The following is a 56,693-nucleotide window of genomic DNA, read 5'->3' on the forward strand; positions in this document are numbered from 1 at the left end:
TGCCCGCGATCAGCAGGCAAATGAAGAAAGCAGCAGAAACCGGCGTAAACGAAGTGTATATCTCGCTGGGTCCGCACGAAATAAGCAACGCTGGGTTATTACTTAAAGAAGCAGATAAACAATGTGTTCGGCTTCGTTTCGTCCCGGATTTCAGTAAGTCGCTCGAGAGACAGTTTAGTATCAATTATTTGGGCGGCCTTCCCGTAATTAGCTTAAATACAGAGCCTCTGGAAGAAATGCATAACCGGTTTCTGAAGCGTTTGTTCGATATTACATTTAGCCTTGGCGTTTTGGTATTTATATTCAGCTGGCTTTATCCGCTTTTAGCTGTACTGATAAAGCTACAAGGGCCAGGTCCAGTGTTTTTTAAGCAGTTGCGGAGCGGAAGGAATAATGAGAGCTTCTGGTGTTACAAGTTTAGGAGCATGAAAGTTAATGGTGACTCCGACTCGCGGCAGGCCAGTAAAAATGACAGCAGAGTAACGCCTATAGGTCGTTTTTTAAGAAAAAGCAGCCTTGATGAACTGCCACAGTTCCTAAATGTTTTAATGGGGAACATGAGCATAGTAGGTCCCAGACCCCATATGTTGCAGCATACAGAGCAATATCGTAACATCATAGACAAGTATATGGTAAGGCACTATCTTAAGCCGGGGATTACTGGATGGGCACAAATAAATGGATATCGCGGAGAAACAGGTAGTATTGAACTGATGGAGAAGAGAGTAAAGCACGACCTTTGGTATCTTGAAAACTGGACGCCTCTGCTCGATATTAAGATAGTGTTTTTAACAGTCATTCATTTAATTAAGGATCACGATAACGCCTTTTAACTTCATATACCACAACGCAGTCTACAGAAATATAGGGTATAAGTTTTTCTTTTTTGCGATTTTTTGAAAACTTTCCTGTTTTGGGGTCGTTTAAGTGAGAACATTAACCATCCATATGCCCGATAATAAATCTAAGCAATATACATTGCCTCTATGTCCACAATGCGGTGTACCCTTTAAATACAGGATAAAAAGAGAGTGGGTTATAAAGGTTCTTTTATTTAACAGACCTGTTAAAAGATACTTCTGTCCTTCTTGCCGCAATAGTTATTATATTATTAAAGAACCAATGAAATAAGCTTCTGATAATTCTTTTTTTGAAATCAGTAGCCATTGTCCCCCGCTGGCGGGGGTAAGGGGTGGTTTATACCCCCACCCTTTCCTTATCGCCCTTTAAAATCATTCCCGTACCCCCATGCCAGCGTATTACAATAACACATTTAAATACACAAACATTTATTACTTTAGCGGTATAATTAGCACTTAATAATATAATGAACAGATTCAGAAGCTCAAAAATGAGTTATGACCGTTGCACTGCCGTTAACAACTTAGTTATTCAATGAAAAAGAAAGCCCTTATTACAGGTATTACTGGCCAGGATGGCGCTTACCTCGCAGAACTGTTATTATCAAAAGGATATGAAGTACACGGGATCAAACGCAGAAGTTCTCTCTTTAATACCGACAGGATAGATCATTTGTATCAGGACCCGCACGAAACTGAGGTTAGCTTTATTATGCACTATGGCGATCTTACTGATTCTGCCAATCTTATTCGCATTATCCAGCAGGTACAGCCCGATGAGATATATAATCTTGGTGCTATGAGCCATGTAAAAGTAAGTTTTGACACGCCAGAATATACCGCAAATGCAGATGGCATTGGCACGCTGCGAATTCTTGAAGCAGTCCGGCTTCTCGGACTCGGGGAGAAAACAAGAATTTACCAGGCATCTACTTCCGAACTTTACGGATTGGTGCAGGAAGTGCCTCAGTCTGAAAAAACTCCGTTTTATCCACGTTCTCCCTACGCCGTAGCAAAGCTCTACGGATACTGGATAACGGTGAATTATCGCGAAGCCTACAATATGTTTGCATGTAACGGCATCCTCTTTAATCACGAAAGCCCGCTGAGAGGCGAGACCTTCGTTACCCGGAAAATTACCCGGGGAGTTTCCAAGATCGTACAGGGCATGCAAAGTAGCCTGTTCCTGGGCAATCTCGATGCGAAACGCGATTGGGGGCATGCAAAAGATTACGTAGAAGCGATGTATCTTATCCTTCAGCAGGATACCCCTGAGGATTTTGTAATAGCAACAGGAATTACAACGACAGTACGTGATTTTGTTAAAATGTCTTTTGCCGAAGCTGGAGTGGAAGTGGAATTTAAAGGCGAGGGTGTAAATGAAAAAGGATATATAGTAAGTTGCAGCAATCCCGAATATCAGCTTGAAACAGGGAAAGAAGTGGTTTCGATAGATCCCCGGTATTTCAGACCCACGGAGGTTGAGCTTTTAATAGGTGATCCCACAAAATCAATGACTAAGCTGGGCTGGAAGCCGAAATATGATCTTCAGATGCTTGTGCAGGACATGATGGCTGCCGATCTCGAACTGTTCCGTCGCGAGAAAACACTGAAGGATCTTGGGTATTCCATAAAAAACCAGTACGAATAATTTTGACGCTTTCAATTCCTCCCTTACCTTTACCCCATGGATCTTAAGGGAACTAATTCTGTAGTAGAGAATGCCAGTATAGCGATAATCGGATTGGGATATGTGGGATTACCATTGGCAATAGAATTTGCAAAAAAATACGACGTATTAGGTTATGATATAAATATAGAAAGAGTACACGAGTTAAGCGAAGGCCGTGACCGCACGCAGGAAGCAAAAATAAGTGAACTGCAGGAGGTGATCGGACTAAGAAAAAACCCGGCGACCGGTATTGGCCTTCATTTTTCTTCAGAGAAAGAAGCATTACGAAATTACAACACGTTTATAGTAACGGTACCTACGCCTATTGATCAGTTTAAGGCCCCCGATTTGGGCCCTTTGCTCAACGCGTCTGCCATGTTGGGTTCAGCGCTGAAAGAGGGAGACCTCGTGATTTATGAATCAACGGTATACCCCGGTTGTACGGAAGAAGACTGCGTTCCAGTTCTCGAAAAGGCATCCGGACTCACCTTTAACAAAGACTTTTTTGCCGGATACTCACCCGAAAGGATCAATCCCGGGGATAAGATCAATACACTTACGAAGATAAAGAAAGTAACCAGCGGATCAACACCTGCAATTGCCTCCCGTGTTGATGATCTGTACCGCTCCATTATCGAAGCCGGAACCCATAAGGCGCCCAGTATTAAAGTTGCCGAAGCCTCCAAGGCCATAGAGAACGCCCAGCGCGACGTGAATATCTCTTTTGTTAACGAACTGTCGCTTATTTTCGACCGCATTGGTATTGATACCAACGATGTAATCGAGGCAGCCGGGACTAAATGGAACTTCCTTAAATACAAGCCCGGACTGGTAGGAGGGCATTGTATAGGTGTCGATCCCTACTACCTTGCACACAAGGCACAATCACTGGGTTATCATCCGCAGGTAATCCTATCTGGTCGGAGAGTAAACGACGCAATGGGGCAGTTTGTTGCCGATAAAGTAGTGAAATTGATGATCGAAAAGGATCATAAGATCAAGGGAGCCAGAGCACTTATTATGGGTATTACATTTAAAGAGAACTGCCCGGATGTGCGTAATACCCGGGTAGTAGATATATACCAGGAATTAAAGCAGTTTGGTCTCGATGTAGATATTTATGATCCCTGGGCCGATGCAGCCGAAGTAGAGCATGAATACGGACTGAAGATATTCAGTCAACTGGATGAATTAGTAGTGTATAATGCTGTTATTGTTGCTGTGGCGCACAACGAATTTCTAAAATTTGACTATGCGAAAATAAAGAGGAATAATGGCGTAATTTTCGATACGAAGGCCTTCCTTGACCGAAATCTGGTTGATGCTAGATTATGATAGTTTTTTTTATTATCGTTAAACTTTTTCTTTTATATTACGTTTTAATAGTAAGCCATATCATAGAAAGTACCCTTTGGCAAGGGTAAAGCGGTTAGCTAATCTACAGCTAGCCTTTGTTGTTTTATTAGGGGTACTTCAGCCAGGATAACCATAGGATCGAAAAGCCAGCCAAATAAAAATTAGAAGTAAATTATTTCGTTATCTTAAAACCTTTCATGTTACTTTATAGCTTTAGGGTTTTTTATATTGAATTAAGCTTCTGTTCCCGATGTTCACAATAAACGATATCGTACTCGTAAATATCCTCCTGTTATCCGCCCTTATTATATATATCTGGATCTACAGAAGAATTACGCGTCGCTGGTCGCGTAGGAGGGAAGAGGCAAACGAAGAAAATCGTACCGAAGACAAGTGAATTCATTGGTTTTTCGTCAATGTGTTACCTCTTCTTTCACGCTTTCGTATGACTGATCAAGATCCTCAAACCTTGAATTCTTGCTAATAAACTCGGGCACGATTTCCTTCATTTTTTTTACTACGTCAAGCTCATTGTTGTTTTGTGTTATCTGGCCTAAAATAGCAATATCTTCGGTTATCTTCGTATAAGGATGAGACGCAACCTTAGCGATCTTGATCTTCTTATGATGAGTAGGACACGTCTTTTCATCTTCATTCAACAATTCCTCGTATAGTTTTTCTCCGGGCCTGAGCCCCGTTACAAGAATTGGGATATCTATATCCGGTTCCATTCCTGCCAGCTTGATCATGTTGCGCGCAAGATCTATGATTTTCACTGGTTCTCCCATATCGAAAACAAATATCTCGCCACCTTCACCAACTGATCCAGCTTCGAGGACAAGCTCGACAGCCTCCGGAATCGTCATGAAATACCGCGTTATATCCGGATGAGTAACTGTAACCGCTTTGCCCTGCTGAATTTGATTTCTGAACCGCGGAATGACCGAGCCACTTGATCCCAGGACGTTTCCAAACCGCGTAGTAACAAACCGCGTTTTGTTGTCATTCAGCGTTTTCTTCTTGTAGAATTTTTGCTCCGGGTTTACCAGTTCAAGTACTTTCTCTTCGTAATTATTCAAGGATTGGATGTAAACCTCGGCGATCCTTTTGGTTGCTCCCATTACGTTTGTAGGATTCACCGCCTTGTCTGTAGAAACCATCACAAACTTTTTCGCATCAAAAAGGACGGCAAGGTCTGCAATATTCTTAGTCCCCATCACATTGGTCATAACAGCTTCCATCGGGTTCATCTCCATCATTGGAACGTGCTTATATGCGGCTGCGTGAAAAATAATTTCAGGCCGGTAATGGTTGAACATATAATACATACGGTTAAAGTTGTTGATATCGGCGATAAAGACCCTGATCTGCTCCTTTGTGAAATTTTCTTCAACCTCCAGTTGTATTTCATGTAAAGGAGATTCGGCCTGATCACATAGTATTACCATTTCGGGATCATAGTTCAAAACCTGTCTTGCAATTTCAGATCCTATTTCAGGCGGCAACCACCGCACCAGGCGTTTCATTGAGAGCAAATTGGTTAAATTGATACTCAAATATATAATAAACGAATTACATTGAAATTATTTATTAGTAATATTTTCAGACAATTAAAGGAGCTTATAAAGATGAAATGAATGGATTGGCGGCTTAGCAATCGTTAGTAAACTTTTCTATTGTATCAATCAACTCCGATATATCAAACGGTTTCGAAATAATATCATCCGCACAAACATTCAGAAAGCTCTCAATATTCATATGCGTAGATAAAACGATCACCGAAATGTTTTCGAAGCTCTTAAGGGCCCGGCATAATTCAGTTCCTTCCAGTGTTGGCTTTACGATATCGAGCAACACTACTTCCGGCTGTTCTTTTTCAATTCGTTCCAGTACTCCCCTTTCTGTCTGTGAAGTACTTACTTCGTAGCCTTCTGAACTAAGAATGTGAGATATAATCTGAAGAATGTCTTTATCTTTTTCAACAATTAACACCTTTTTCTTCATATCCAAATATAGAACATTTAATAAACGAAAGCCTTCTGTTAAAAAAAATAAAAACAATTACCCGCTTTAGATGTATTAGACTAACTTTTAATACGAAAATTAAAAAGGAGCGGCTTCAAAACTATTTCCGTTAATAGCTGTAAATAAATAGGGTATCCTACCTTACAGGACGCGGGGCTAACAAGATTGTCTATAATTTCATAACTTTATAGCGGTACAATTTATCAACTTGGTTGATTGTTGCTATAACAAATACTACTGGAATAAATTACTTTATACATGATACTGACTAACATTGAGTTTTCTGAATTTATAAAAGACTTCGAAACCACCCTTAAACAACTGTTCCGCGAGAAAGGAGACATTAACCAGCTTAGCTTAGAAAGAGGCTTGCCCCCTTCAATAATGACTGAGATCATGTCTAAAACCCCGCTCGCCGTTGCTATCCCTGAACAGTATGGAGGGCGTGGCAGTATTGTGAAAGAATGCCTTGGCCTGTTAGCTGCAGCGTCTTACGAATCACTATCTCTTTCCCTGATATTTGGAATCAACATCGCCCTGTTCTTAGAGCCTGTGTCGAAATATGCGAATGAGGGAGTTAAGAAGGATATCTTCGATCGCTTTCTGAAAAATCAGAATATGGGCGGACTTATGATCACCGAGCCCGACTATGGGAGCGATGCCCTGAATATGAAAACCATTAACCGCGAAGTGGAAAATGGCTATCAGATAAAAGGAACAAAACACTGGCAGGGACTTACAGGTGCGGCCGATTACTGGCTTATAACTTCAAGAAAAGAAAACAGCAATGGAGAGTTAGGTCGCGACATCGACTTCTTTATCTGCGATGTATCACAGCCTAAACAGCAGGTTGTTGTTGAAGAATACTTTGATAACCTGGGCCTCTACATGATTCCGTACGGAAGAAATATATTAGACCTGGAAGTTCCCCGTGAGTATAAATTAGAGCCTGAAACTACCGGCATAAAAATGATGCTTGATGTTTTACACAGAAGCAGAATGCAGTTTCCCGGAATGGGAATGGGGTTCATAAAGCGAATGCTCGACGAAGCCATAAACCACTGCAGCAATCGAATTGTAGGAACAGGCAACTTACTATCAATGGATCAGGTACAATTTCAGATATCGCGTATCCAGTCGGCCTTTACCATATGTTCTGCTATGTGTGCCAGGAGCAGTGAGATAAGCGGCATTGAACATAACTTAGCTGCCGAGGGCCTCGAAGCCAACAGCATGAAGGCCGTAGTGACCGACTTAATGCAGGAGTCTTCACAAATGTTACTTCAGCTTTCCGGTGCCAACGGGTATAAAATAACCCATATAGGTGGACGGGGAGTAATGGACAGCAGGCCGTTTCAGATATTTGAAGGCTCAAACGAAATGCTTTATGCTCAAATCGCCGAGATGGTGACCCGACAGATGAAAAAGCAAAAACTATCGAACTTATTCGATTTTCTGAAAGACTTCAAACGTACTTCTGATGCATGCCTGTATTTTGAAAACGATTTGAACTTCAATATCGACAACAATATTCCGCAGCGTAAACTGGTTGATCTGGGTAAAATTATCTCCAGGATAATTTGTGCCGGATATGTAATTGACCTGGCAAATAAAGGATTCAGAGCAGATCTTGCAGATAACTGTATCACTTCAGTCAGACAGGAGGTATCGGCATTGGTATGCTCATTTAAGTTCAGCAATACCGTAAATATAATTGAAGACTATACCGGTAACAGTTCCTGGATGGAGTTTGTCTGATCCATGATAGATATTTTAAAGAGGAATAATGTCCGCCAGTTAGGCCAGGGCGATCAAACGATGGTCTTAGCCCATGGCTTTGGCTGCGATCAGAACGTTTGGCGGCATCTTATACATGCCTTTCAGCATAAATACAGGTTAGTTTTATTCGACTATGTCGGTGCCGGTCAATCCGACCTAAGTTCATATGAATCAGTTAGGTACAGTTCGCTGGACGGATATGCTCTCGATATTCTCGAGATATTTGAAACGCTCGGTCTGAAAGATGTTATTTTTATCGGCCATTCAGTTAGCAGCATGATTGGGGCACGTGCGGCGATATCAAATCCTGCGTACTTCAGTAAACTGGTATTCGTTGCTCCATCCCCTTGTTATATTAATGACGACCAGTATACCGGCGGTATGGAAAGGCATGACATAGAGGGACTTTTTACCATGATGGACAACAATTATCTCGGCTGGTCAAGTGCCATGGCGCCTTTGATCATGGGAAATACCGACAAGCCTGAATTATCCGATGAGCTCGCCTCTAATTTCTGTGCTACAGATCCTGATATTGCCAGGGAGTTTGCCCGTGTCACTTTCCTCTCAGATAACAGGGAAGACCTCCGGAAACTAAAAGTTCCCAGTCTTACACTTCAATGTTCCAATGATATCCTTGCTCCTGTAGAAGTAGGATACTATATTCAGAAGAATACCTTTCAAAGTACTCTGGTTATCCTGGAGGCAACCGGACATTGCCCGCACTTAAGCGCTCCGGATGAGACCATTACTGCAATCAGTACTTATATCAGCAGACATTAGCCCGGCACAGATGAATAAAAATAGTTCGGAAGAATCAGTAGACTTTACAAGCCTTTATCATAGAGCTCCTTGCGGACTTCTGACCTATGCTATCAACGGGTCTGTTATCCAGGCTAATAAAACGCTCCTCGAATGGTTAAACATAACCCATGAGGAGATAGTCAATAAAACATTTACAGATCTTCTCGATAGGGGCGGTCAACTATATTATCAGCTTTTTGTATATCCCATGCTCGTGTTGCAAAAAGAGGTTAAAGAAATTCATCTGGATATACGATCGGCCTCCGCCGCATTTCCCTGCTTCTTTAGTGCTTCGGCAGATAGCGACAATGACGGGCAGACGACCCTTATCCATGCAATTGTCTTTAAGGTTGCGCACCGGAAGAAATACGAAGATGAACTTCTCAGGAAAAAGACGGCAGCTGAGAAAGAAAACCAGCAAAAAGCTCAAACTTTACAAGAAGTAGCCTTCTATCAGTCGCATTTAGTGCGGGCACCTCTCGCAAACATCCTGGGGCTGGCCGATCTGCTTACAATGTATAATTCAGAAGACGACATCCAGGATATCATTGTCCTCTTAAAGGAAAGCGCTGCTCAGCTTGATACAGTCATAAAAAAAATAGTTGGCAAAGCGAACTCATAGCCCCCGGGTATTTGTGTCCTTGCAGCTCGTTTCTGCCTGGGTATTAATACCTGATTTTAAAACATATGGGAAATATGATCTGAATCATTTTTTAAAGAGGCTTAATTTCTTAAATTTATTACTGTTTAGCTGAGTAAAATATTTGATTTCTAACCAATTAAATTTAGTCGGTATGTCATTCTATTATGTAAACGACACTCCTCAGTATAACGGCGATCATGAAGTTCATGAACAAGGGTGTTGCTTTATGCCGGTCAATAAAACGTTTTTAGGATATTTTTCAAATTACGAAGAAGCGGTCAGGGAAGCGGTTAAAGTGCATCCCCGGGCTGTGGCATGTGTTTATTGTCTTGGAAAATATCAGCATGATAAATATCACAATGAGCTGCATGCCGTTTCAGGGTTTCGCGGAGCTGGTAGAGTGAAGCATCACTGATTGATGGCTAAATAAAAACTGCTCAAAAGTTATTCTATCCTAAAAAACGTATAAAAAGGTGATATCTTGTTCTGGATTTGCACTTAGTAGTAAAAGAAGCAGATGGCTGAAATACAAAAACCAGAACATTCCCCTTCAACAAGGGAAGAAGCCCTGATCGCTCTGTATAAAAGTACATTTCCGTTGGTGGCCCGTTTTGTAAGCAAACGGGGCGGATCATTGGAGCAGGCAAAAGATATCTTTCAGGACGCTTTAGTGGCATGGTACGAAAAATCCACAGAATCCGGCGGTGTGCCAGTGTATTCTGAAAGGGGCTATATATTTGGAATTGCAAAACGATTATGGTACAGGAGGTTTGCTGAGGAATCCCTTTCTCTGCCCTTGGAAGTTGATGTGGAAGACATAACCGATCAACACCCCTCATCGTCAAGGTTGCTGAATGTATTGGAGAATGCAGGCAGAAAATGCCTGGACCTTTTGAAGTCCTTTTATTACGACAAATTGTCGATGGCTGAATTAAAAGTTCAATTTGGTTTCAGCAGCAGCCATTCAGCTACAGTGCAGAAATATAAGTGTCTTGAAAAAGTAAGAGAGACCGTAAAAGAAAAATCGTTGAGCTATGAGGACTTCCTTGAATGAAATTGAGTATATAGAACGACACCTTGAAGGAACGCTGAATGGCGAAGAGGAACTGCTGTTCCAGGTCAACGCTATTCTCAACAAAGAACTCGCGGCCAACGTGCAATGGCAACAGAAAACCCTTCAGCTCGTCCACGCTTATGGACGGGAGCAGTTGAAGCAAGAGATCCACGCAGTGCACCAGAAGCTGTTCACACAGCGCGAACATCTCAGTTTCCGTCAAAAAATACTGGCTTTTTTCGCGCACAGTTAATTCAATAAATCTTAAGAGTGATAAACGGGTTCGGCTGCTTTTCAGCGGCAGGGAAAAGCTATGCCCGATCCAAAAACGAAAAATAAAATGAAAACAGAAAAAGAAGAATTCAGAAACTATGCAGTAAAACATCAGGGCATCAATGGGCTTACGGTCGACAGTTTCATGTCCGGGATTGAAAAGTCAGTTCTTCCTGTGGCTATGACCCCATATATTATTGAAGAGCGACAGCTGAATGTCGCACAGATGGATGTCTTTTCACGCCTGATGATGGACCGCATCATCTTTCTTGGTGACGCTATCGACGACCGTATCGCTAATGTGATCCAGGCGCAGCTTCTGTTCCTTCAATCAGCTGATGCAAAAAGGGATATCCAGATCTACATAAATTGTCCCGGGGGAGTCGTTTACGCAGGTCTTGGCATTTATGATACCATGCAATATATCAGTCCCGATGTGGCAACGATATGCACCGGCACAGCCCTTTCCATGGCTTCCGTATTGCTCTGTGCGGGTGCTCCGGGAAAACGTGCAGCTCTTGCTCATTCGAGGGTGATGATCCATCAGCCATTAGGCGGCGTGCAGGGACAGGCCTCCGATATCGAAATTACCGCCCGCGAGGTCTTGAAACTGAAGAGGGAACTGTATCAAATAATAGCCGACCACAGCGGTCAGGACTATCAAAAGATACATGACGCCGCCGACCGCGACCATTGGATGATCGCAGCAGAAGCCAAAGAGTTTGGGATGATCGACGAAGTGCTCGGAGCCGATACAGAATCGGCCTGATCTTCATTCTGGCACCATACTTGCATCAATACGGTTAAAACTGAAATAATTATGGGCTTAATCAAAATTCTGGCTGTCGGCGCTGCAGTAGCATACGGCATAAATTACTTAACTAAGAAAAGACCTGACGGAAGGTCAATGATGGATGATATAAAAGACAAGGCGCCCGAATGGATGGAAAAAGCAAAGCCATATATGGAGAAGGCACAGCCTTATGCCGATCGGCTCAAAGATCAGTTCAACAAAGCAACCCAGTCAGGCGGACTTTAAGCATGACTCCAGGAAACGCTCCCGGACAGAGGGGGCGTTTTTCGTTTTTAACGCATGGGTAAACAGGAGAGAACATCTCTCTTTTAGCCAGGTAATTTTGATAATTCCGGCAGAAACTGCTTACTTTTGTAATACATGGAATTGTTTATTACCTCGCTGAATTCAGGGAGTAACGGAAACTGCTATTATATTGGGAACAGGAGGGAAGCAGTCCTTGTTGACGCAGGCATATCTTGTCGCGAAACCGAGAAACGCATGAAACGCCTCGGTCTTTCAATGGACAAAGTAAAGGCAATTTTTGTGTCCCATGAGCATTCAGATCACATCAAGGGAATTCCTGTTCTGGCGAAGAAATACCAGTTGCCTGTATATATTACAGAGCGGACGCTCTTTCGCGGAGGGTTAATGCTTCCTGCTCCGCAGGTGATGCCTTTCACGGCATACGAAACCATCAATGTAGGCGACCTTTGCATAACCGCATTCCCCAAGTTTCACGACGCTTCAGAACCACATAGCTTCGTTATTAGCTATAATGATATCCGTGTTGGGGTATTTACAGATATCGGAAGGCCTTGCGAACATGTCATTAAAAACTTCAGGGAATGTCATGCCGTTTTTCTGGAAGCAAATTATGACGACGAAATGCTTGATAAAGGCAATTATCCCTACTACCTTAAGCAACGCATCCGCGGTGGCCTGGGTCACCTTTCCAATAAGCAGGCGCTTGAGCTTTTTACATCCTGCCGCTCTTCTGAACTAAGCCACTTATTACTTTCGCACCTTTCGAAAAATAACAACTGTCCCGATCTGGTTCACAGCCTCTTTTCTCAACATGCCGGAAGCACAAGCGTGGTAGTCGCTTCGCGCTATGAAGAAACTCCCGTATATATTATAAGTCCAGGACGGTCAGCTACCACTCTGCCGGTAGCTTCAAGTGAAAGCCGTCAGCTACAATTCTTCTGACGTACAGGTACTTTTAATGTCAGTGCTGCTTTATCACAGAACTTTTCGGGCACTTGTCCGTATTAAATATTATGGGTATTTTAGATTTACCAAGGTAATGAAACCGAATCACGCTTTAATCTGATTATGATGGAGTTTGATGTGAACTTACGATCAGATCTCGAACATCTCGAGAAGAATGTGTTTGAGTTGAACGCCAAAAAAGACGTTTCAATCCGTACGATCCTGAACTTTTACACAAAAGGCATCGAACGCATTTTTCCGGATATGCAATGTTCTATCATGCAGGTTAAGCGAAATCGTCTGTTCAACTGGGCATCTTCTTCACTGCCCGAAGCCTTCTCTAAGGCAATAGAAGGGCTTGAAATAGGAAGCGAAGTTGGTTCATGCGGAACAGCCGCTTATCTTAAGGAGCAGGTCATAGTAACCGACATTAGAACAGACTACAGGTGGGCGGCTTTCAGCAATGTAGCCTTACAGTACGGCTTACAGGCCTGCTGGTCTTATCCGATTATAAACAGCAGGGGCGAAGTAATGGCAACATTTGCTATTTACTACCACGAACCTAAAGAGCCTAATGAAGAGGAGCTCCATATCATCACGCGGGCCGCATCGCTGTTGCAGGTTATCCTCGAAAACAGGCAGTATTCTGAGACACTGGAGGAAACCACCCTTTTAATGACCCAGGGTCAGGAACTCGCCCACTTCGGTAACTGGCTCTGGAATATCCCCGAAGATGAAGTTACCTGGTCTGATTCTTTGTATACCATCTACGGGCAAAACAAACACAGCTTTAAAGCAACATTTGAAGGATACCTTGAGGTACTGCATCCTAATGATTATGAAATGGTTAAAAGCATCATTCAGAATGTTCTGATAACCGGCGAAGATTGCGAGTTTGAGGAGCGAATAATCCGGCCCTCCGGAGAAGTGAGATATCTTAAGTCCTGGGGAAAGTTGAAGTACGACGAGAAAGGGCAACCTCTCAAGATGATCCGAGCTTGTCTTGACATTACAGAAAGCAAAAAAATACAGCAAAAATTATTAGCGAGCGAGTCAAATCTGCGGCATCTGGTAGAGCGCTATACGTACGTAAATAAAGCCACAAACGACGCTATATACGACTGGGATATTCAATCAGACCTGATTCAGTGGGGCGACTCATTTTTCAGGTTATTTGGATACAAGACGGACGACGAACACAGTTCCATCAAAAAGTGGTTTGAAAAAGTGCATCACGATGATGTAATCATGGTTGAAAAAAGCTTCAATGACGCTTTAGAGAATCCTGCTGTACACAACTGGAATGAAGAGTACAGAATGAAAAGATCCGATGGAAGTTACGTATTCATAGAAGAAAACGGATATATCTTAAGAAATAATGAAGGTAGAGCCATACGAATGATCGGCGTGTTAAGGGATGTGTCAGAACGTAAAGCCGATTTTCAGAAACATCTTGATTACATAAAAACAATTGAACAACATATTCTTAGGTTGCGCGATATAGCCTGGACACAGTCACATCTCGTCCGTGCACCGTTAGCGCGTATCATGGGGATTGTGCCTTTGCTTACCGATCATAAAACCGATGATGGAACAAAAGAAACACTCATGTCTTACCTTTCAATATCGGCCGCTGAACTGGACGGGATCATAAAGGAAATTATAAACAAGAGCCAGATAGAATAACAGGAGCCTGTTAAATGAGCGTCATCTCTTTGTTCCAGTTACGCAACACCCAGTCTTTTACCTGGTCCTGCGTCTTATCAGTTTGCGGTAAACTAAGCAGCATAGCTTCCACTTTCGACGCCGACCTGGCCTTCGCGAAATTGTTGTGGTCGATAATGGTATTAATTACAGACAATACCTCTTCTCCCTGGTGTCTGTTAAATACAGAAGATTTTGCCGTTTCCGCATCCAAAGGTAAAGCGTTGTTGTCGGTCCAGTTATAACGGTTTTTAAAATTAAGATCTTTCCTGTTAAATAGATTCCTTCCCCCCGTTGCTATTCTTTCAATTGCAAAAGGTTTTGATTCGGTGTCTGGGGCATTCTTCTTTATCAGGTCTAGATTTTTTATCATTCCTAAAAGTACTCTTTTTTATAGTCACGGATTTACACTTCGCCGGGAAATAGTTACAACATTCACACATTTATTATAAGCTTAAATGTGTGAATATTACAACTAATACTTGCAATGATATAACTATTCAGGGTTAAAAACGTGCATCTTTGATTTACTGCTACCACGCAATGATGTTCAGGTTTCCTGGATATTCCTTTTTAAGTAAAAAATATGACAATATTCCCGGCTGCGCTTACCCGGCAATTCTTTGCCGCCGGCGATCAAATGGTTTTCATGGCAGCGTTCTTCCGCAACATTTTCCGTAGGGATTTCGAATGGAACGAACTTATTCGCCAATGTTATATTATCGGATACAAATCTCTATTTCTGGTAGGGATCACAGGATTCATTCTGGGGTTTGTGCTCACCCTGCAGTCGGGCCCAACGATGAAGGCCTTCGGTGCCGAAAGCTTCGTTCCCGGCATGGTCGCAATTTCCGTAGTCCGCGAGATGGGGCCGGTCGTAATAGCGCTCATTTGTGCCGGAAAGATTGCTTCCGGAATTGGCGCCGAGCTGGGCAGCATGAAAGTAAGCGAACAGATCGATGCTATGGAGGTTTCAGGCGCTAACCCCGTGCAGTACCTCGTTGTCACCCGCATCCTTGCCAGTACACTGATGATCCCTCTACTCACCCTGATGGCCGATGCCCTGGCCCTGATCGGAGGGTTTATGGCTTCTAACATAAGTAAGGAAATGAGCTTAACGCTCTACTTCAGCAAGTCATTTTCGTCGCTCGATTTCATCGACCTGATTCCCGCATTTATAAAAACAGTCTTCTTTGGTTTTGCTATAGGATTTGTTGGCTGCTATAAAGGATATAATTCAGATAGGGGGACAGAAAGCGTCGGCCTGGCAGCCAATTCTGCAGTGGTTTCCGCGTCGCTATGGATCATCGTACTCGATGCTATAGCCGTTCAGCTTACTTCTGTATTATTCTATTAACAAATCAGTGATGAAAGAAATTGTGATTTCCATCCGTGATCTTAAGAAATCGTTTGGTACAAAAGAAGTGCTGTCGGGCATAAATATGGACCTTCATAAGGGAGAGAACCTTGTGGTGCTGGGCAAATCGGGACAGGGGAAATCTGTGGCTATAAAATGCATGGTTGGATTACTTTCCCAGGATTCTGGCAGCCTGAAAATCTTCGGGGACGAAGTGAATGAGCTTCCTGAAGAAGCATTGAAAGAGCTGCGTATCAAAACAGGTTTTCTGTTTCAAAGTGCAGCGCTTTATGACTCCATGACTGTAGAGGAGAACCTTGAATTTCCGCTCACGCGTGTACTCAAGTTAACCAACCGTAAAGAAATAAGAGAAAGGGTAGAGGAACTGCTCGAAGGCGTGGGCCTACGCGATACAATCCATAAAATGCCTTCCGATCTTTCGGGGGGAATGCGAAAACGAGTAGGACTGGCACGCACGCTCATTATGAAACCCGAAATTATGCTGTACGATGAACCCACTACCGGCCTTGACCCCATAACTTCGAGAGAGATCAGCGAGCTCATTTTAGAAATGCAGCGAAAATACCAAACCTCTTCCGTTATTATCACGCACGACATGGTGTGTGCAAAAATAACAGCCGATCGGCTTCTCGTGATGAACGATGGCGTATTTCAGGCAGAAGGAAATTATGAGCAACTTGAAAACGGGCCGGATGAACTGGTGCGTTCCTTCTTTAAATAAGATATTATGAAAGCAAGTATAAATCAGAAGATCAGAACGGGCATCTTCACGGTGGCAGGAATTCTGCTGCTCATAGCCGGCATTTTCTTCATAGGTGCAAAACAGAACATGTTTGATGATTCGTTTTTGATCTATGGAACGTTCAAGAGTGTCGGAGGCATCGAGGAGGGTAATAATATCCGCTTTGCCGGCATAAATTCCGGCACTGTAGAAAGAATAAAGATGCTCTCTGATACCATGATCAGGATAGATATGCGGATGAAAGAGAAAGTAAGACCTTTTCTTAAGGCGGATGCTATGGCGGTGATCGGATCTGACGGACTAATGGGTGATAAGATGATCATCATAGCGCCAGGGTCTGCAGGCGAGAGCAGATTGCTTTCCGATGGATCCCGCATTATCACGTCCGAACCGGTCGATTTCGACAAAGTGATCTCAAAACTGACGAAGGTCGCAGATAATGCCGAAATCATAACCGGCGAGCTTGCAGCAATGGCGCTGCAGATAAGAGGAGGCAAAGGCTCAATAGGCAGATTGCTCTATTCTGATAACCTGTCGAAAAGCATAGAGGGTACTCTGGATAACACCAGGAAGATGACCGGCTCACTGGCAGGCATTGCCTTACAAGTACAGTCAGGAAAAGGCTCAGTCGGCAGTCTTATGTATACCGATTCACTTTCAAAAGGACTTGAAAGCACCGTGGCAAAAGCAAATGTGGCGATGCATACCGCCGACGGCGCTATGCTTACCATTCAGGAGGCCGCTTATGGGTTCAGCGAAAACATGAAAGCCCTGCAGGGGAACTTTTTTCTTCGGGGCTATTTCAAAAAGAAAGCCGAAGAGGATAAAAAAAATGGCGTTGTCAGGACTGCAGCTGCGCCCGAAGGGATAGATGCGGACATGGACGAAAAAGAGCTTGCCGATATTATCGCCGAAGCCCAGAAGGCCCTGGATGCTAAACGTTTAAAAAAATAGGCTTCAATTATGCTTAGGCATATTCCCGGCCGAGCTCGATCCTTCAGGGGGATAGGGTATCGTATCTTTTAAATGGCTGATAGTGTCGACTGGAAACTTCGGGATATGCATGTCACCCGCCTCACGCCACTTTCGTACCTGTTCACTCTTTTCTTCCGCTTTTTCTTTAGATACCCCCGGGTCTTTGGCTAAATAAACCGTCTGTGAAGGGAATGCAAAGCCAGTACCGCTGGCTGCTATCACATCCATCAAGCGCAGGTACAGGTCCTCCTGCACTTCCAGGAACTGGTCAAAGTCAATGGCTGTAACATAAGCGAACACCTCCAGATTAAGTGAGTCGGCGCCGATCTCCACAAAACGGATACGGGCAGGGTCAGGGCTCACCTTAGGGTGGGCATACAGGATAGAACGTAACTCTACAAGCAGAAACCTGATCTGGTCAGGTGTAGTTTCAAAACGTAACTTAAATGTCGGATGGAACCAGAAGCGGTCCCTGTGAGCAAAGTTTTCAATCTTCTGCGAAGCAAAATCACCATTAGGGATGGTCACTATGGTCCGGTCGAGCGTGCGGATACGGGTCGACCGCATTCCAATCTGTTCAATGGTTCCCACTGTATCACCAACCTTGCAGAAATCGCCCACTCTTACAGGTTGGTCGGCAATAAGGGTTACACTCCCAACAAAGTTTTCAACTGTTTTCTGAGCGCCAAGAGCCAGAGCAATACCACCAATACCAAGGGCAGCGATCCCCGTAGTGACATTAACGCCAAATGTGCCCAGTATTAGAATGACACCCAGGAATATCAGAGCAGCTTTCGCAGCCCGTCGCAAAAAAAGCACTGCAGAAACACCCGCCTGGTTGCCATAGCGCGCCAGGCGCTTTTCGAAAAACCGCGTTGAAAAGTCCAGCAATTGCCAGAGCAGGAGCAGTATGGCTATCAACCCCACGATCACCGTCAGATTGCTGAAACGCTGTCGCACAATAATGGAGATTCCAGCCTGTTCGCTGGCGAATACAAACAGCCAGATTGCCAGATATAATTGAATCGGAAGAGAAAAAGCCTTGAGGATCCCGGAAGTAGGCTCAACCCTCGCCCGTACCCAGAACATTGGGATCAGGAAAAGCACCAGCTTAGTAAGGCTCCACGACAGCAGGTATGCCGCGATGATAAGAATGAGCATGGCCAGCCAATGCCCAATCGGGACGCCGCCCCACTTGTTTTCTTTCACAAAGTCGGGCGACACCCTGCTGATCAGGGGAGCGGCCGGCGCCTGATCAGTCAGCAGCGGTACCCTCTGGATCGTTTCCGATGAAAAAAGCCAGACAGGTGCACCGTCTGCGTCTTCAGTATTCTCCAGTATCAGGTCAAACTGCTCATTGTTCACCGTTGCAGTTCCTACCCGGTCGAGGTTTGGCCCAAGATTATCATCTTTATATCCCGTCGATTCATTGCTTATCAGTGAGTAGGGAAAAAGATTTCCTTTCTGGTCAAGTAACCGTCGTAACGACCTTGCAAGTTTCTCTCTATCCTGCTCTTTTTTAAGGGCCGGGTCGAACCTTAAATACAGCGCCGCTTTCGCGTAATTATCCTCAGCCACTGCTTTAATAAATCCCTGTACAGTACCCCGGGGACTGCGTCTGCCCAGCGAATCCTCAGGCCAGGCCGGCTCAGTCTGTCCTGCTTTTGCGGTATCGCCTGGAAGCAAGCCAGTTTGCCCGATAGAAGGCAAGCTTACAAGCAGGAAGCAAAAAGTCAGTACATGGGAAAACATGATACTCAGGAAAAATTTGCGTGGGTATTGCATTATTGTAAGAACTAAATAATAAAATCAATTTTCACCACTAAAACCATATTAAGGAAGGATGGTTTTAGACGAATAATTTAAATACTGCAATCTCCCTCAAAAATTTTACGTACAACAGAACAAGAATCAGAATAAGATCAGTAACTTGGTGGCTTAAAAAAAACCGGTATCATGACTAAACTTTTCGTAGGAGGTATTCCCGAAGATATGGACGAAATCGAGCTGACTGATATTTTTAAAGAGTTCGGCGGAGTCGTGGCTGCTAATATTGTTCGCGAAAAAAGAACACAAAAGAGCAGAAGATACGGCTTCGTAGAAATGGACACTGAGGAGTCTGCGCAGCAAGCAGTTAATCTGCTTCACGGTGGTAGTATTGACGATAAGGAGATCAGCGTAAAACCTGTTATCCCGGGTTTAAAGAAGACTCAGTTCGTTGTTGGAAAAAGAAAGCTCGAGTTTTCAAAGAAAAAACCAAAGAGCCCCGCTTTCAAAAAGACGTCATCGCGGAAAGATAAACGGCCCCGGATTGGTAAGTAAACGTTGAGATCATGGCGGCCTCAGCAGCCCTGATCATTTGATCTGTTTCCAGTTGGTATCTAATGTGAAATAAGTTTCATTAGCATATACACCGCTGGGGTGGATAGTTATGGCCGTGCAGGTCCCTCTTATGATGTCGGTTGCCAGTCCTTTTGATTTTGAGTCGTAAACCCTTAGAGTATCTCCCGAAGCAGTATGGAGATACTCTGAGCGCGGCTCCATGTCCGGGTAGACAGCTTTAAAGTCCGTCAGGCTGCTGCCGGTGCCAAGGCCTTCTTTGGTTTTGAACGTACCGTTCGTGATCCTTATCTGCTTTACATTCTTAACCATCATTGTGCTGTCAGCATAAGACGAGTAGATAGCTATCTCGCTTCTTTCCCCCGCCGTCGAATCTTTGTCATACCATATTCCCCAGGCTTTGCCCATAGCAGCATCACCGGCATCCGGCTCTCCCAACAGATTCCCAACCGCCTGCATATTCTGCCCCAGAGAAATTTTTCCTGCCGATTTCCCCGGCTGTATGAATGCGCCCTTATTAAGCTCGTCACTATGTACACTATCAGCCGAAACTACCTTTGATTTTGAAGTATTAGATTGACAAGCGCACAAGAACACTGCCGCCAGTAAAAAGAAAACGTGTACTACTTTCATGACTCACCAACAACTAAAATTAATTTGTGTTCATGGAATTTTTAAACAAAAAAAGTCCTGAGAGTCATATCGATCTCAGGACTTTTTTTGTTTAAAGGCCTTTTTACAATTGCCTGTTTTATTTAATTCGACGGAGCTGAAGAGCTTTGCGTACTGACATATTTGCTTTTCATTCTGTCTGCGAAAAATTTCATATAGAAACCGCCTACAACACTTCTTGCTTTGAAGTTATCGCGGATACCGGTATTAGAATCATAGAAATCGTTCAAAGGTACACGCGATTCCGTTTCAATAGAATGTCTGTAAACCGGTTTTACCAAAGCCTCAAATTCACTTCGCGTAGGAGCGAACGTGGCAGTCCACAGGATCCAGTCATTTTTTGTATACGCCTTTCTGCTGTCCAGCGGTAACCCGAACTTGTTCTGTTTTGTCAGGTAGTAGCTGATTTCCGTGTTGTAAACCTTCTGAGGGAATAAATTCAGATCCAATACCTTGTCCCAAACAAGATTGTATTTCTGGCTCCAGGTGTTTTTATTATCAAAGGTAAGTGCATAGTGGTCGCCCGCATCAGCCATTTCAATCCATTTAGGGACCATGCTTTCAGCAATAGCCCTGTATTTTTTGGCTGTTTCACTATAGCCCAACGACTCTGCCAGCTGCGCATAAGAAGCGATCCCTACAATTGCCTTAACCGATAAATTCGCATTTCTCGCCAGGTGACCTGCAAAATCATCCGTACACAGCTGGGTTTTAGGATCCAGGCCTTCCTTTGTAAGGTAATCCGCCCAGGTGGTCAATGTCGCCCAATGTTTCTTAGCATAGTTTGCATTGCCCTGTGCTTTGGCGATCGCAGCGGTAAGGATGATCATATTTCCCGACTCTTCCACCGGCATAGGCTCTCCATAGGTTTGGCCGTTGGCTAGCGGATAAGTACCCAGGTCGTGTGCTGCCCATGGGTGCGGATATTTGCCGCTTTCGCTGAAATAGAAGATACCATTTAACATGCCCTGTAGCAGTACCGGATTGTAGATCAGGTAAAGCGGAGCAGAAGGATACGTTACGTCAACCGTATTTATGAAACCACCGCTGTTATTTTCTTTAGATAGCCATAGAACTTCACCTTCCGGACTTTTAACTAAAGTATGAGCGGCAATGCTCTGGCGGTAAGCGAGTAAACACAGGTGGGCATATTCTTTACCACCCGACTGCAAGGCATCAGCATAAACAGCTTTATCAAAGGCCGCACATTTCCGCATTACCTCTTTGTATTGGGTAGCAGCAGCGTTTAGCTGATTCTCAATAGTCTCCTTGCCTGAAGTGTTCCACCATGGTCTTAGGTTCCTCTTGAAATACTGTATAGAATAAATCTCATCGTAGCCCAACTCAACAAAGCGTTCTGCCGGTTTTGATGTTACCGTTCCAAACGGAATAACCGTATTCAGTGCAAGAGATCTGCCCGTAGTAACGGTAGAGGCTGAAGAACCACTTCTGAAAGCAGAAGCAGCCTCTCCGCTGTTGGTGATAAACTGTACTGCGCCGCTTGATTTAGGCGCTGCCACGTAAAAGTAACCCCAGTCGATGCGCATGTCGTCGGCGGCCTTTTGAAGCAAGGGCTGCTCCACCGTACCCGCTTTGAGCACAGACAATGCAGAGGTTGAATATTTTTTCGCGGTTACTTCCTGTGATGGCTTGTATACAGCTATATTCGACGAAGCGCTCATGAAAACCTTTACACTGTGAGTTTTTTTATCGTTAGCCCGCGCACTATAGGTAACGTAGGAAACCGGACGAGCCAGCAGTCCCAGATCGTCCATAAGCAGGGGCGAAGTAAAGGTCACTTTAAGATCCACATTACCACAGGTAAAATCGTAGATGGTCTGTGTGGCAGTCACTTCAACGTTTTTCTGTTTAGCCAGTTGGATGCCTGCACCTTTTTCCTTCAGCTTGTCAACCAAACCAAAGTCGAGGAATCTGCCGCCAGCTGAGTTCGCCAAATGAATGGCAATTACATTCTCGCCGGCTTTCAGGTCGCTTTTGTTGAGATGCACGTATTGAAAAGTGTTGGTCCAGCCCTCTTTTTGATATACCTTTTTGCCATTCAGATACACTTCGATGTTATCATCGTGGTTAATCTTTAACATCAATTCATTGGTTCCCGCCGGGTTTGCAATGCTGAAAGTTCTCCTAACCCAGATATCGTTAGATTTCCAAAGCGTCTTCACCTGCTTTGCATCATCGCCAATAGGCGCCTGTCCCGATTTCCAGTTACCATCGGCATAAGAAGCCGACATCCAGTCACCTTCAGGAGCCGTTTCGGTATACTTTACTGAATAGGACTTTTCGTCGGTAGTGCCTAAAACGGTTTTATAGTTTGCCTCTTCTTTCCCAAGGAAGCGATAGATACTGCCGTCAACCTTGATCAGGCCCACAAGTGAGTGATCTGCACCAGTCCAGTGAGTGGTAGTCGATGCGTTGAGCTGATCGGTACCAGACCATATACTGAAATTAGGGTTGTGCGTGATTAAAGGGTAGGATGGAGCCTTTCTGTCCTGCGCTTGAACCTGGCCGGTTACATAGAAAAATGCCAGCAAGCTCAGGAACTTCAATTTGGTGCGTTTGTTCATCTTTTTGTGTGTGATTATCAGATTGTTTTTTTCGAATATTAGGAACTGTAAAATTAAACGAATGGCATTCCGCATGTTTGCGTTTTTGTATCAACATTTTGCATATGCGTCTCAATCTTTGTAAGAGGTTCGCATACATTGGATGAGCTTTGAGCTGTCATGAGGATCACTGGAGGGATTTCTCAGATTGGGCTGGTTTGGCTTTAGTTTTGAATTGGCTATATTTGTATTATAAAAATATCCGGCGATAGCAACGATAGATTCAACATTACAAGAGATCATGCAACTGGATTACAATTCCAGAGAAATGTTGTTGGAAATCTTACAGAAGCGCCAAATAGAGGCGCGACGCAATGATATGGCTAGAGCTGCTAAAAAGTCCATAAAAGATTATCACCTCGGCAAAACGAAGCCTCTTACTGTTGATGAAACAATAGACAGATTAAACACTTTAGCCTGACCTACCTTTGGAAAGTCGTATCAAAAGTTCGCCAGTAAAAATCCACTGCTAAAAACTGCGATCGCCAAAGCATTACGTGAATTAACATATGATGCCTTTGAGCCATCGTTAAGAACTCATAAATTAAGCGGGAAATTAGCTTTATATTTTGCTTGCTCGTGTGGGTATGATTGCCGGATTGTTTTTACTATTGAGAAAGATCCCGTTGATCCCGGGAATGAATATATCCTGTTGCTTGACATAGGAACACATCAGGACGTGTACTGAAATGCGACCAAAAAATCACCTTAATAAGCTGTTTAATAATACAAGCAGAGGCTACCTCTACAGGGCAGCCTCTGCTTGTATTATTAAACAGGTTCAACCTCTTCAATCCGGTATCTTTTGATACCATCCTCCATTTCCCAACGCACCTCGTCGCCGGTGTTATAACCAATGAGAGCCAGACCGAGAGAGGAGAGAACTGAAAGTTTGTTGTTTTTGATCTTAGCCTCGTGGGGAGCCACGAGTTCAAAAACGAGTTCTTCTTTAGTGTCAGTATCTCTAACCTTCACTTTAGTGTTAATCGCGACTACATTCTTAGGAAAGCTCTTAGCCGGTACCACCGTTGCTGATTTCAGCTCCCTTGTAAGTTGCTCCCGGTTAAGATCAGTAAGCTTTTTGTCCTTCTTTAAGTGATCCTTTATAAGGTGATAAATCCCTTTTGATAAAACTATTTCAGTAACTTCCATGATAAACAAATTAAGTGAACAACTATGCGAACTCTTCTATCTCCTGTAAACGCCCCATGCCTTTAGCGTCAAAGTCGAAAACGCCGTCAATCAGCACTTCGTCATCGCATACAGGACACTCTACTACAATGTTCAAAACAACATCGCGTTCGTTAAAATAATTCACTGGCAAACGGAGAATACCGTTATGCTCCGGACATATAATTTTCATAACCTTAGTTTTTAGATATTAAATTTGATAAAACGTTGAATATTCAGCGCTTAGCTAAACAACCGCCCCAACTTGAGAACCAAGTTGGGTTTAATGAATAAAGGCTTTATTGCTTTTTAAGAAGAAGTAACTCAATTTGAAATGGAAAGGACACATCAAACAGAACATTGCGGCAGTACGGGCAGCGCCGTCCACAGTATTCCGAAAGTATTTAAATGTTCCTGGTCCCATGTTTGCAAATCTATACTTATAACGCTGAAAAACAAGTTCTGGTTCTTTTTATCTGCGATTCGACATTAAAATGACTATACAGATGGGCTCTGGACTTCCGGCGTAATTGATCTGTATTCGTGTGCATCGAAGGCTGCAGAATCCGGTTTGTGAAACTGGAACAGATATTGTGATTGTAATCCATCTCATTATACGGTAAAAGCGGGTGCCTTGATTTTGATTGTGCCTGTAGATTCAATAAATTTGTATTATGGAAACAATACTTATTCATCCCAAAAATAAGGAACAATTAGCTGCTGTAAAAGCATTTGCTAAAGCCCTGAAGATGGATTTTGAAACCAAAGTATCTGAAAGTCCTTACAATCCTGAATTTGTAAAGCGAATTCAGGATGCCAATAGATCTGCTGATAAGGGCAATGTAACAAGGATTAAGGATACAAAAAACATATGGGCAGATATTCTGTAGACATAGAAAAAAATGCAAAAAAACAGCTGGCCGAGCTTTATAAATCAGGAAATAAAGCTGACATAAAGAAGGTAGAAGTCATTTTTTTCGAATTAGAAGAACACCCAAATACAGGAACCGGTAACCCTGAACAATTAAAGTATGAACTTTCGGGGTTTTGGTCAAGGCGTATCAATTCAAAAGATAGGCTCATTTATAAAATTAATGATTTGGAAGTAATCGTTACTGTGATCTCCGCTAAGGGGCATTATGGCGATAGGTAGTAATTGAGCGGACTCTACCAATGTCTATTCAATCGGAATATAAAAGTCCACGATTGCTTTTTTTTCAGGATGGTCGTTGAAGTCGTTGTGATACAGCTCAAAAGGATTCCGGTCAGCTTTCCTATAGCCGTTTTCGTTCATCCATAGAAATAGTGCCGTCCACGATTTTTCAAACTCATTAAGCTCAATCTCAAAACCTGCTACAATAAATTTACCACCGTCGATTGTCATTAACGCTATTTCTCCTTCGGCTTTAACAGGCTCCTTTAGTAAAAGGCTGGCACTCATCCTCACCTTCTCCGCTTCTGTTACTTTGAAACTATCATGGTAAACCGTGATCATTTTCGTCTCCCGATGAAGCAAGCCTTTAGGTCTTGCCCAGCGGATCAGCTTTTCATAAGCGGCCTGAAGATTTTGAGGCCCCATGCCCGATACATAAGCGAGGTTCATTTTGGACACTTCCCTGATTTCTGGTTTTGCGTTCATTGTTATCCAGTTTTTAAGATTATTAATGACGCAAATGTATTTTTCATATTCCGGGTATGGTTGACCGTTCTTGCTTTCAAGTTGACGGATCTTGCTAAACCTGTTTGGATTTGATTTTTTAAATTCAGAGGGACTTACGCCGTAGAATCTTTTAAACGTTCTTGTAAATGACGACTTATCAGTGAAACCGTATCTGAGGAATATCTCGCTCATCGCTGTGTTTTTGTGAAGCAAGTCGAGCGCCGATCTTTCTATCCTTCGTCGCGTAACATACTCTCTGAGCGTTTCTCCGCTTATCGTTTTGAAAACCCGGTGAAAATGAAACGGCGAGAAAAACGCAATTTCCGAAACCGCATTCAACGAGAGGTCGGTATCCAGATTCGCATCAATATATTCAAAAACCCTGTTGATCCTGGATCTGTAGATTGTTTGTACTTCGTTTTCTGAGAAAGCCATAGCCTGAAGCGTGGGATGGGTATTATTACCTGGCTGGTTTTGACTGTGGTAGTAGTGGCATCAAAACAGCAGCGTAAAGCCAAATCCTTTACCTTTCTGATGTCTGTTCATGTTTTCAAATTTCTCAATTTCAAGAGAGAGCATTGCCTCGTATTCATCACTCATAAACTTCCTGAAGATATTAATATTGTTGCCAGCCCTGGCATCCAGCAGGGCCTGTATATAATCGACCTTTGATTCCTGGCGAACAATAGCGAGTGGTAATCCATAATATGCTTGTATATAATTCATCAGTAAGCGCGAACTCCTTCCATTGCCGTCATAAAACGGATGAATACTTACCAGGTTAAAATGAGCGTCGAAAGAGAGGTTTATCTTTTCATCTAAAGAGATTTCAGTACTCATTTTTCGGCCTAATGCCAGAACGAGTTCCTGCACCAGTGACGGAACCTCATCATAATTCGGAAAGTACGTATCGCCCGCTCTTACATTGCCCTTCCTGTATTCACCTTTAGATGAATCCACATTGCCCAGCACAGTATGGTATACCGATCCTGTGTTTTTCAATACAGCCGCTCCAATCTCCCGGATAAATTCTTCAGATACAGGCCGCCGCTTTTTTGCTTCATTTAAAACAAACCGCAGGGCCGTGTAATGGTCCTTTACCATAAGTGTATGGAGAAGTGGTTTGCCTTTAGGCGTTAAACCTTCATTCAATAACACCTCCGTCTCTACTTCGGTAAGAGTAGAGCCCTCCAGAACAGTTGAATGGTGTACAATAGAAATATGATTAAATTTCTCATGATCTATCACATCTTCAATACCCAATGATTTATATCTGTCAATTAAAGCGGTATTCATTCCCCTGTTTGATTAAATGCAGCATTACAAATATCGTACGTTTAAAGCTCAATACCTAAAATAGTTGCCGCAGGCGTTTTCCTCACCGGGAAAGCCGGAACATGCAAAACCACGTTTCTTAGCTCTTTGTGAGCCGAACAGTTTAAACTACTACTGGTTAACCTGAATACGGAGCTCTTCCTGCATAATATGCGTTGATCCGTTGAGTTTATATTCATACGATATTAAGAATACATTGAACTTCCGGCCGAAGGATTCTTCGACACGAAAGATGTTGGGGTATCTTGTATCGCCATCAATCTGCCGCACCTCGATGTCTTTGTAAGGCTTAATTGTGACCTTATTGTCAGCACCGACTTCTAAAATAATGGAGGTCTTGTTGATGTGACTCACATTGCTTTCAAAAGACTCCGTTCCTGCGATCACCCGTACACTGTTGCTGGTTAAGGGGAACAGCTTCTTGTTACCTGCTGTAATTCTTTCGTCGACCAGTCCTGTCATCGCGTAAAAAGCATCATCAGCCTGCGAGGCATAGTCGTTTTTTATAAGGACCTGGTAGAGGATGGAATTTTTCTTCGGATTTATGTCAACTCCAGACACATCTGTAGCTTTTAGCTCAATAAAATACGTCGAGTCTGGCGATAAACCATCCGGATCCAATTTAACCATGGTGCGTCCTGTACGTTCTCCGGCCTTGATAACAATTTTATAGTCCTCAATCTTGTACCGGTTTTTGGGCAACAGTTTCGCGTATAATCTTTCATCGGCATCGAAAAGAGACCTGTTGTAGATGTTAAATTGTTCGTCATCTTCCTCCAGCTGGATAATCATGTCCTTAGCAGGCGCGTGTGTGCCACCTGCAGAAGCAGCGATATAGCCCGTAACCTCCCTACCTGTCAGCGGAACGATCTCCTCAAATGTATTGTAATAGTTGCTGCTGATCAAAGCAACTTCGTTTTTGTACATCTCTTGTTCAAACACGTCGTTGTCTTTGCACGATGAGAGCGCCGCAGCGGCTGCCAGCATCAGTATATAACTTCGTTTCATCTTATACTTTTTCATTTAACCTAATAACCTGGATTCTGATCTACAGATGGTAATCTTCTCAGCTCTGCGCGGGGTATTGGCATAAAAACCAACTTTTTGTTCACTATACGGGTCATGAATGAGGATGTACCCGGAATGACACGCTGATAGTAAGTTTCTTTGGTAGAGCCATCCGGGTTCATACCGCGGATAGGTTCACGCTCTGTTTCTTCGTAGATACCCCAGCGGCGGACATCATAGAAGCGTCTGTTTTCCCATAAAAACTCAACCATGCGTTCGCGTACAATCTGTTTTTGCACTTCGGGGGCACTGCTTAACTGCGCTGAACTCAGACCCGGCAGACCTGCGCGGTACCGTACAAGATTAAAAGCAGCTTTCACCTGTTCAACATCGCGCGATACGGTATATTCCCGGTCTCCCAGCGTTACGGTATGGCTGCCAGTTAAATTATTAAGTGCCTCCGCATACGATAAAAGAATCTCCGCATAGCGAATGATGGAATATGCTTTTTTGATGTGGCGAGCACCAGTACCCTGAAATGCGTCCATCGGGTGATTATATTTTTTTATCACATAACCTGTAATGGGATAGTTGGGCGACGTTGCGGTCACTCCGCCACGGCCGTCGGCATCCTGGTAATAGTATTTGGCCGTATGATTATTCAGCGAGGTGCTCGATTGTGCCTGCCAGATTGCTTCGTTAAAGCCAATAGAGGCGTAAAAGCGCATTTCACGATTAGCGTACATTTTATACACACCGGAATTGAGCGGATAGCCCGAAAAGTTGCGGGGTTTTTCGGTGAAGCCGGTTTCTGAATAGTACCCATCAGCAGAAGCTTCTTCCCTGGTACGCCCGTCGTCCATCAGGTAAGCATCAACTACTTTCTGCGTAACGCAGAAACGGCCCCAGCCGCCTAACGAAGGGGGCATAGAACCCTGGCTAATGGTTTTTTCCAGGTAATCTGTATTTCTGCCCCAGATTAGTTCCTTATTGATCGCCGCGACCGCTTCGCCCGTGAATATATCTGAATACGATCTTAGCGGATCAATACCTGCTGCGCCATTGGGGTAATTACTATAAAAACTAGGATCGGAAGTAACGCCTTGAGGAAGTGAAGGTGTTTTGTCGTCGCTCACTACAGTGTACAATCTGTATTGACCCATATCCATCACACGCTTTGCGGCGGCAGCCGCAACAGCCCATCGCGACTCATCATACTGCTGCGATACGTAGTTCACGTTATCCGTCTTTCGTTTCCAGTTTCCAAAATATGCGCTGGCAACCGGTCCGCCGTTAAATAAGGGACTTGCGTGGATCAGGCGTAAGCGGGCGATTAAAGCAAATGCGGCGCCTTTAGTAGGCCGGCCAAAGTCAAGCAATGACGATTCCTTTGGAAGAAGAGTTGCTGCCTTCTCGAACTCGCCGCAGGTATATTCCATCGTTTCGTCGTAAGTACCCCTCGTGCGATCATAATACTCGATTGGTTCGTTCGTATTAACCACTTCGTCGCCAAGCAGGATCGCCGGTCCGTAGTCTACAAGGATATTATAGTAAGCATAGGCCCGGATAAATCGCGTGTACCCTTCTATACGCAGGCGATCCGCATTTGTAAAGCCCCTGGGCCGGTCGAGGTTCTGCAGGATACTGTTACATTTCCGGATGATCTTATAATAGTTGCCCCATTGATTTAAATTCGGATTACTATCCCCAAAGAAGTCCGGAGAGATGCGTCCGGTGGCGAAATCCATTCCATAATAAATATTGCTCGCACCGCCTCCGGTAAGTCCGTTCAGGCCTTCATCAGTAGCCATCGGACCAGGCGTATAACCCGCGCGGATGGTGTTCGACTCGTCAGGAAACATTGCCGCTGCCCCCCACATATATGCTTCGATGTTCTGTGGATTGGAAAATGCGGAGTCGATATTAAATTCATCATCGAAGTAGTCGCCGATATTGAGATAATCCTTTTTACAAGACGATACCATTACGATCATCTGGATGATGACGGCTACGCTTGCTATTCTTTTAATTGACGTTTTCATGCCTTAAATTATAATCGCATTAGAAGTTCACGTACACCTGGAATGAATAGGTGGACGGTATTGGGTATTTACGGCCATTCCATGCAGCCTGTTCGGGATCAAAGATTTTGACCTTATCCCAGATATACAGATTACTGCCCACGAACTGGAGGTCCATTGAGGAAACTCCGATCCTCTTGAGAAACGATGGCCTGATGTTGTAGTTCAGCGTAACTTCTTCCAGCCGCACATAACTCGCATCTCCCTGCCAGAAGGTTGATACCTGGCTGTTATTGGCATTATTCCCATATTGCAAACGAGGGAAGCGTGCATTGGGGTTTTCTGCCAGTGCAGGATCCATTCCGTTCGCGACTGCGTAGCTCATGGGGATCCAGCGGTTTTTCGGGTCGGCTGCCAATGTAAGCACATTACCTAAATTGCCTTCAAAGAAGGGCATATATCCCATTCCGTTAGGTTTCTTTTCATCGTCTACCTTCATCTCCTGGCCCACATAAAAGAAGGATGTTTTTCCGGTTCCCTTAAACAGAACTCCTACTGTGAGCTTTTTATAACGGATTTCCCCACCAAATCCGAACATTGATAAGGGGTAATTGCTATGTGTTAAAGGAACCATATCCAGTTTATCGATTGTCCCGTCTCCGTTCACATCCTTATATTTGATGTCACCCGGCAGCACGTCGCCAAAAGTCTGCTTTGGACTGTATTTAATATCATCGGCGTCTTTAAACAATCCCAGGGACTGATAACCCCGTATCGAATTGTGAGGGAAACCGTTGAACTCAAGATACGGATACTCCAGATAGGCTTGTTCCCAGTTCTGCACCACGTTTTTCGAGTACGTATAGTTACCTCTTAAGGTAAATCCCATGTGATCAGTAATGTTGGCAGAATAGCTTATGTTACCGTCAACTCCCGAGCTTTTCATCCGCCCAACGTTAGCGTAGGGGTTGGAAACCACACCTACGTACTCCGGCACCTGTACGCGTGGTTGAAAAATACCATTACGCTGGTCTTTGAACACGTCGACCACGAAATCGACCTTGTTGTTCAAAAGTTTACCTTCAATACCTATATTTGACTTAATCGCTTTTTCCCAGGCCAGATTATCGGCGCCAATCCGGGTCTCACGGATTGTTTCGACATCAGGGATCCCCCATACGTCTTTTTTCTCCTGATTCACTTTAGTGAGGTAGGGGAAACGAATGTCCGAGATCCGGTCGTTACCCACCGTACCATAGGACGCTCTTATCTTCAGGTAATCCAGCCAGGGAGCTGTCTCGCTTACAAACTTATAGCCGGTAGGTACCCAGCCCAGGGCTACAGATGGGAAAAAGCCGTACTGCCTGCCAGGTTGAAAATTTTCTGAACCGGTATAGCCGAAATTGACGTCCAGCAGATAGGTGTCGCGAAAACCATACGTAAGCCTGCTGGATATCCCCTGATACCGCAGCGGGATGGACTCGAGATTACTGGTCGCGTCTTTGGTATCCTTGGCATCGCTCATATAATAATACACTAACGCCGATGTACGGTGGTCGGTACCGAAAACCTGATCGTAGTTAATAACTGATTCTAAAAAGTACTTGCGATATTGACGTGTAGTCTTGCTGTAGAGCGCTTTTTGCTCCTGCACCGTCTCCAGCATCACCAGAGATCCGTTGTAGGTTCGGCCCAGAGCTCTGTAAAGTGCCGGTTGTACTTTCCTGCGCTCCTCAAAGTAACTATGCACATCGTAAGCACCCTGAACCCTAAACTTAAGGCCGTCTACTACTTTCGATAAGTCCTGGTTGATAGCTAAGGTAGTTTTGCCTTTAAAGAGCTGATCTGATGCCCGGCCCGTGCGGTTGATCATCACATAGGGCGATGAGCGGTCCTCGCCACCCAAACCCGGGAGCATACCATTCGAATATCGTGTAGGAACAGCTAAAGGGGTAAGTCGCGACTGTGCACCCCATATATAGTCGGTGTTCGCTAACCCTGGTTGATCCAATTTTGACAGAAACCCGTCTGCTCCCAGGAAAACCTTGGTGCTGCTGGTCAGGTTTACGTCCAGGTTCATCCTGTAGTTATACGTATCGAAACCTACGTTAGAACTGTATATACTGTTCTTATCGACCTTGTACGCAGCACTTTCGCCCTTGCCGCCCAGGCTAAGAAAGTAGCGTGCTACCTCAGATCCTCCGCGGGCACTCATATAATAGCTTCGGCGCCAGGAGGTTTTATTCAAAATTTCATCCTGCCAGTCAACGTCCGGATACATATCCTGATCCAAACCATCACGGATGATGCCCATCTCCGTCTGATTGTAGAGCGGGCTTTGCCCCCTGACCGTGGTCGCCTCATTAGCCAGTTGTGCGTAATCATAGGCCCGGAGGTATTGAGGCAGGCGGTTGAGACGGGATAAAGTGGTATTAGCCCGTGCAGTGATCTGAATGCGATTCACCTGTCCGCGCTTTGTAGTTACTAAAATAACCCCATTTGCTCCTCTAACGCCATATACGGCGGTAGCCGACGCATCCTTCAGGATGGAAAAGCCCTGCACATCGGCCGGGTCGATCGTGTTGAGGTCGCCCTCTAAACCATCAATAAGCACCAGGGCGCTGTTATTTGCGCCAAAGGTGCCGATACCGCGTACCCAGAACTCAGAGATGTTCTTACCCGGTTCGCCGCTGCCTAACCTTGAGATTACACCTGCGGCCCTTCCTCCGAGCAGATTGGCAATTGACGGCGATGGCGACTGAAGGTCTTTGACATTTACAGTGGTAATAGCACCAACGGAGCTTATTTTTCGCTGGGTATTACCGAGCCCGACAATGATCACCTCATCAATGGTTGTCGAATTTTCTGCAAGCGTGATCTTTAGACTGTTATTTGATTCGATAGCAAGGTGCTCGGCCGCGTTATAACCAACGGACCTGAATACAACCTTATCTCCATAGATAGCTTTGATGCTAAATTTTCCTTCGCCGGTGGTAGATGTACCAATAGCCGGCTTGTCTTTTATATACACAGATACACCGGGAACTGGTTTATTTTCCTTATCCACAACGGTACCAGATATTGTTAACTCTTTTCCTTGCTGCGCAAATGTTGTCCGGGCCGACAGGCACAACAACAGCATGCACATACTCCAAATGAACTTCATTTCAGATAAATAAATTTATTATTCAATAACCAGTTTACGTATTCGGGCATTACTCCAGTCGGCGATATAGATATCACCCTGCTCGTTGACCGCCACTCCCCAGGGTTGGTTGAAGAGCGATTCTACCGGCCCGCCATCTTTGTAGCCTGGCTTGCCCGGCTGGCCCGCCACGGTTGTTACAATGTTATCGGCTGATACCATGCGGATACAGTGGTTTCCATAATCGGCAACAAACATATTTCCACTATTATCAAACTTGATGTCTTTCGGATAGTTGAACAGGGCATCGGCCAAAGGTCCGTCGCGGAATCCACTCCCGCCTGGTGCGTTAAGTCGTTTAAAACCACCGGTTCCGTTAGGGTCACGAAGGTCTAAAACGGAGATACCTTGTCTGAACTCTGTAGGATTCGCGTTGGAATGCAGGGTGATGTACAGCAGCCAGGGCTTTGCCGGATTGATTGCCTGACCATACTGAGATCCATAAGGGCCCTTGTAAACAATTTTAGCCTCCATGGTTTCAGGATTGATTTTTGCAACTCTTCCATCCCGGTACCTGGTGTAAAGATGACCGTCGTAGGGACAAAAAGTAATGAAGTTCTTGTAGCGGTCTGCATCTACGATCGAGCTTAGATCAGCCGCAGAGAATTTGACGTTACGTTGTCGTGGATACCATGCTTCGCGAGGATCAAAAGTAAAGATAACCTCTTTTGTAGACTCGTGAGCAGCAGTAAGCATCCCGGTTTTGCGGTCCACAGTAAGCCCGTTTGCAAATAATATCCGGCCTGTGGCTTCCGACTCGATCAATGGGGTGACGATGTTTTGCTGCTCATTGATCCTGGCTACACCAAACGTCGCGGGGTTGCCGCCGTCACGCCATGACATAAATATATTACCTTCGGCGTCGAGCTCCAGGTACTTACCATAAACCTCCGCCTCAGAAAGAGTGCCTGGCTTAAAGTTCATTTTACCATTGCCTGTAACAGTACTCACCTGGGCCTGCGTGTGGTAAGCGAAGGAATCATTATAAGTAACCGAGTCTTCTCCTACAACTACCGAAATGCGCGGATTGGCACCCGGAAGGCGAGGTACGATGGCATAAATCCGTTCGCCGCTCGATGAGATAACAGAAGCTTTCGCATTATTGAAGTAAACCTTTATTTTACCAGGATCAGTGCCGAAGTTTTCGCCATCCAGTAAGATCTTATCTCTGGCCCCGCCTTCCTGGGGGTAGAAAGACGTGAGGACGACAGGCTTTGATGCGTCATGATTCTTTTCCGGACGCTCATCTTTCGACTTGCAGGATGAAAGACAAAGCGAACCGAAGCATATCAGGAACAAGGCAATACGATGCCTGTCAACATACTTTTGTTGATTTTTCATTAGAATAATTTGTTTTTTAATGGCAATGAAGCTATCATGTGCACCAAGCTTCTATTCATTTCGGTTTGTGTGATGCGCACATGATGGTTTCATTGTAATGAAATTAAGTGGAGATTAGGTCTCTTTATTTATTTCGCCGGTTCTTCTACATTGAAAGATTGTTCCTGCGAAAATACGTTGCCAAACATGTCTGTCGCCCTCACCTGGATTGTGTGCGAACCTGCTTTGAGCTTACGCGCCGGAATATCGCCGCTCCACAGGTGGGTACTCTCTACTCCGGTAGATGGTCGGCGGCCGCGCATTAACTGGTCGGATAGATCCCACTTATATACTTTTGTCATATACGAAGGATCGGCATTTAAAACATAAGTCATGGGCGCCCATTTCTGGTTATCAATACGATATTCAACTAAATCGCCCTTTGCTCCCATAAAAAAGTTGGCAAAGATCTGCGCACTCGTATTTCTTCCGCCCGCAATAACTTTAGGGCTGAATATCCCGATCTGGTATTCTTTAGGTTTTCCGGCTACTTTATAATCTATCTTATACTTATTGTTGTCGATCGTTAAGAAAGCATAACCCTTAGGCGTACCATCTCTCATGGTTGAAGAGGGAACCCCCTGCTCGTTGAACTCGCCGGAGTACCAGTCGCCCGAAGTTGTTCCCGCGTTGTATTCATGATGCGGATTCTCCTGCAGCCAGCCGTCTTCCTTACCGTAAAAGTTATGTCTCTGCAAATGAGTGTGTGCCGACATCGATAAAGTGTTAGGATAGTCTTTTAAGATGTTAAACAAGCGTTGTCTGTCTTCTTTTCTGAAAGGGCCGTCTTCTTCATCTTCAATTAGCAAAGGAATATGGAAAGCCAGCACGATCAATTTATCTTTATCTACATACTTCAGGTCATTTTCAACGAAGTCCAGCTGGTCTTTCCTAAATCCGCCCCAGTAGCTCTTTCCATCACGCGGGTCTGGATAGATGATGTCGTCAAGGATGATAAAATGTGCATTACCATAGTTAAAAGCATAATTTGCAGGGCCAAAATTCTTCTCAAATGTTTCATCTGACAATGAATCCGCTTTGGCATCATAATTCATATCATGGTTCCCGATCACGTTATACCATGGAACGCCAACTTCGCTCACAGCTTTAATATAAGGACTATGCAATGACAGGTTATCACCAACAAGATCGCCCAGGCTTAAACCAAAACCAATGTTTTTTATCCCTTTTAATTCTGAAACGATGCCTTTAGAGAAGTAATCAACCTCCTCCTGGGTGTACGGTTGCGGATCGCCGAAAATCAATGAAGTGAATGTTGTGGGCTCATTGGCAGGAACTAAAGCAAAATCAACGGACGCGGGCAATTTTCCGGTTGGTGCTGATCCTTTGTATTTAAAATCAGCCGGTGATCCAAGAGGTTTATGGATGTAGTAATAAGCTGGCTGATTCAGCTCATTGACCGCCACCTGATAATTTTTCGGCTTGATCACGAAAAGAATATTGTCGTTACTTACGGGGAGTTCATAAAACCCCTTACTGTTCGTTTGTACGACATTTACTCCATTACTTACCGCGACTCCCGCGATGCCTTTTTCTTTGGACTCCTTTTTGCCGTTTCTGTTTGCATCTTCAAAAACGTACCCCTTCGCCTTCGTTTGTGCAGAAGCCAGGGAACCGACAGAAAGGCCGATTAGAACTGATAAAAGTATCTTCATAATGTGTTGCTTGGTGGCGCAAAAGTATCTCTAGCATGTTATGCTAGTATTAATTAAGGATTACCAAAAAAACTAATACTGATCGGCGATTTTCGCGCTTATACGACCTGTCAATAGCCTTCCGATTAAGGAGCCCTCAATAGAGAAAACCGAACAGCCACAAAGGGATTTTATTTTTAACGCCCAGTTCTATATCAGCTGAGGCGATGTATGAATCGGGGATGCCGGCAATCTGCTCATAGCCTTTTTGCCTTCCCCCTACTTCGAAGGTATACTGATGGTTGATGAGAAAGTCCCCTTTTGCCGGTAATTCTATATTATATCCTGAATTTTTCAGTTGGCTGGCAAAGAAAGATTCCCTTACACTCCCTTTATCAGGGTTTATTACGGATAATGCTTCAAACAAATTGGTGTTTTCAAGAAGGATCTTTCCTGGTTTTTCCAGTTTTCCAAACCCTTTACCCGAGGCATAAATATTGTTGATAAGCCGGGCTTTCTCAAGATAATGGAGGTATTGAACCAGAGTGTTACGCCCCATGGCGAGTTTCTTACTCAGATCATTGATATTGGGGGTAAATGGCACATGTTCAGAAAGAATACCAAGTAACTGGAACACTTTTCTTATATTCTGGTGGTCTATATTTTCAATAAATGCCAGGTCGTAGTCTATTACCAGCCTGATTACCTGCAGCAGTCGTGTTGGGTAAGAGGCCTTGTTCTCTTTATAAAAGGGATAATAACCGTTTGAAAGATAGGCGTTGAACAGCATAACAGGCTGTACTTTCTCTAATACTTTAGAGGCTAAGGACTGATGGTCTTTAATGATTTGTTCGAGGGTACAGGTGTTGAATACAATATTCTGATCGTATTCCAGGAATTCCCTGAATGATAACCCCGGTAGTTCATGTATAAGCGCACGCCTGCTGAGGTCGACCGGAAGCTGGAGCATATTAATAATGGATGAACCTGTGAATACGATGGAAATATCATGATAAAAATCATAGATATTTTTGATTTCTCTTGCCCAGTCGGGATATTTATGAACCTCATCAAGGAAAAAGTACTTTACCCCTTCAAGCCGTAATGCTTCGACAATTTGGATAAGCCTGGTCTTTGTGAAAGAAATATCATCAAGTGAAAGGTATATGGCATCTTCACCTTTTGAAGTGATTTCTTTGAGCTTTTGCAGTTGCAAAGTTGTTTTGCCCGTTCCTCTTGACCCCAGGATGCCTATTAACCTGTTAGTCCAGTCTATTTTGTGATAAAGAGTTCTTTTGAAGTTCATTGCCTGGTTGTTTACCAGGGCGGCTGATTTGATTCTAAGTTCTTCCATAATGCTCTACGAATATAGCACTTTTTAGCTAAAAGTGCTATATTTGTAGAGCATTATACTCTCGACGGAAGAAGATAAATCATTGGGAAGCGGGATAGAATGTACTAAAACTTCCAATGGCTTGTCTGTAAATGTGCCCCGGACGAAGTCGATCTGGTTATAGTATGCTATTTTTTGTTTCGGCGACAGTTGATATTTCCCGGTATTGGCTTTCAGAGAAGAAGGAGGAACGTTAAGCGTAGGGTTTTCAATTTTTTGAGAAACGATACCTGTTTATCAATCAAGAAAGCCATATCCACAATACAGATCAAGGATGAAGCGCTCGTGAGGAATGATTCAATTTAAGATATTTAGAGTAATATCCTCTCCGTGTATTTTTCAACCATTACTATGAGTATGTATATTTGTATATGGCGGCATCAATGGAGTCCCCTTCGCGTTTTCGCTGTATTCCCCTACTCGGAACTTATCACCAAAGATGTTAATTTCACTGTCCATTTTGACTTTATTGCACAAGAGAGCGGCCAATATTATTCCGGTAACATAAAGAGCGTAAATGAGATCGATTTGATAGGGATTTTGTCTCAGAATGGTGTAGATACGGCAAAGCTTGCGTTTATCAAGCCCTGGTCTGGTAAGTTACTCGATAATAGTCCCTATGCCAATCATTTGGATCGGTTCGTGTTCGGATTTCCAGGAACCGAAAAAGGCGCTTTTCCATTTATAGTACTAGGTGATGCTTATGGCATCTCAACTAAGCCAGGTGTAACTCTTTATCCTTATGGAGGAAGATACCGGAATATGTACAAGGAATTAGGTAATTCCCCGACTGAAATGGAGGGCGCTTATTTTTTAAGTAAGTACCAGGATACCCAGGGGAAACGACACCTCGTGGATATTAATCTGGTATTCCGATGTTTCGAGAAGAGAGTGAAACAACTGGATTTTTAAAGAAAGTTAATGAGCACCGTCTGTGGATATGACAGGCGGTGTTACAGCCCATTTGCATTAATCACATGTGTATTTAATCGTAAACCTGTTCCTGTAGAACGTGGAAATCTTGTCCGGTTTCCCCGGAGATTTGAATATATTTTTAAAAACGCTGACAATTGACCGGATTTTTCCCGACGGATCCTTTTCATACTGAAACGTGATGATGTTCACAGGAGCATTTTCCGATTCGTTAGTTTGAGTGGCTTTCACCAATTCGTTTTTTGAGGTCTTTCCATAGTAGCCGGGGAGGGTATAGTTATAAGTAAATTGATCCAGCTGAGCATTGATTCCAAACAAAGTGTTTGCTTCCTCATTATTATACTCAAATGTTGTCAGCTCTACAATAGAAGATGAATTCCACTTGCCGCTGATCTTTGTAAGATTACCATTGGTGTAAGTCAGCTTGCTCGTATGGACAGAGGGCTGCCCTACAGTTCCGTCCGATCGGGTAAAGTTATAAGTTGCCACTATTTCAATGAGATAACCTTCCTGGTTATACTTAAATACAGTCGTGTTATTCGGATCTGCACCAGTATAGCTGCTTATCCTGCCCTGTTCATCAAGCGTAAAATCGATAGTTCCCCCGAATCTCGACTTCATGATCAACTTCCCCGGACTAAACTGGAAATCGAACGATTTAAAGGCAGTATCCCTTGTAGCATTGGCCTGGATCATCCTGTTCTGATCATCATATTCGAAAGAATAGGTCTGGGTGTTCTTCCCAATTGAATCAGTTTGTTCAATGCCTGAAACCAGGCATTTTTCATCCGGCTTGTCCGATCTCTCTTCTTTGCTGCAGGCAAAGAGGAATGCGGCTGCTGAGATAAGGTAGATAAGAGTAAATTTTTTGATCATAAAGTTTATAATAAGCCTAAAGTGTTGAGGGCTAAGATAAGGATTTAATAATATTAAGCCGGAGGGATATTTTTCGGATGCAATCTGATTAACTCTGTCTAGTAGCCCGGATTTTGCTGAAGGTGGGAATTAAGTTGTTGGGCTCTTTCGGGAATGGGTAACAGAATATGATGAGCTTTAAAGCCCTTATTTCCCAGTACTTCTGCTGCTTTATTCCACCTGATCAGGCTCGTAAAACGATTGCCCTCTCTAAACATTTCCTGTTTCCAGATACTTTGCAGTTGTGTATATCCTTCTTCTGCATTAGCGAACGGAGTAAATGCGATGTTTCTTCTGCCTGCCAGAATACTAAGAGTAGAGGATGCTTCCGCGTATTGGCGTGTTGCTAATTGAGCTTCGGCCATGATCAGGTATATCTCCGTGAGACGTAAAATTGAATGAAAGCGCCCCCTGCCAAATGTTTCGTAGAAATAAGTTTCCTGGTTTGCTTGGTTAACATTCCAGAGGATCTCTTTATCACTCAAACTTTCGAATACTGCATTTGCGTTCGATGAGAATAAATACTTATTACTGTTTATTACTTCAGTAGTGTATTGGTAAGCACCGTTATAATCTTTTTTTGTAATCGCCAGTTTGGCCAAAAGACCGGCTGCTGCGGCTTTACTGAGCCTGTAACGGTCACTTTCGGGCCAGCTAAGAGGCAAAATGCGGTGTGCTTCTTCCAGGTCGTTGTTAACCTGTTGAAATACAGTTGCCTGGAATTGTGTAACAGGCGAAATCGTAGCAGATAGGTTTGTAGACGTGATTACAGGCACGTTGCCAAAATAGCTTCCCAGCATGAGGTACACATATCCCCTGAGTCCTTTTGCTTCTGCAGTAAATAATTCTTTTTCAGCTGACGGGAGATCAATATAAGAGGCGTAATAAATCACGGTATTGATCCTGGTAACTGCAGAAAATGCAGTATTCCAAAGCGTTAATATGGAGCCTTCAGAAGCGTCAAAAGAAAAGTCGTCAAAATGTCTGTAACCTGTTAAGCTGCCTGTCCCATCAGCATCGTCGCTCAACACGGCATCTGTTGCGTTAAATTGTTTCTGCACATCATAAATGCTTAAATATGCGGCGTTTAAGGCGAATTTCAGGTCGGTAGCATTTTTGACAATTGGCGCAGATCCTGAATTGTCAATGGCTCCTATAATGATTTTTGTAGCAGGAGTTCCATTCATCCCTACAGATATACTGGCATAGGGAAGCTCGGCAAGATCGGCTTCGTTTACAATCCCGTCACCGTTTATATCTTTTCTTTTAAAGTTTCCGGGCTTGGCATACGCCTGGCCGGGACTATTGTTAATTTCCTGCTCGGATTGAAAAAGGCCTTCCAATGCGAAACCTTGTGGTAATCCCGAAGCAGAAGTGCCTGTAGCAACTACGTTGCTGAGGATTTTTCCCGCCCGTTCCTTTTCTGCAACAATAAAATAGCTTCCGGGTGCTGCATTGATAACAACACTTCCATTAATATCAGTTTTTTGACTTTTAAAGGCCCTCTTATCTTTATAATCCTGTTTACTTAAATAGAGCGAAACTGTTGCTGATTCTGCCGGTCGTCCATCGGGGAAGTCTGCAGACCATTGGGTTGCATCATACACTTCGATCGTTAAACTTTCCTCATTTGAGGCGTCCTTTTTGCAGGAGCCAAGATGGCAGGAGAAGAAAATCAGTAATAGGACCTTTAAAGATGCTTTTACTTTGATGTTTTTTGAGAAGGCATGATAAGACATCAGTGAATTATTTTGAAACCAATGTATGTATTAGTTTCCTTCTGTGCAAGTAAGAAGAACGCGTTTTGAGTAAGGGCATTTCAGGTAAGAAATCGGGCAGATATTCCATTTTGTATTTTGTTGAATTTCAGCATAGTATTTGATGTTTTGCGTATGGAGCAGCTTTCTGTCATCAAAGCTGTAAAGAAAGAAATGAAAAGCGAGTTCTTTGTAGCGCTTTCTCAAGTTCATCCGTAATTGCAGAAATTATAAACTCCATAATTGTGAAAACATTAAGCTATGTATTACTTACGCTGATTTCCGTAATAACCTTATCATGCGAACGGGGAGATGGTCCGGACGGGTTGGACAGGACGGCGCTGTTAGGAAAGTGGAGGTTATCCGAGTCCCTGGCTGACCCCGGAGATGGAAGCGGACGCTGGAAACCAGTGGATGAAGAGTATAGTAAAAAGATCGTGGAATTTAAACGGAATGGTAAACTCGGAGGTACAGCATTTGGCGATCTCAACCAATATGTTATCAAAGACAGCGTCACGATCACCTTTTTAAAAGCAAACAAAAAAGAACAAGAATATTGGTATTCAATTAAAGATGACACTCTTGCCATGGGCCCGACATGGCCAACACACTGCCTCGAACCATGTGGGATGCGATTTGTGAAGGTAAAATAATAAGAAAATATAACTATATTTTTGCACTACCTATTTCCCAAATACAATGAAAAGAGAGGTATACAAACTTCATTTTTATACTCAGTATAATCAATTCTATATAGTCGATAAAGACGCCTCATTGGATACTGCGTCAACAGACCTTTGGCCTGATGACGCAGTATCGGAGCGCTTAGGGATTGTGGAAGGAACAATAGGGGTGTACACTGAGTGTTATGGCCCGGTTAAAGGCGAACTTGAAATATTGGACGAGCCAGGCAGAGGTGAATATAAGAAATATGATCATGTAGTGGAAGGCGGGATAGATGTAGTTTCTGGAGTTTTGCAAATACAAGATTGCCCAAATTCTTCTGTACAATTAGAATTAAAAGTGAACCCTGGACAATATAGAGTAAGAGTTTATTCTTCAAATCTTGCAAGTGTGCAAGGCGATGAGGGCGATGATTATTATAAAATAGAGATTTGGCCAGAGAAAAAAGGTATTACTCGAAAAGTATTGAAACAATATAACCCTTAAAGCCCTATTCTGACGGCCATCGTCGATACCTCCGTTCTGCCAGCCCAATCCATTTCCGGTAAAATAACCAACAGTAAAATTCCAGGGATCTTCGATGGCAGACATTTGCCAGTTGGCAGAAATTTTGTATTTTCATATATTACAATCCAATCATTAGCATAATTATTGTTCTGAATATTTGTAAATTTGAATATGGAAAGGTTGACCATCAGTATCCCCGCAGCAAAAAGCTCTCTGGTAAAGCAGATCCTAAAGGAGTTTGGTGTTGTTATACAGCCTGAAAAACAAACGGACATATCAGAATTCAGGAAAAAGTTGGCTAATGTCTCTGTTTGGTCTGATGACGACGTTAAGGTTTTTGAAGAAGGTAAAAGGGCTTTCGAAAACTTAAAGCCCCAACAATGGTAGCGGATACTGGAATTTTCATTGAGCACCTCCGGGCAAAAGACAAACTATCAACTACCCTTTACAAGATATCTGAAAATACCAGCATTTTTATTTCTGCAGTCACAGTGTACGAACTTTACATGGGAGCTACCACTAAAGAGAAAGAACAGGACGTTTCGGTAATAACTGAGAACTTTATCGTACTTCCTTTTACAGATGCAGTAGCTCAGAAAGCAGCAGAAATTTACCACAAGCTTCGGTTAAGCAATCAAATGATCGAGTTTCGGGATATTTTTATCGCAGCAACGTGTATCGTTAATGAACTTCCATTAGTTACACTCAATAAAAAACATTTCAAGCGAATTGAAGGATTAAAGATTCTGCGATAGAAGGAGTACCACAGTGGCAACCAGAGAATATTTCCTTGATAAAGCTAAAAAAAGGCTTGGAGTTAGGTCATCAGCAAGGTATAGAAAAAGGTACTGAGGGTGAGAGCCTCCCTTTACAGACTCACAGAATTTCTATTTTGCAAGCTATTTTTTCTTCTGACCAGGTAAACCAACGCGTTCTAAAATTATCCTGGCTTTAGCAGCTTTCTCTATAAAAAAAGGTTCGCCAGCATAACTTTTTACATTGTCGTTAACCACAGCTCGCGCTTGCTCGTGTTTGTGAATCTCCTTCTTATTTAACACCTGACATAGCATGTCCTTTTTAATATAACCAAATATACTCAATTAACATCTAAAGAGAAGTTAACGATGTTTTGTGATTTTGTAAGTGTTCGTAAGCCCGTAGTATGCTTTCTTCCCTAAAAAGATCTTTTTTTCGATTTGTCCATAATGCTCCAATAACATCTTTTACAGAATATTGGGGGTGTTGTGCCAGAATAAAATCAACGGATGCCAGGATTTCCAAAGAAAGCTCGGATGTGAAGTTTTTGAGAAAAAGCAGCATTCTCTGCAGTCTATCCCGATCCTCATCATTCATACTTCCAACATACCTGTTTACCTCGTCCCAGGTTTTGTAGTTCAACTTAAGCGGCTCAAACGGAGTCGCCTGACCTTGCTCTAGACCTTTTAAATAAACGCCGTTAAGATGATAAAGCACTTTCTCGACACCCACAGCATAGGGTCCATAAAGATGTGGTTTAAAGTCCAGCCGCAGTTTTTGGCCCATGCGTTGGAGAAAATAGGCTAGCTTATTTGCGGCGAAGAGACTGCTGTATTCACCAAAGCTCTCTAAGCCTCCATTGCCCGCACCAAGTGGCGGGATGGCAATACTCTGAATATTTTCATCTATAATAAGCTTCCGCAAGGCATTTAGTCCCTCTGTAATATACTCATATCTGGATGGATATCGCCAGTGTACTTTGGTTGGGAAGTTAATGATAAATTTCTTCCCGTATAGTAAATTCGAGTCCCAAACAGGAAGTAGTTTCCCTGGTGCCAGTGCCTTGTTTTTACAAGCTTCAACATAAACCTTATTGTTGTGGGGGAAAGCCTCTTTGAACTGTAAGGCAATTCCCTTACCCATTACACCTACGGTGTTAACGGTATTCACCAATGCTTGTACATCAGCTTTTAATAAATACCCTGTAACGAGTTCGATCATCAAAAAAAGGAATATGAGGCCAGTTATTCCGATGTGTTATTCGGTAACAAATTTCTTGTTTTCAATGAAATCATTAGAAGTTCCCTAATAATTTCATTAAACTATCTACACAGACTGCTCAGCGCTCGATCTTAAGGTAATATTACAAAATAACTCTATATTTTCTCTTCGAGCAATCTAAAAACCTCTGTCTTTATTAGATTAACCTGAACACGCTGCCATTTATCTTCCATTTTATTAATTGCCTGCTAACTGAACGAACGTTCTCATTATTTAAAAAATTATCTCGTGTCAGATTAAGTGAGTAGAAAATAAGTGTTTCTAAAAGTGACGCAGATCAAATTCTGTAAGCCTAAACTTTTTAAGTTTGAATAAACAAAAAATCACCCGCCATGTTAACAACGCCTGAAGAGGCAGACTTATCAAACCGGTACGATAAAATAATGAAGGAGAACCAGGACGAAGCCCTCCCTGGGATCATTAAGCACGTACTGGGAATCAATATCGTTAAAAAAGAGGTCCTTACCAGCAAGCTTCAGCAAACGAAAGAGCGGGAAGCTGACCGTTTAACAAAGGTAACAGACGGCAGCGGAAAAACCTATATTCTGAATATAGAGTGGCAGTCGCGGAATGATGCAAATATGCTATCAAGAATGCTTGAATACCGGGTGATGGCCCGGAGAAAATACCAGTTGCCGGTAAAACAGTATGTTCTTTATATGGGGAGCGAAAAGCTAACCATGAAAGATTGCATCGATGAAGAGGACCTTCAGTACCGATACCGGATCGTCAGCCTCTCAGAGATTGATTATAAATTCTTTCTAAAGTCAAACAAACCCGAGCAAAAAGTATTAGCAGTATTGGGAGAGTTCGGAAAGGATTCGGCAGAGCAGGTAATCGGGCAGATCCTGACGGGTATCCGCACGGAAGCAGAGAGTGATCTTTCAAAGAACAAATATTTCAACCAGTTGCGAATTTTAGCGCAATTACGTAATTTAGTAGAACAATTCAATACAGCCATGGAATCGGTTAGCACATTTTTCAAAGAAGAAAAAGACCCTTTATATCGCAAAGGGATAGTAAGAGGCATTGAAAAAGAGCGGGCTAAAGCGGAGCGGGAAAAGAAGGATGAAAAATTAGCTATAGCCCGTGAATTTAAAAAATTAGGAGTTGCCGTTGCAGATATAGCAAAAGGTACAGGTTTGCCCATAGCAGAGATAGAAAAGCTTTAACAGTCTCTTTCATTCAAAAAATATCAGGCATCTGTTTAATTCACAGGTGCCTTTTTTGTGCGGAAGCTCCGGTTAATTTAAACCGGCATTGCGCAGCTTTTCCTAATCCGGGTGGTAGCGTCCGTCCGAATAAGCAGCGCTATTTCAATTCTTCTTAACCTGCCGCTTGGGTATTTCGCCTGGAAGAGGTTTATCAGGAAGGAAATCTTTTATCGAGAATATAAATGGGACAACCTCAACTACTCCCAACCCTGTACCGGAGTCGCTAAGGCCCCCAACGTCTGATACTAAATGGAATCCTTATTTGAATTCCATATTTAATCCCTAATAGATGAAAAAAATATTATCAATAATAACGTCAATAGTTGTAGTTGGATGTGGATATAAAGGGCAGGATAAGGTTGCAAAGAATGATTCTGTCGTTGGTCAAAATGTTTATCTTCAGGAGAATAAAAAAAACGATTCGCCAGTCGAACTTGATAGCACAGCAACGCATCAGGGCGCGTTTGACTACATCCTTTCTTTGCATTTAAAGGATACGATAGATACGGTTTACCGGATACAAAATCAGGATAATAGTGTTGAAATGGTAAAAAAGTATTCTACAACCAGTGGTCAACACACTTATGATTGTTTTGAAATTGCGGATTTACCCACCGGGCTTACCTGGAACATCTTCTACGATAAAAAGGATACAGTGTTCTATATTACTGATAAATATGATGTTCAGGCACTCGGTGATACGATTGAACGCAGTAGTATAAACTTTAAACTAAAAACTGCGACGGTTGTGTCGACTGTTAATGAAACTAGGTACAAGGTAAATCTAGCCAAGATCTGGCCTAAATAATAGATTATCATGAGTTCCTTACCGTCATCCCGTTTTCCTACCCCTACTTCACTTACGGGATCATTTGATCATTATATACTTGGTATATTTTCTATTCAGCCAAACGGCGAGAAATTATATCCTTATGACGAACTAATAGGATTTTAGCAAGTAAAAATGATGAAAAAGTTTGCTTTCCCTGTTGTATTGTTTATTCTGATTTCTTGTAGAACCTCCCAGTCTATACCTGGTTATTATAACAGGTATACCGAACACCTTAAACTTGAAAAGGATTCAACATTCGAGTATAATAAAGCGTATGATCTTGCAGGTGTTAGCGCTTACGGTCTCTGGTCTGCTGGTGAAAATGGAGAGGTTTTTTTGAAAAGTGATTACGATTATGAACGACTTCCCCTGACTGTTGTGGAGAGCAGGACAACTGGTACAGGAACCAGGATTGAAATTAAAGAGGAGCAACCTGGAGCCATGTCATCCTGGAAAGGTACAATTTATAGCTCTTTTTATATAAATAGCCACAAATTTACCCGGGAATATTTAGGGCCGATGATTACTGATTCAGTTTTTAATGTAAAAACTATCCAGGTTGAGATCCGGTATAAAGATTCTTTGCTACGGTCAACCACTGGATTTATCAGGGATAGGGTTGGTACAATCAGGTATAACGTTCAGGATTCGTCGGCAAATAACTTTGTCGTATCAATTCCTTTAAAATCTCATTTTATGGCTTCTTTAGTTGTTTGTGATACTTTATACCTGAAAGGTAAAAAACTGATCTGGCCCGCTAAAGGCAAATATCCCTTTAAAAAGATAAAAGTCAGGGAGTAGGAAATTCGTTGTAGGTTTCTCTACAGACTAGGAAAAAGGGATATTCCGTCTGGAAGGCAGGTTTTCTCATCGATTTTTATTGCCTCCATTTACTTTCATAAAAACCCAAGATAAAATGACGACCGTCATTTTATCTCTATAAACGAACCGCTAACTTGCCATACCAAACCATTATTTACAGCAATGGACGAACCACTAAAAGGCCGTTTTATAGATCCCCTGAGCGATTTCGGCTTTAAATTTTATTTCAGTGAACAGAATAAAGCACTTTTAATAGACTTTCTGAATGCCCTGTTCGAAGGGAAAAAGAAAATAATAGATCTGGTTTATTTGCCCACAGAACAGATCGGCGATACCGATGAACACAAAAAAGGTATTTTTCGACCTGATGTGCCGCGACGATCAGGGTGAGGATTTTATCGTGGAAATGCAGCGGGCCTCTCAGTTTTTCTTCAGAGACCGGTCAGTGTTTTATGTTTCCCGTGCTATTAACCGGCAGTTACCGGCGGGTGCCCCAAGCTGGGACTATAACCTGACGGGAGTTTACATGATTGGCCTCCTGGAGTTTAAACTGGAGGAAACGCCTGTGGTTCCGGGACGGTATATCCGTGATATCTTTCTGACAGACAGGGAAACAGGAGAAATATTTTACAATAAGTTGCAGTATAAATTCATCGAACCCCGAAGGGCTCTATCAGGCCATTGAATACTGATAGTTTCTGATAAATTGCCTATTTTTGATAAATCGGAAGAGGAGCTGCAAACAGATGTAGACCGTTGGCTGTTCCTGCTAAAGAACTTAAGTAAACTGAATAAGATACCGGCATTGCTGAATAAAAGGATCTTTCAGAAGTTGTTCAGTATTGCCGAAGTAAGCAGACTAAATAAGGAGGAACGAATGATGTATGAAGCCAGCTTAAAAGCAAAACTTAGCGATAGCGATCTCTTGCGTGCCAATGAAAGCATACCATTCGCAAAATGGGATTATGAGAATACCATAAATATGCTGAGTTCCAGGCTGAGGCAAGAGGAAAAGCAGAAGGAAAAGCAGAAGGAAAAGCAGAAGGAAAAGCAGAAGGTGCTCATGAAAAAGCAGTAGCTATTGCCAGAGAAATGAAGAAAGAAGGGGTTCCCATTTACCAAATCCTGAAATTCACAGACCTTTCAGAAGAAGAGATAAAAAACCTGTAAGGGCGAGCAGAACTACACAACCTCCTCCCTCACAAACACCGTATGCCCGTTCTTCGGTTTTGTTTTCTTTAGCCGGATACCTTTCCGTTTTGAGGTAAAAAAGCCTAACGCTTTTTCCAGCGCCACGGGTTTGCAGAGAATTTTATCTTTAAAATAAATGTCCCGGAATATTTCAACGGCCATTTGTGGTTTTGAGAAGAAGCTGCCAGACAAGCGGGCTGAGATTAATTCCCGTAGCTTATCCTGATCAGAGAGCAAGCGGGGGCCGGTCTTTGTAATGGTACTTTTATCAAAATCGTAAAGGAGTTCGGGCTTGCCTTGTTCGTCTTTTAGGTTAATGGTAATCTTCCGGGTGCCGGTGCTTTTTTGGCATACTACTTCTACATCGATCCGGTCATTGGGAAGAGGGGCAGAGGGAACCAAAACTTCCAGTGGCTCGTCTGTAAATATGCCCCGGATGAAGTCGATCTGGTCTAAATTATAGTATGCTATTTTTTGTTTGGGCGGCAGTTGATATTCCCCGGCATTGGTTTTCAGAGAAGAAGGAGGAACGTTAAGTGTAGGGTTTTCAATTTTTTTGAGAAACGATAAAGGTGTATTCATCAGGAAAGCCATATCCCCGATAGAAAAGCCACACTTGTGCCGCACTTTCCAGACGCGGTAGGCGATCTCAAGTAAGATTGCATACGTTGAATAAAATACTCTGACAACCGTAGCCATGGCACAATACTAAAGTTTTTATATTGTCCGATCACATTCTTTTACGATCCAGAACTCCTACACTATATTCAACCTTGTGCGGACTGGATCTACTTCTTAGAAGCAGATGGACGTTACCTGACATTCTGGAGTAGCATTCTTCTGTTTTATAACAGGAATTTATCCGAATTCATTTCGTTTATTTCGTTTATTTTTGTGGAAAAATTATTCAAATGAAAATACTGGAGCAGATACGGAGACCTTCTAAGCTGGAGCAGAAAGTCGCTATCGAATCATATCCTACCCTGTTCTCTGTGCTGTCGCGCATTAATGTGGAGGGAGCCGAGATTGAGATTGAGGAAACCAATGAGCGGATTAAAATCCCTTTTAGGGCATTGGAACTTTTGGGGGAAATCCTAAAGGCGATGAGTGAGGGAATACCGTTTTCAGTTGTTCCGCTGGCAACAGAAGTAACCACACAGAAAGCTGCTGAGATAATTGGTTGTTCAAGACCGTATCTGGTCAAGCTTTTGGAAGATGGTAAGATCGATTTTGTAAAGGTTGGAAAACACCGTAGGATCAGGTATGAGGACGTAGTGGCATATAAGCAAAAGATAAAGAAAGATCAGAAAAAGAATATTATTGACATAATGAGTTTTGACGAAGAACTAGGGCTTTATGATTCATAGTGTCAGGTTTAAGGCTGTACTTGATACCAATGTAATTTTTCCAATAGTCGTCAGAGACTTGCTGTTTTGGTTTGCGTATTACGAGCTTTATACTCCAAAATGGAGTGATAACATTTTTGATGAATGGAAAGAGGTAATGATCAGAAAGGGAGTAAATGAAGCTGAGGCGCTGAAGCGTGTACAAAAGGCCAATGAAGCTTTTCCAGATGCGCTGGTCAAGAACTATCATGGACTGATAACAGAGCTGAACCTTCCAGACGAGGATGACCGTCATGTGCCGGCAGCTGCGATAAGGGCTAAATCACTGCTGCCAGTTTACTGATATCGTCATTGTAGAGCCGATCGTCCGCGCTTAGAGGCGGATAAAACTTCAGAAGTATTTGTTGTATTAAAGAAAAACTCCGGGGAGATTGTACAGAAGGTGCTGCTAATTCATCAATGATTTCGCCAATAAGCTTAGTCTTTTTTGCCTCATACTGGCTAACCATAAATTGTGATTCATCAATATTCTGATGCAATAAGATCATGGCATCAATCTTCTTCACTTCTTCAATAAGATCAGTCAATTTATAAATATCAGCCTTTTTCATAATAATTAAAATTAATAAATAATTTCAATAAATCCTTTGCTACTCTTTATCCCATTTCTGTTACGCCGGGTTTTATCAAACTTATCCATCCAGTATAATTGATCCCCCACGTAGAGGGGATATCTTTTATCTTCCCGTGTATATATTTTAACAATATAAGCATCTACTCCGAATTGTGCTAACGAATCAGGATATTTAAAGCTATCAATATTAGTGCCTAAAGGATTCAAGAACTCACTATTTATAAATGTAACAATATCTATGTCTTCCGGATCAGGTTTTTTAGTGACGAAAGATCCATCGATCCATTGCAACAGAGGCTGTCCACTCACTAATTCCTTTAGGGCTTTTGAATATCCAATGTAATTATTAAAAAGAGAAGTTCTGGTGTTGCTATTAATATTCAGAACAAACTCTTCCTTGAAATTATCTAAATCGCAAGGGATATTGTTGTTAGGTGTCAAAAGCCCCTTCGAGTTAAATTTGAGCATCAAAATTTATAATTTTCTCAGCAATAATAAAAAATATTATTCTTATTTGCCCCCATCCTCTAAGCACTTAATTTCCTTTTCCCGAATGGCGATCAATTTACTTTGGTATCCAGGTGGTCCTACATCGATTCTCCAGCTTCTTTAACAGAATCATATTCCTAAGCTCCTTGAGCTCTTTTTTCAAATTTTTCTTTTTCCCTGGCCCTGAAACTTTTTAGGGGTTCTTGCTGGTAATAATTACAGTTATCCATCCTACACCTCCTCCCTCACAAACACCGTATGCCCGTTCTTCGGTTTGGTTTTCTTTAGCCGGATACCTTTTCGTTTTGACGTGAAAAAGCCTAACGCTTTTTCCAGTGCCACTGGCTTGCAGAGAATTTTATCTTTAAAATAAATGTCCCGGAATATTTCAACGGCCATTTGTGGTTTTGAGAAGAAATCATGCTACTTCTACCTCTATCCGGTCATTGGGAAGAGGGGTAGAAGGAACCAAAACATCCAGGGGCTCGTCTGTAAATATGGCCCGGGTGAAGTCGATCTGGTCTAAATTATAGTATGCTATTTTTTGTTTGGGCGACAACTGATACTCCCCGGCATTGGTTTTCAGAGAGGAGGGAGGAACGTTAAGCGTAGGGTTTTCAATTTTTTTGAGAAACGATACTGGTGTATCCATCAGGAAAGCCATATCCCCGATCGAAAAGCCATACTTGTGCCGCACTTTCCAGACGCGGTAGGCGATCTCAAGTAAGATTGCATACGTTGAATAAAATACTTTGGCAACCGCGGACATGGTACAATACTAAAGCTTTTTATAATGGTATGTATTGTTCGATCCCATTCTTTTACGATCCAGAACCTTTTGCAGAAAAAGGATGTATAATCTGGTCCGGACCGATTCAATTAATAGCTTCTTCTGAACTATCTTTTCAGCATTTTCGTGAACAGCATGACTTGATACATATACAGTGGGGTAAGGTTGAACTCTTTCCTCCATCCTGGTGTTCATGCTATTTAACTCACTGTCTTTCTGCTTAATAATAGAGAAAGGCGAATGATTTTTAGTTTTTTGCCTGCAAGGATATTATTGTTATCTGGCATAGTATAAGGAGGATTTCGTTATCAGATGTAATCAATAGAGGCACCATTCATTCTATTTTGATTAGCTTTCTGCCCTTACTGTCAGTTGATATTTTTGAGCTTTAATCTAATCCATCAAAGTGTGACCAGCATCATTTTTAAAACCGTACGAAGCTTTTTAGCTTTGGTTATCACCAGAAACAACCATGTCACCAAAGTTATCCAAAGAAGCTGTTGACGATCCTTTGTGGAAGTCGGTACTCGAGCAAACATTTGTACATTTTCTAACTTTCTTTTTTCCGGAAGCCGATAAAATATTCGATTTAAGTAAGAAATTCGTTTACCTCGACAAAGAATTGCAGAGCATGTTCCCTCCCATGCCCCATAATAAAGGGGTGCGTTATGTTGATAAATTAGTACGGGTGTCACTCAGGGGAGGAGGGGAGAAATATGTGCTGATCCATGTAGAGGCACAGTCGGCCAAAGGCCATGCTGACCTGGCCCTCCGGATGTACGAGTACTATTCGCTGATCGTAAGCAAACACAAAGTACCGGTTACAGCCATAGCGATACTGGCAGACAGCAATGCGGGGTATCATCCCCGGGTTTATGAGCAGGAGTTTCTGGGAACGCGTTTCCGGTATGAATTTAACAGCTATAAGATCCTCGGTCAGGATGAAGCCGCTTTAAGGGATAATCCCAACCCGTTTGCCGTGGTGGTATTAACGGCCCTGATGGCGCTGCGACACACAGGTGCAGATGATAGTCAGTTACTTGACATTAAGCATGATCTTTATGATCAGATGATGTTACGCAAAATGGACAAGAAAGAACGGCGGGCCATTTATGATTTTCTGACATATTATGTGCAGTTTGAAAAACCAGAAATGATCCGTAAATTTGAGGAACAAATAAAAGAAAAACAAGGAAGGAGTACCACTGTGGGAACCAGAGAATATTTACTGGATAAGGCCAAAAGAGAAGGCATAGAACAAGGCTTGGTGCAAGGCATTGAAAAAGGCATTGAACAAGGTCTTGAACAAGGCAAGCGCGAAACTCTTTTTGAGATAGCCCTTAATTTGCTAAAAAAAGGGATATCAATAGATATTATCGCCGAATCTACGGGGCTTGCAAAAGATCAGATAGAAAAGCTGAGGTATAATTAATATTACCTTCTACACCACCACCTCCCTCACAAACACCGTATGCCCGTTCTTCGGTTTTGTTTTCTTTAGCCGGATACCTTTTCGCTTTGACGTAAAGAAACCCAGCGCTTTTTTCAGCGCCACTGGCTTGCAGAGGATTTTATCCTTTAAAATAAAGGATCCAGGAATATTTCAACGGCCATTTGTGGTTTTGACAAGAAGTCGCCGGAAAGGCGGGATGAGATTAATTCCTGCGGTTTATCCTGGTCAGAAAGCAAGCGGTGACCGGCCTTTGTAATACTACTTTTATCAAAATCGTAAAGGAGGCCTTGGCATACTATCAAGAGCAACCCCGCACTGAGAATGATATTCAAATGAAAGTCGGAGTGAGAATCAACGTTGATAGAATAAAAGCGCGGCAACCAATACGATTACAGCGCAAGGTTCTATGATCCGGTGATCGGGAGATGGATGACGGTAGATCCGCTTGCCGAATTGGGCAGACGCTTTTTCCGTATAATTATGTAGAAAATAATCCTATTAGAAACATCGATCCAGACGGGGTGTGGACAACCATAGCCGGAAGGGTAACATCTGAAAAAGGATCCGTTTACGCAGAGTTTTCGGTACCTACACAAAGTCTATTAAAAGGGGGAAAGAAGGATGGTTTAAGGTGATTGGCCCTAATGCTAGCAAGGCAATGAAGGCCGCGTTAGAAAAGCAAGGAGGTGACCTCTTGCCACAAATTAAGAATTTGTCCCCGATATTAAAGGTTAAGTAATAATGATTATGGAAAGAAATATTGAGTGGTTTAAGAAGGAAATCGCGCCGGTTTTAACGGACTATGAAATAACATATAAGCATTTTGAAAAAGGTGATTTTGGTTCGCTTAATCAGGTGGAGTTTAATTCAATTAAGCTAGGGGGAAATATAGACTTTTGGGGATCGAACCGGTTAGGGATACTTTTATGGTGCTACTCAGAAGATAGGGAACTAATAAATGTTTTACTGGAACCAAATGAGGAACCGGAGAAAGAAAGAGCAATAAATGATTTGTTAAACTTCTTGAACTCTTAAGTGCGTTGATTCAAGTTCGGAGGAACAAACTTCTCAGAGCCTGACCTGACGAAAGAAATCAGTGTAGAAGTGATGTATCGAAAGATGCCGGTGCAACCTGGACCAAAACCGGCGATAAGAAAACCGGCGTTCGCGGAACATTCACAACAGCCACCTACGCTATCAATGCTGCAAGCGAAAATTTCGCCACTCAGTATAACTAAGCAACTCCTGGAGCTCGCGAGCCAACCAATACTGACGCTTTAGGTCTATTAATCACAGTTTAATGAAAAACCTCTAATGATGTAAGGGATAGAATGATCTCCGGAAATATCATTTCTTGCTTTAAATAGATGCGGAAGAAACAGCTTGATGTGTCAAATCAGACTATTCCCTATCCAAAAGTAAGTCTTATCTTAGCCTCTTTAATCAGGGCGCCGAGTTAAAGGATACGGTTTACCGGATACAAAATCAGGATAATAGTGTTGAAATGGTAAAAAAGTATTCTACAACCAGTGGTCAATACACTTATGATTGTTTTGAGATTGCAGATTTACCTACCGGACTTACCTGGAATATCTTCTACGATAAAAAGGATACAGTGTTCTATATTACTGATAAATATGATGTTCAGGCAGTCGGTGATACGATTGAACGCAGTAGTATAAACTTTAAACTAAAAACTGCGACGGTTGTGTCGCCTGTTAATGAAACTAGGTACAAGGTAAATCTAGCCAAGATCTGGCCTAAATAATAGATTATCATGAGTTCCTTACCGTCATCCCGTTTTCCTACCCCTACTTCACTTACGGGATCATTTGATCATTATATACTTGGTATATTTTCTATTCAGCCAAACGGCCAGAAATTATATCCTTATGACGAACTAATAGGATTTTAGCAAGTAAAAATGATGAAAAAGTTTGCTTTCCCTGTTGTATTGTTTATTCTGATTTCTTGTAGAACCTCCCAGTCTATACCTGGTTATTATAACAGGTATACCGAACACCTTAAACTTGAAAAGGACTCCACATTTGAGTATAATAAAGCGTATGATCTTACAGGTGTTAGCGCTTGTGGTTACTGGTCTGCAGGTGAAAATGGAGAGGTTTTTTTGAAAAGTGATTATGATTATGAACGACTTCCCCTGACTGTTGTGGAGAGCAGGACAACTGGTACAGGAACCAGGATTGAAATTAAAGAGGAGCAACCTGGAGCCATGTCATCCTGGAAAGGTACAATTTATAGCTCTTTTTATATAAATAGCCGCAAATTCACCCGGGAATATTTAGGGCCAATGATTACCGATTCAGTTTTTAAAGTAAAAACTATCCAGGTTGAGATCAGGTATAAAGATTCTTTGCTACGGTCAACCACTGGATTTATCAGGGATAGGGTTGGTACAATCAGGTATAACGTTCAGGATTCGTCGGCAAATAACTTTGTCGTATCAATTCCTTTAAAATCTCATTTTATGGCTTCTTTAGTTGTTTCGGATACTTTATACCTGAAAGGTAAAAAACTGATCTGGCCCGCTAAAGGCAAATATCCCTTTAAAAAGATAAAAGTTAGGGAGTAGGAATTCGTTATAGGTTTCTCTACAGACTAGGAAAAAGGGATATTCCGTCTGGATACAGGTTTTCTCATAGATTTTTATTGCCTCCATTTACTTTCATAAAAACCCAAGATAAAATGACGACCGTCATTTTATCTCTATAAACGAACCGCTAACTTGCCATACCAAACCATTATTTACAGCAATGGACGAACCACTAAAAGGCCGTTTTATAGATCCCCTGAGCGATTTCGGCTTTAAATTTTATTTCAGTGAACAGAATAAAGCACTTTTAATAGACTTTCTGAATGCCCTGTTCGAAGGGAAAAAGAAAATAATAGATCTGGTTTATTTGCCCACAGAACAGATCGGTGATACCGATGAACACAAAAAAGTATTTTTTGACCTGATGTGCCGGGACGATCAGGGTGAGGATTTTATCGTGGAAATGCAGCGGGCCTCTCAGTTTTTCTTCCGCGACCGGTCAGTGTTTTATGTCTCCCGTGCTATTAACCGGCAGTTACCGGCGGGAGGGCCAAGCTGGGATTATAAGCTGACGGGAGTATACATGATTGGCCTGCTGGAGTTTAAACTGGAGGAAACGCCTGTGGTTCCGGGACGGTATATCCGTGATATCTTTCTGACAGACAGAGAAACAGGAGAAATATTTTACAATAAGTTGCAGTATAAATTCATCGAACCCCGAAGGGCTCTATCAGGCCATTGAATACTGATAGTTTCTGATAAATTGCCTATTTTTGATAAATCGGAAGAGGAGCTGCAAACC

General features: G+C 42.8%; 59 protein-coding genes and 2 pseudogenes (2 of these 61 cut by a window edge). 36 read left to right on the top strand and 25 right to left on the bottom strand.

Annotated features, from left to right (window positions below):
• From BDE36_RS05090 to BDE36_RS05100, 3 genes are all read left to right on the top strand, one after another.
• A protein-coding gene (locus tag BDE36_RS05090) for an undecaprenyl-phosphate glucose phosphotransferase (RefSeq protein WP_161987541.1) crosses the window boundary here: on the top strand, positions 1-833 show its 3' portion. Its footprint begins 550 nt before the window's first position; only the last 833 of its 1,383 coding nucleotides appear in the window; its start codon lies beyond the left edge, outside the window; it ends in the stop codon at positions 831-833.
• Between the two features lie 562 nt (positions 834-1,395).
• Positions 1,396-2,511, top strand: a complete 1,116-nt coding sequence (gene gmd, locus BDE36_RS05095; protein WP_128769697.1) for a GDP-mannose 4,6-dehydratase — start codon at positions 1,396-1,398, stop codon at positions 2,509-2,511.
• A gap of 36 nt (positions 2,512-2,547) precedes the next feature.
• The gene (locus BDE36_RS05100; protein WP_141813983.1) at positions 2,548-3,867 is read left to right on the top strand and encodes a nucleotide sugar dehydrogenase; all 1,320 of its coding nucleotides are present in this window, start codon (positions 2,548-2,550) and stop codon (positions 3,865-3,867) included.
• A 434-nt stretch (positions 3,868-4,301) separates the two neighbouring features.
• Here BDE36_RS05100 and BDE36_RS05105 read toward each other — a convergent pair whose 3' ends face one another.
• Together BDE36_RS05105 and BDE36_RS05110 are read right to left on the bottom strand one after the other, a co-directional pair.
• Positions 4,302-5,414, bottom strand: a complete 1,113-nt coding sequence (locus BDE36_RS05105; RefSeq protein WP_141813984.1) for a UDP-N-acetylglucosamine 4,6-dehydratase family protein — start codon at positions 5,412-5,414, stop codon at positions 4,302-4,304.
• A 124-nt stretch (positions 5,415-5,538) separates the two neighbouring features.
• Positions 5,539-5,892, bottom strand: a complete 354-nt coding sequence (locus tag BDE36_RS05110; RefSeq protein WP_141813985.1) for a response regulator transcription factor — start codon at positions 5,890-5,892, stop codon at positions 5,539-5,541.
• 279 nt (positions 5,893-6,171) lie between these two features.
• Between BDE36_RS05110 and BDE36_RS05115 the strand changes: the two genes are divergently transcribed.
• The 10 genes from BDE36_RS05115 to BDE36_RS05160 all read left to right on the top strand — a co-directional run bounded on the left by BDE36_RS05115 (position 6,172) and on the right by BDE36_RS05160 (position 14,157).
• Positions 6,172-7,671 carry an acyl-CoA dehydrogenase family protein gene (locus tag BDE36_RS05115; protein ID WP_141813986.1) on the top strand — a complete coding sequence of 500 codons (1,500 nt, stop codon included), beginning with the start codon at positions 6,172-6,174 and terminating at the stop codon, positions 7,669-7,671.
• 3 nt (positions 7,672-7,674) lie between these two features.
• Positions 7,675-8,475 (top strand): alpha/beta fold hydrolase, encoded by an 801-nt coding sequence (locus tag BDE36_RS05120; RefSeq protein WP_150309362.1) that lies wholly within the window; start codon positions 7,675-7,677, stop codon positions 8,473-8,475.
• 10 nt (positions 8,476-8,485) lie between these two features.
• Positions 8,486-9,118, top strand: a complete 633-nt coding sequence (locus tag BDE36_RS05125) for a nitrogen regulation protein NR(II) (protein ID WP_141813987.1) — start codon at positions 8,486-8,488, stop codon at positions 9,116-9,118.
• A gap of 172 nt (positions 9,119-9,290) precedes the next feature.
• Positions 9,291-9,554 carry a hypothetical protein gene (locus tag BDE36_RS23885; protein WP_128769675.1) on the top strand — a complete coding sequence of 88 codons (264 nt, stop codon included), beginning with the start codon at positions 9,291-9,293 and terminating at the stop codon, positions 9,552-9,554.
• Positions 9,555-9,656: 102 nt separating this feature from the next.
• Entirely contained in the window at positions 9,657-10,193 is a 537-nt protein-coding gene (locus BDE36_RS05135; RefSeq protein ID WP_141813988.1) for an RNA polymerase sigma factor, read from the top strand.
• The gene (locus BDE36_RS05140) at positions 10,174-10,446 is read left to right on the top strand and encodes a hypothetical protein (RefSeq protein ID WP_141813989.1); all 273 of its coding nucleotides are present in this window, start codon (positions 10,174-10,176) and stop codon (positions 10,444-10,446) included. Before BDE36_RS05135 ends, BDE36_RS05140 begins: the two co-directional genes overlap by 20 nt.
• A gap of 87 nt (positions 10,447-10,533) precedes the next feature.
• The gene (gene clpP, locus BDE36_RS05145) at positions 10,534-11,235 is read left to right on the top strand and encodes an ATP-dependent Clp endopeptidase proteolytic subunit ClpP (RefSeq protein WP_141813990.1); all 702 of its coding nucleotides are present in this window, start codon (positions 10,534-10,536) and stop codon (positions 11,233-11,235) included.
• A 51-nt stretch (positions 11,236-11,286) separates the two neighbouring features.
• Positions 11,287-11,505: a YtxH domain-containing protein gene (locus BDE36_RS23955; protein ID WP_202616909.1), complete on the top strand. Its 219-nt coding sequence runs from the start codon at positions 11,287-11,289 to the stop codon at positions 11,503-11,505.
• 135 nt (positions 11,506-11,640) lie between these two features.
• Positions 11,641-12,468, top strand: coding sequence for an MBL fold metallo-hydrolase (locus BDE36_RS05155; RefSeq protein WP_128769671.1), 828 nt, complete (start codon positions 11,641-11,643; stop codon positions 12,466-12,468).
• Between the two features lie 126 nt (positions 12,469-12,594).
• On the top strand, positions 12,595-14,157 hold the full coding sequence (locus BDE36_RS05160; RefSeq protein WP_141813991.1) for a GAF domain-containing protein: 1,563 nt from the start codon (positions 12,595-12,597) through the stop codon (positions 14,155-14,157).
• Positions 14,158-14,167: 10 nt separating this feature from the next.
• Here the strand turns inward: BDE36_RS05160 and BDE36_RS05165 are convergent, their stop codons facing one another.
• On the bottom strand, positions 14,168-14,548 hold the full coding sequence (locus BDE36_RS05165; RefSeq protein ID WP_128769669.1) for a hypothetical protein: 381 nt from the start codon (positions 14,546-14,548) through the stop codon (positions 14,168-14,170).
• A 213-nt stretch (positions 14,549-14,761) separates the two neighbouring features.
• Here BDE36_RS05165 and BDE36_RS05170 point away from each other — a divergent pair, with 213 nt between their 5' ends.
• From BDE36_RS05170 to BDE36_RS05180, 3 genes are read left to right on the top strand one after another with little or no spacing between them, the layout of a single operon-like run.
• Entirely contained in the window at positions 14,762-15,532 is a 771-nt protein-coding gene (locus BDE36_RS05170) for an MlaE family ABC transporter permease (protein ID WP_128769668.1), read from the top strand.
• A 10-nt stretch (positions 15,533-15,542) separates the two neighbouring features.
• Positions 15,543-16,274 carry an ABC transporter ATP-binding protein gene (locus BDE36_RS05175; RefSeq protein ID WP_141813992.1) on the top strand — a complete coding sequence of 244 codons (732 nt, stop codon included), beginning with the start codon at positions 15,543-15,545 and terminating at the stop codon, positions 16,272-16,274.
• A gap of 6 nt (positions 16,275-16,280) precedes the next feature.
• Positions 16,281-17,249 (top strand): MlaD family protein, encoded by a 969-nt coding sequence (locus BDE36_RS05180; RefSeq protein WP_128769666.1) that lies wholly within the window; start codon positions 16,281-16,283, stop codon positions 17,247-17,249.
• 3 nt (positions 17,250-17,252) lie between these two features.
• On the opposite strand, the gene BDE36_RS05185 is transcribed toward BDE36_RS05180, so the two are convergent.
• Positions 17,253-19,022 carry a mechanosensitive ion channel family protein gene (locus BDE36_RS05185; RefSeq protein ID WP_202618087.1) on the bottom strand — a complete coding sequence of 590 codons (1,770 nt, stop codon included), beginning with the start codon at positions 19,020-19,022 and terminating at the stop codon, positions 17,253-17,255.
• A 204-nt stretch (positions 19,023-19,226) separates the two neighbouring features.
• Between BDE36_RS05185 and BDE36_RS05190 the strand changes: the two genes are divergently transcribed.
• Entirely contained in the window at positions 19,227-19,592 is a 366-nt protein-coding gene (locus tag BDE36_RS05190; protein WP_128769664.1) for an RNA recognition motif domain-containing protein, read from the top strand.
• A 33-nt stretch (positions 19,593-19,625) separates the two neighbouring features.
• Here BDE36_RS05190 and BDE36_RS05195 read toward each other — a convergent pair whose 3' ends face one another.
• From BDE36_RS05195 to BDE36_RS05215, 4 genes are all read right to left on the bottom strand, one after another.
• On the bottom strand, positions 19,626-20,243 hold the full coding sequence (locus tag BDE36_RS05195; protein WP_141813994.1) for a hypothetical protein: 618 nt from the start codon (positions 20,241-20,243) through the stop codon (positions 19,626-19,628).
• Positions 20,244-20,365: 122 nt separating this feature from the next.
• Positions 20,366-22,867: a glutaminase family protein gene (locus tag BDE36_RS05200; protein WP_141813995.1), complete on the bottom strand. Its 2,502-nt coding sequence runs from the start codon at positions 22,865-22,867 to the stop codon at positions 20,366-20,368.
• A gap of 810 nt (positions 22,868-23,677) precedes the next feature.
• Entirely contained in the window at positions 23,678-24,058 is a 381-nt protein-coding gene (locus BDE36_RS05210) for a GreA/GreB family elongation factor (protein ID WP_141813996.1), read from the bottom strand.
• A 22-nt stretch (positions 24,059-24,080) separates the two neighbouring features.
• Positions 24,081-24,269, bottom strand: a complete 189-nt coding sequence (locus tag BDE36_RS05215) for a hypothetical protein (protein WP_141813997.1) — start codon at positions 24,267-24,269, stop codon at positions 24,081-24,083.
• Between the two features lie 481 nt (positions 24,270-24,750).
• Between BDE36_RS05215 and BDE36_RS05220 the strand changes: the two genes are divergently transcribed.
• Positions 24,751-24,966, top strand: a complete 216-nt coding sequence (locus BDE36_RS05220) for a DUF2683 family protein (protein WP_141813998.1) — start codon at positions 24,751-24,753, stop codon at positions 24,964-24,966.
• Positions 24,948-25,229, top strand: a complete 282-nt coding sequence (locus BDE36_RS05225) for a Txe/YoeB family addiction module toxin (protein WP_141813999.1) — start codon at positions 24,948-24,950, stop codon at positions 25,227-25,229. The genes BDE36_RS05220 and BDE36_RS05225 overlap by 19 nt, the downstream gene beginning before the upstream one ends.
• Positions 25,230-25,253: 24 nt before the next feature.
• On the opposite strand, the gene BDE36_RS05230 is transcribed toward BDE36_RS05225, so the two are convergent.
• The 8 genes from BDE36_RS05230 to BDE36_RS05265 form a co-directional block, all read right to left on the bottom strand.
• Positions 25,254-26,171: an AraC family transcriptional regulator gene (locus BDE36_RS05230; protein WP_141814000.1), complete on the bottom strand. Its 918-nt coding sequence runs from the start codon at positions 26,169-26,171 to the stop codon at positions 25,254-25,256.
• Between the two features lie 60 nt (positions 26,172-26,231).
• On the bottom strand, positions 26,232-27,032 hold the full coding sequence (locus BDE36_RS05235; protein ID WP_141814001.1) for a Fic family protein: 801 nt from the start codon (positions 27,030-27,032) through the stop codon (positions 26,232-26,234).
• A 150-nt stretch (positions 27,033-27,182) separates the two neighbouring features.
• Entirely contained in the window at positions 27,183-28,079 is an 897-nt protein-coding gene (locus BDE36_RS05240) for a BT_3044 domain-containing protein (RefSeq protein WP_141814002.1), read from the bottom strand.
• 20 nt (positions 28,080-28,099) lie between these two features.
• Positions 28,100-30,121 (bottom strand): RagB/SusD family nutrient uptake outer membrane protein, encoded by a 2,022-nt coding sequence (locus BDE36_RS05245; RefSeq protein WP_141814003.1) that lies wholly within the window; start codon positions 30,119-30,121, stop codon positions 28,100-28,102.
• Positions 30,122-30,140: 19 nt separating this feature from the next.
• A complete protein-coding gene (locus BDE36_RS05250; RefSeq protein WP_161987543.1) occupies positions 30,141-33,266 on the bottom strand; it encodes a SusC/RagA family TonB-linked outer membrane protein in 3,126 nt (1,041 codons plus the stop codon).
• An 18-nt stretch (positions 33,267-33,284) separates the two neighbouring features.
• On the bottom strand, positions 33,285-34,646 hold the full coding sequence (locus BDE36_RS05255; RefSeq protein WP_141814005.1) for an IPT/TIG domain-containing protein: 1,362 nt from the start codon (positions 34,644-34,646) through the stop codon (positions 33,285-33,287).
• A gap of 128 nt (positions 34,647-34,774) precedes the next feature.
• A complete protein-coding gene (locus tag BDE36_RS05260; protein ID WP_141814006.1) occupies positions 34,775-36,361 on the bottom strand; it encodes a calcineurin-like phosphoesterase C-terminal domain-containing protein in 1,587 nt (528 codons plus the stop codon).
• Positions 36,362-36,497: 136 nt separating this feature from the next.
• On the bottom strand, positions 36,498-37,694 hold the full coding sequence (locus BDE36_RS05265) for an ATP-binding protein (RefSeq protein ID WP_141814007.1): 1,197 nt from the start codon (positions 37,692-37,694) through the stop codon (positions 36,498-36,500).
• Between the two features lie 390 nt (positions 37,695-38,084).
• On the opposite strand from BDE36_RS05265, the gene BDE36_RS05270 reads away from it, so the two are divergent.
• Complete coding sequence (locus BDE36_RS05270) at positions 38,085-38,645, top strand: hypothetical protein (RefSeq protein ID WP_141814008.1); 561 nt, start codon at positions 38,085-38,087, stop codon at positions 38,643-38,645.
• A gap of 57 nt (positions 38,646-38,702) precedes the next feature.
• Here BDE36_RS05270 and BDE36_RS05275 read toward each other — a convergent pair whose 3' ends face one another.
• Positions 38,703-39,542: a DUF4595 domain-containing protein gene (locus BDE36_RS05275; RefSeq protein ID WP_141814009.1), complete on the bottom strand. Its 840-nt coding sequence runs from the start codon at positions 39,540-39,542 to the stop codon at positions 38,703-38,705.
• 98 nt (positions 39,543-39,640) lie between these two features.
• The gene (locus BDE36_RS05280) at positions 39,641-41,320 is read right to left on the bottom strand and encodes a RagB/SusD family nutrient uptake outer membrane protein (RefSeq protein WP_141814010.1); all 1,680 of its coding nucleotides are present in this window, start codon (positions 41,318-41,320) and stop codon (positions 39,641-39,643) included.
• Positions 41,321-41,583: 263 nt separating this feature from the next.
• Here BDE36_RS05280 and BDE36_RS05285 point away from each other — a divergent pair, with 263 nt between their 5' ends.
• From BDE36_RS05285 to BDE36_RS05300, 4 genes are all read left to right on the top strand, one after another.
• Complete coding sequence (locus BDE36_RS05285; protein ID WP_141814011.1) at positions 41,584-41,991, top strand: hypothetical protein; 408 nt, start codon at positions 41,584-41,586, stop codon at positions 41,989-41,991.
• A gap of 46 nt (positions 41,992-42,037) precedes the next feature.
• Positions 42,038-42,508: a hypothetical protein gene (locus tag BDE36_RS05290; protein ID WP_141814012.1), complete on the top strand. Its 471-nt coding sequence runs from the start codon at positions 42,038-42,040 to the stop codon at positions 42,506-42,508.
• Positions 42,509-42,700: 192 nt separating this feature from the next.
• Positions 42,701-42,916 carry a hypothetical protein gene (locus BDE36_RS05295; RefSeq protein WP_141814013.1) on the top strand — a complete coding sequence of 72 codons (216 nt, stop codon included), beginning with the start codon at positions 42,701-42,703 and terminating at the stop codon, positions 42,914-42,916.
• Complete coding sequence (locus BDE36_RS05300) at positions 42,910-43,284, top strand: type II toxin-antitoxin system VapC family toxin (protein ID WP_141814014.1); 375 nt, start codon at positions 42,910-42,912, stop codon at positions 43,282-43,284. Before BDE36_RS05295 ends, BDE36_RS05300 begins: the two co-directional genes overlap by 7 nt.
• Positions 43,285-43,636: 352 nt before the next feature.
• Here the strand turns inward: BDE36_RS05300 and BDE36_RS05305 are convergent, their stop codons facing one another.
• Positions 43,637-44,506 (bottom strand): macro domain-containing protein, encoded by an 870-nt coding sequence (locus tag BDE36_RS05305; protein ID WP_141814015.1) that lies wholly within the window; start codon positions 44,504-44,506, stop codon positions 43,637-43,639.
• 392 nt (positions 44,507-44,898) lie between these two features.
• On the opposite strand from BDE36_RS05305, the gene BDE36_RS05310 reads away from it, so the two are divergent.
• The 5 genes and pseudogenes from BDE36_RS05310 (at position 44,899) to BDE36_RS05330 (ending at position 48,512) form a co-directional block, all read left to right on the top strand.
• Positions 44,899-45,738 carry an Rpn family recombination-promoting nuclease/putative transposase gene (locus tag BDE36_RS05310; RefSeq protein ID WP_141814016.1) on the top strand — a complete coding sequence of 280 codons (840 nt, stop codon included), beginning with the start codon at positions 44,899-44,901 and terminating at the stop codon, positions 45,736-45,738.
• 331 nt (positions 45,739-46,069) lie between these two features.
• Positions 46,070-46,588, top strand: a complete 519-nt coding sequence (locus tag BDE36_RS05315) for a hypothetical protein (RefSeq protein WP_141814017.1) — start codon at positions 46,070-46,072, stop codon at positions 46,586-46,588.
• A 156-nt stretch (positions 46,589-46,744) separates the two neighbouring features.
• The gene (locus BDE36_RS05320) at positions 46,745-47,413 is read left to right on the top strand and encodes a hypothetical protein (RefSeq protein WP_141814018.1); all 669 of its coding nucleotides are present in this window, start codon (positions 46,745-46,747) and stop codon (positions 47,411-47,413) included.
• A gap of 183 nt (positions 47,414-47,596) precedes the next feature.
• Complete coding sequence (locus tag BDE36_RS24290; RefSeq protein ID WP_141814019.1) at positions 47,597-47,824, top strand: PD-(D/E)XK nuclease family transposase; 228 nt, start codon at positions 47,597-47,599, stop codon at positions 47,822-47,824.
• Positions 47,802-48,512, top strand: a pseudogene (locus BDE36_RS05330) (PD-(D/E)XK nuclease family transposase). Before BDE36_RS24290 ends, BDE36_RS05330 begins: the two are co-directional and overlap by 23 nt.
• A 104-nt stretch (positions 48,513-48,616) precedes the next feature.
• Here BDE36_RS05330 and BDE36_RS05335 read toward each other — a convergent pair.
• On the bottom strand, positions 48,617-49,324 hold the full coding sequence (locus BDE36_RS05335) for a helix-turn-helix domain-containing protein (protein ID WP_141814020.1): 708 nt from the start codon (positions 49,322-49,324) through the stop codon (positions 48,617-48,619).
• Positions 49,325-49,536: 212 nt separating this feature from the next.
• Between BDE36_RS05335 and BDE36_RS05340 the strand changes: the two genes are divergently transcribed.
• Positions 49,537-49,992, top strand: a complete 456-nt coding sequence (locus tag BDE36_RS05340) for an excisionase family DNA-binding protein (RefSeq protein WP_141814021.1) — start codon at positions 49,537-49,539, stop codon at positions 49,990-49,992.
• Positions 49,982-50,314, top strand: coding sequence for a PIN domain-containing protein (locus BDE36_RS05345; protein ID WP_141814022.1), 333 nt, complete (start codon positions 49,982-49,984; stop codon positions 50,312-50,314). Before BDE36_RS05340 ends, BDE36_RS05345 begins: the two co-directional genes overlap by 11 nt.
• On the opposite strand, the gene BDE36_RS05350 is transcribed toward BDE36_RS05345, so the two are convergent.
• The 5 genes from BDE36_RS05350 to BDE36_RS23575 all read right to left on the bottom strand — a co-directional run bounded on the left by BDE36_RS05350 (position 50,289) and on the right by BDE36_RS23575 (position 52,079).
• Positions 50,289-50,582, bottom strand: a complete 294-nt coding sequence (locus BDE36_RS05350) for a hypothetical protein (protein WP_141814023.1) — start codon at positions 50,580-50,582, stop codon at positions 50,289-50,291. The two genes, BDE36_RS05345 and BDE36_RS05350, sit on opposite strands and share 26 nt — an antisense overlap.
• Before the next feature lie 11 nt (positions 50,583-50,593).
• The gene (locus tag BDE36_RS05355) at positions 50,594-51,073 is read right to left on the bottom strand and encodes a DUF6932 family protein (RefSeq protein ID WP_141814024.1); all 480 of its coding nucleotides are present in this window, start codon (positions 51,071-51,073) and stop codon (positions 50,594-50,596) included.
• 252 nt (positions 51,074-51,325) lie between these two features.
• Entirely contained in the window at positions 51,326-51,493 is a 168-nt protein-coding gene (locus tag BDE36_RS23570) for a hypothetical protein (RefSeq protein WP_161987545.1), read from the bottom strand.
• A gap of 19 nt (positions 51,494-51,512) precedes the next feature.
• Positions 51,513-51,863: a helix-turn-helix domain-containing protein gene (locus BDE36_RS05360; protein WP_141814025.1), complete on the bottom strand. Its 351-nt coding sequence runs from the start codon at positions 51,861-51,863 to the stop codon at positions 51,513-51,515.
• A gap of 9 nt (positions 51,864-51,872) precedes the next feature.
• Positions 51,873-52,079: a hypothetical protein gene (locus tag BDE36_RS23575; RefSeq protein ID WP_161993435.1), complete on the bottom strand. Its 207-nt coding sequence runs from the start codon at positions 52,077-52,079 to the stop codon at positions 51,873-51,875.
• A 277-nt stretch (positions 52,080-52,356) separates the two neighbouring features.
• Between BDE36_RS23575 and BDE36_RS05365 the strand changes: the two genes are divergently transcribed.
• The 5 genes and pseudogenes from BDE36_RS05365 to BDE36_RS05390 all read left to right on the top strand — a co-directional run.
• Positions 52,357-53,316 carry an RpnC/YadD family protein gene (locus BDE36_RS05365; protein ID WP_141814026.1) on the top strand — a complete coding sequence of 320 codons (960 nt, stop codon included), beginning with the start codon at positions 52,357-52,359 and terminating at the stop codon, positions 53,314-53,316.
• 768 nt (positions 53,317-54,084) lie between these two features.
• Positions 54,085-54,372 carry a hypothetical protein gene (locus BDE36_RS05375; protein WP_141814027.1) on the top strand — a complete coding sequence of 96 codons (288 nt, stop codon included), beginning with the start codon at positions 54,085-54,087 and terminating at the stop codon, positions 54,370-54,372.
• 469 nt (positions 54,373-54,841) lie between these two features.
• On the top strand, positions 54,842-55,105 hold the full coding sequence (locus tag BDE36_RS05380) for a hypothetical protein (protein WP_141814028.1): 264 nt from the start codon (positions 54,842-54,844) through the stop codon (positions 55,103-55,105).
• 156 nt (positions 55,106-55,261) lie between these two features.
• On the top strand, positions 55,262-55,930 hold the full coding sequence (locus BDE36_RS05385) for a hypothetical protein (RefSeq protein WP_141814029.1): 669 nt from the start codon (positions 55,262-55,264) through the stop codon (positions 55,928-55,930).
• A gap of 181 nt (positions 55,931-56,111) precedes the next feature.
• Positions 56,112-56,693 (top strand): annotated as a pseudogene (locus tag BDE36_RS05390) (Rpn family recombination-promoting nuclease/putative transposase) (it continues 426 nt past the right edge of the window).

This window comes from Arcticibacter tournemirensis (assembly GCF_006716645.1).
In the GTDB taxonomy this organism is placed as follows: Bacteria; Bacteroidota; Bacteroidia; order Sphingobacteriales; family Sphingobacteriaceae; genus Arcticibacter; species Arcticibacter tournemirensis.

Coding starts and splice junctions, on each gene's coding strand:
- BDE36_RS05280 (WP_141814010.1), bottom strand. CDS start 41,320: ATGTCTTATCATGCCTTCTCAAAAAACATCAAAGTAAAAGCATCTTTA.
- BDE36_RS05310 (WP_141814016.1), top strand. CDS start 44,899: ATGTTAACAACGCCTGAAGAGGCAGACTTATCAAACCGGTACGATAAA.
- BDE36_RS05100 (WP_141813983.1), top strand. CDS start 2,548: ATGGATCTTAAGGGAACTAATTCTGTAGTAGAGAATGCCAGTATAGCG.
- BDE36_RS05245 (WP_141814003.1), bottom strand. CDS start 30,121: ATGAAAACGTCAATTAAAAGAATAGCAAGCGTAGCCGTCATCATCCAG.
- BDE36_RS05380 (WP_141814028.1), top strand. CDS start 54,842: ATGGTAAAAAAGTATTCTACAACCAGTGGTCAATACACTTATGATTGT.
- BDE36_RS05125 (WP_141813987.1), top strand. CDS start 8,486: ATGAATAAAAATAGTTCGGAAGAATCAGTAGACTTTACAAGCCTTTAT.
- BDE36_RS05340 (WP_141814021.1), top strand. CDS start 49,537: ATGAAAATACTGGAGCAGATACGGAGACCTTCTAAGCTGGAGCAGAAA.
- BDE36_RS05335 (WP_141814020.1), bottom strand. CDS start 49,324: ATGGCTACGGTTGTCAGAGTATTTTATTCAACGTATGCAATCTTACTT.
- BDE36_RS05215 (WP_141813997.1), bottom strand. CDS start 24,269: ATGAAAATTATATGTCCGGAGCATAACGGTATTCTCCGTTTGCCAGTG.
- BDE36_RS05195 (WP_141813994.1), bottom strand. CDS start 20,243: ATGAAAGTAGTACACGTTTTCTTTTTACTGGCGGCAGTGTTCTTGTGC.
- BDE36_RS05375 (WP_141814027.1), top strand. CDS start 54,085: ATGGAAAGAAATATTGAGTGGTTTAAGAAGGAAATCGCGCCGGTTTTA.
- BDE36_RS05200 (WP_141813995.1), bottom strand. CDS start 22,867: ATGAACAAACGCACCAAATTGAAGTTCCTGAGCTTGCTGGCATTTTTC.
- BDE36_RS05290 (WP_141814012.1), top strand. CDS start 42,038: ATGAAAAGAGAGGTATACAAACTTCATTTTTATACTCAGTATAATCAA.
- BDE36_RS23575 (WP_161993435.1), bottom strand. CDS start 52,079: ATGAACACCAGGATGGAGGAAAGAGTTCAACCTTACCCCACTGTATAT.
- BDE36_RS05190 (WP_128769664.1), top strand. CDS start 19,227: ATGACTAAACTTTTCGTAGGAGGTATTCCCGAAGATATGGACGAAATC.
- BDE36_RS05235 (WP_141814001.1), bottom strand. CDS start 27,032: ATGAATACCGCTTTAATTGACAGATATAAATCATTGGGTATTGAAGAT.
- BDE36_RS24290 (WP_141814019.1), top strand. CDS start 47,597: ATGGACGAACCACTAAAAGGCCGTTTTATAGATCCCCTGAGCGATTTC.
- BDE36_RS05365 (WP_141814026.1), top strand. CDS start 52,357: ATGTCACCAAAGTTATCCAAAGAAGCTGTTGACGATCCTTTGTGGAAG.
- BDE36_RS05275 (WP_141814009.1), bottom strand. CDS start 39,542: ATGATCAAAAAATTTACTCTTATCTACCTTATCTCAGCAGCCGCATTC.
- BDE36_RS05175 (WP_141813992.1), top strand. CDS start 15,543: ATGAAAGAAATTGTGATTTCCATCCGTGATCTTAAGAAATCGTTTGGT.
- BDE36_RS05305 (WP_141814015.1), bottom strand. CDS start 44,506: ATGATCGAACTCGTTACAGGGTATTTATTAAAAGCTGATGTACAAGCA.
- BDE36_RS05160 (WP_141813991.1), top strand. CDS start 12,595: ATGATGGAGTTTGATGTGAACTTACGATCAGATCTCGAACATCTCGAG.
- BDE36_RS05105 (WP_141813984.1), bottom strand. CDS start 5,414: ATGAAACGCCTGGTGCGGTGGTTGCCGCCTGAAATAGGATCTGAAATT.
- BDE36_RS05225 (WP_141813999.1), top strand. CDS start 24,948: ATGGGCAGATATTCTGTAGACATAGAAAAAAATGCAAAAAAACAGCTG.
- BDE36_RS05350 (WP_141814023.1), bottom strand. CDS start 50,582: ATGAAAAAGGCTGATATTTATAAATTGACTGATCTTATTGAAGAAGTG.
- BDE36_RS05255 (WP_141814005.1), bottom strand. CDS start 34,646: ATGAAAAATCAACAAAAGTATGTTGACAGGCATCGTATTGCCTTGTTC.
- clpP (WP_141813990.1), top strand. CDS start 10,534: ATGAAAACAGAAAAAGAAGAATTCAGAAACTATGCAGTAAAACATCAG.
- BDE36_RS05185 (WP_202618087.1), bottom strand. CDS start 19,022: ATGTTTTCCCATGTACTGACTTTTTGCTTCCTGCTTGTAAGCTTGCCT.
- BDE36_RS05295 (WP_141814013.1), top strand. CDS start 42,701: ATGGAAAGGTTGACCATCAGTATCCCCGCAGCAAAAAGCTCTCTGGTA.
- gmd (WP_128769697.1), top strand. CDS start 1,396: ATGAAAAAGAAAGCCCTTATTACAGGTATTACTGGCCAGGATGGCGCT.
- BDE36_RS05115 (WP_141813986.1), top strand. CDS start 6,172: ATGATACTGACTAACATTGAGTTTTCTGAATTTATAAAAGACTTCGAA.
- BDE36_RS05345 (WP_141814022.1), top strand. CDS start 49,982: ATGATTCATAGTGTCAGGTTTAAGGCTGTACTTGATACCAATGTAATT.
- BDE36_RS05120 (WP_150309362.1), top strand. CDS start 7,675: ATGATAGATATTTTAAAGAGGAATAATGTCCGCCAGTTAGGCCAGGGC.
- BDE36_RS23955 (WP_202616909.1), top strand. CDS start 11,287: ATGGGCTTAATCAAAATTCTGGCTGTCGGCGCTGCAGTAGCATACGGC.
- BDE36_RS05210 (WP_141813996.1), bottom strand. CDS start 24,058: ATGGAAGTTACTGAAATAGTTTTATCAAAAGGGATTTATCACCTTATA.
- BDE36_RS05250 (WP_161987543.1), bottom strand. CDS start 33,266: ATGAAGTTCATTTGGAGTATGTGCATGCTGTTGTTGTGCCTGTCGGCC.
- BDE36_RS05260 (WP_141814006.1), bottom strand. CDS start 36,361: ATGAAGATACTTTTATCAGTTCTAATCGGCCTTTCTGTCGGTTCCCTG.
- BDE36_RS05240 (WP_141814002.1), bottom strand. CDS start 28,079: ATGAAACGAAGTTATATACTGATGCTGGCAGCCGCTGCGGCGCTCTCA.
- BDE36_RS05155 (WP_128769671.1), top strand. CDS start 11,641: ATGGAATTGTTTATTACCTCGCTGAATTCAGGGAGTAACGGAAACTGC.
- BDE36_RS05270 (WP_141814008.1), top strand. CDS start 38,085: ATGAGTATGTATATTTGTATATGGCGGCATCAATGGAGTCCCCTTCGC.
- BDE36_RS05165 (WP_128769669.1), bottom strand. CDS start 14,548: ATGATAAAAAATCTAGACCTGATAAAGAAGAATGCCCCAGACACCGAA.
- BDE36_RS05320 (WP_141814018.1), top strand. CDS start 46,745: ATGATGAAAAAGTTTGCTTTCCCTGTTGTATTGTTTATTCTGATTTCT.
- BDE36_RS05170 (WP_128769668.1), top strand. CDS start 14,762: ATGACAATATTCCCGGCTGCGCTTACCCGGCAATTCTTTGCCGCCGGC.
- BDE36_RS05135 (WP_141813988.1), top strand. CDS start 9,657: ATGGCTGAAATACAAAAACCAGAACATTCCCCTTCAACAAGGGAAGAA.
- BDE36_RS05355 (WP_141814024.1), bottom strand. CDS start 51,073: ATGCTCAAATTTAACTCGAAGGGGCTTTTGACACCTAACAACAATATC.
- BDE36_RS23885 (WP_128769675.1), top strand. CDS start 9,291: ATGTCATTCTATTATGTAAACGACACTCCTCAGTATAACGGCGATCAT.
- BDE36_RS05220 (WP_141813998.1), top strand. CDS start 24,751: ATGGAAACAATACTTATTCATCCCAAAAATAAGGAACAATTAGCTGCT.
- BDE36_RS05230 (WP_141814000.1), bottom strand. CDS start 26,171: ATGGCTTTCTCAGAAAACGAAGTACAAACAATCTACAGATCCAGGATC.
- BDE36_RS23570 (WP_161987545.1), bottom strand. CDS start 51,493: ATGGCCGTTGAAATATTCCGGGACATTTATTTTAAAGATAAAATTCTC.
- BDE36_RS05110 (WP_141813985.1), bottom strand. CDS start 5,892: ATGAAGAAAAAGGTGTTAATTGTTGAAAAAGATAAAGACATTCTTCAG.
- BDE36_RS05315 (WP_141814017.1), top strand. CDS start 46,070: ATGAAAAAAATATTATCAATAATAACGTCAATAGTTGTAGTTGGATGT.
- BDE36_RS05140 (WP_141813989.1), top strand. CDS start 10,174: ATGAGGACTTCCTTGAATGAAATTGAGTATATAGAACGACACCTTGAA.
- BDE36_RS05300 (WP_141814014.1), top strand. CDS start 42,910: ATGGTAGCGGATACTGGAATTTTCATTGAGCACCTCCGGGCAAAAGAC.
- BDE36_RS05180 (WP_128769666.1), top strand. CDS start 16,281: ATGAAAGCAAGTATAAATCAGAAGATCAGAACGGGCATCTTCACGGTG.
- BDE36_RS05265 (WP_141814007.1), bottom strand. CDS start 37,694: ATGGAAGAACTTAGAATCAAATCAGCCGCCCTGGTAAACAACCAGGCA.
- BDE36_RS05385 (WP_141814029.1), top strand. CDS start 55,262: ATGATGAAAAAGTTTGCTTTCCCTGTTGTATTGTTTATTCTGATTTCT.
- BDE36_RS05360 (WP_141814025.1), bottom strand. CDS start 51,863: ATGTCCGCGGTTGCCAAAGTATTTTATTCAACGTATGCAATCTTACTT.